Annotated in this window: 44 protein-coding genes and 1 pseudogene (1 of these 45 running past the window's edge); 21 read left to right on the forward strand and 24 right to left on the reverse strand. The window is 69.4% G+C overall.

All coding sequences use genetic code 11. The features are described from left to right. Nucleotides 1–244: 244 nt before the first annotated feature. A complete protein-coding gene (locus KGQ19_RS15365; protein WP_212009816.1) occupies nt 245–847 on the reverse strand; it encodes a dTDP-4-dehydrorhamnose 3,5-epimerase family protein in 603 nt (200 codons plus the stop codon). A gap of 110 nt (nt 848–957) precedes the next feature. After that, nucleotides 958–1,827 (reverse strand): glucose-1-phosphate thymidylyltransferase RfbA, encoded by an 870-nt coding sequence (rfbA, locus tag KGQ19_RS15370; protein WP_212009817.1) that lies wholly within the window; start codon nt 1,825–1,827, stop codon nt 958–960. 88 nt (nt 1,828–1,915) lie between these two features. Here rfbA and rfbB point away from each other — a divergent pair, with 88 nt between their 5' ends. From rfbB to KGQ19_RS15385, 3 genes are all read left to right on the forward strand, one after another. Continuing rightward, complete coding sequence (gene rfbB / locus KGQ19_RS15375) at nt 1,916–2,980, forward strand: dTDP-glucose 4,6-dehydratase (protein ID WP_307856426.1); 1,065 nt, start codon at nt 1,916–1,918, stop codon at nt 2,978–2,980. Continuing rightward, entirely contained in the window at nt 2,977–3,882 is a 906-nt protein-coding gene (gene rfbD, locus KGQ19_RS15380) for a dTDP-4-dehydrorhamnose reductase (RefSeq protein ID WP_212009818.1), read from the forward strand. The genes rfbB and rfbD overlap by 4 nt, the downstream gene beginning before the upstream one ends. Before the next feature lie 139 nt (nt 3,883–4,021). After that, nucleotides 4,022–4,798, forward strand: coding sequence for an HdeD family acid-resistance protein (locus tag KGQ19_RS15385; RefSeq protein ID WP_230418707.1), 777 nt, complete (start codon nt 4,022–4,024; stop codon nt 4,796–4,798). 15 nt (nt 4,799–4,813) lie between these two features. Here the strand turns inward: KGQ19_RS15385 and KGQ19_RS15390 are convergent, their stop codons facing one another. Further along, nucleotides 4,814–5,710: a glycosyltransferase gene (locus KGQ19_RS15390; RefSeq protein ID WP_212009819.1), complete on the reverse strand. Its 897-nt coding sequence runs from the start codon at nt 5,708–5,710 to the stop codon at nt 4,814–4,816. A 77-nt stretch (nt 5,711–5,787) separates the two neighbouring features. Between KGQ19_RS15390 and KGQ19_RS15395 the strand changes: the two genes are divergently transcribed. The 5 genes from KGQ19_RS15395 (at nt 5,788) to KGQ19_RS15415 (ending at nt 10,692) form a co-directional block, all read left to right on the forward strand. Next, entirely contained in the window at nt 5,788–7,437 is a 1,650-nt protein-coding gene (locus tag KGQ19_RS15395) for a polysaccharide biosynthesis protein (RefSeq protein ID WP_212009820.1), read from the forward strand. Nucleotides 7,438–7,600: 163 nt separating this feature from the next. After that, on the forward strand, nt 7,601–8,065 hold the full coding sequence (locus tag KGQ19_RS15400) for a DUF2304 domain-containing protein (RefSeq protein ID WP_212009821.1): 465 nt from the start codon (nt 7,601–7,603) through the stop codon (nt 8,063–8,065). Further along, nucleotides 8,055–8,756 carry a glycosyltransferase family 2 protein gene (locus tag KGQ19_RS15405; protein ID WP_212009822.1) on the forward strand — a complete coding sequence of 234 codons (702 nt, stop codon included), beginning with the start codon at nt 8,055–8,057 and terminating at the stop codon, nt 8,754–8,756. Before KGQ19_RS15400 ends, KGQ19_RS15405 begins: the two co-directional genes overlap by 11 nt. Before the next feature lie 53 nt (nt 8,757–8,809). After that, complete coding sequence (locus tag KGQ19_RS15410; protein WP_212009823.1) at nt 8,810–9,748, forward strand: glycosyltransferase family 2 protein; 939 nt, start codon at nt 8,810–8,812, stop codon at nt 9,746–9,748. A gap of 41 nt (nt 9,749–9,789) precedes the next feature. Next, a complete protein-coding gene (locus tag KGQ19_RS15415) occupies nt 9,790–10,692 on the forward strand; it encodes a glycosyltransferase (protein ID WP_307856427.1) in 903 nt (300 codons plus the stop codon). 4 nt (nt 10,693–10,696) lie between these two features. Here the strand turns inward: KGQ19_RS15415 and KGQ19_RS15420 are convergent, their stop codons facing one another. Then, entirely contained in the window at nt 10,697–12,466 is a 1,770-nt protein-coding gene (locus KGQ19_RS15420) for a S8/S53 family peptidase (RefSeq protein ID WP_212009825.1), read from the reverse strand. Nucleotides 12,467–12,569: 103 nt separating this feature from the next. Between KGQ19_RS15420 and KGQ19_RS15425 the strand changes: the two genes are divergently transcribed. Then, nucleotides 12,570–13,487 (forward strand): glycosyltransferase, encoded by a 918-nt coding sequence (locus tag KGQ19_RS15425; protein WP_212009826.1) that lies wholly within the window; start codon nt 12,570–12,572, stop codon nt 13,485–13,487. Between the two features lie 84 nt (nt 13,488–13,571). Here KGQ19_RS15425 and KGQ19_RS15430 read toward each other — a convergent pair whose 3' ends face one another. From KGQ19_RS15430 to KGQ19_RS15440, 3 genes are all read right to left on the reverse strand, one after another. Next, nucleotides 13,572–15,344 carry a DUF2142 domain-containing protein gene (locus tag KGQ19_RS15430; RefSeq protein ID WP_212009827.1) on the reverse strand — a complete coding sequence of 591 codons (1,773 nt, stop codon included), beginning with the start codon at nt 15,342–15,344 and terminating at the stop codon, nt 13,572–13,574. Nucleotides 15,345–15,455: 111 nt separating this feature from the next. After that, a complete protein-coding gene (locus KGQ19_RS15435) occupies nt 15,456–17,057 on the reverse strand; it encodes a DUF2142 domain-containing protein (protein ID WP_212009828.1) in 1,602 nt (533 codons plus the stop codon). A gap of 90 nt (nt 17,058–17,147) precedes the next feature. Further along, on the reverse strand, nt 17,148–18,575 hold the full coding sequence (locus KGQ19_RS15440) for a hypothetical protein (RefSeq protein ID WP_212009829.1): 1,428 nt from the start codon (nt 18,573–18,575) through the stop codon (nt 17,148–17,150). Between the two features lie 195 nt (nt 18,576–18,770). Here KGQ19_RS15440 and KGQ19_RS15445 point away from each other — a divergent pair, with 195 nt between their 5' ends. Beyond that, nucleotides 18,771–19,670, forward strand: coding sequence for a glycosyltransferase (locus tag KGQ19_RS15445; RefSeq protein WP_212009830.1), 900 nt, complete (start codon nt 18,771–18,773; stop codon nt 19,668–19,670). Nucleotides 19,671–19,949: 279 nt separating this feature from the next. Here the strand turns inward: KGQ19_RS15445 and KGQ19_RS15450 are convergent, their stop codons facing one another. From KGQ19_RS15450 to KGQ19_RS15460, 3 genes are all read right to left on the reverse strand, one after another. Further along, complete coding sequence (locus tag KGQ19_RS15450; protein WP_212009831.1) at nt 19,950–23,447, reverse strand: hypothetical protein; 3,498 nt, start codon at nt 23,445–23,447, stop codon at nt 19,950–19,952. 433 nt (nt 23,448–23,880) lie between these two features. Beyond that, nucleotides 23,881–24,171 (reverse strand): hypothetical protein, encoded by a 291-nt coding sequence (locus KGQ19_RS15455; protein ID WP_212009832.1) that lies wholly within the window; start codon nt 24,169–24,171, stop codon nt 23,881–23,883. A gap of 6 nt (nt 24,172–24,177) precedes the next feature. Next, nucleotides 24,178–24,348 carry a hypothetical protein gene (locus KGQ19_RS15460; RefSeq protein WP_212009833.1) on the reverse strand — a complete coding sequence of 57 codons (171 nt, stop codon included), beginning with the start codon at nt 24,346–24,348 and terminating at the stop codon, nt 24,178–24,180. A gap of 284 nt (nt 24,349–24,632) precedes the next feature. Between KGQ19_RS15460 and KGQ19_RS15465 the strand changes: the two genes are divergently transcribed. Next, a complete protein-coding gene (locus KGQ19_RS15465) occupies nt 24,633–25,607 on the forward strand; it encodes a helix-turn-helix transcriptional regulator (RefSeq protein ID WP_212009834.1) in 975 nt (324 codons plus the stop codon). A gap of 197 nt (nt 25,608–25,804) precedes the next feature. On the opposite strand, the gene KGQ19_RS15470 is transcribed toward KGQ19_RS15465, so the two are convergent. The 14 genes and pseudogenes from KGQ19_RS15470 to KGQ19_RS15530 form a co-directional block, all read right to left on the reverse strand. Beyond that, nucleotides 25,805–27,544: a hypothetical protein gene (locus KGQ19_RS15470; RefSeq protein ID WP_212009835.1), complete on the reverse strand. Its 1,740-nt coding sequence runs from the start codon at nt 27,542–27,544 to the stop codon at nt 25,805–25,807. A gap of 101 nt (nt 27,545–27,645) precedes the next feature. After that, a complete protein-coding gene (locus tag KGQ19_RS52775; RefSeq protein ID WP_368862103.1) occupies nt 27,646–28,398 on the reverse strand; it encodes a polyprenol monophosphomannose synthase in 753 nt (250 codons plus the stop codon). Between the two features lie 93 nt (nt 28,399–28,491). Further along, nucleotides 28,492–30,129, reverse strand: a pseudogene (wsfD, locus tag KGQ19_RS53420) (glycan biosynthesis hexose transferase WsfD); the annotation flags it as partial. A gap of 225 nt (nt 30,130–30,354) precedes the next feature. After that, complete coding sequence (locus KGQ19_RS15480) at nt 30,355–31,659, reverse strand: acyltransferase family protein (protein ID WP_212009836.1); 1,305 nt, start codon at nt 31,657–31,659, stop codon at nt 30,355–30,357. Continuing rightward, on the reverse strand, nt 31,656–32,615 hold the full coding sequence (galE, locus tag KGQ19_RS15485) for a UDP-glucose 4-epimerase GalE (RefSeq protein ID WP_212009837.1): 960 nt from the start codon (nt 32,613–32,615) through the stop codon (nt 31,656–31,658). The genes KGQ19_RS15480 and galE overlap by 4 nt, the downstream gene beginning before the upstream one ends. Beyond that, a complete protein-coding gene (locus KGQ19_RS15490) occupies nt 32,612–33,064 on the reverse strand; it encodes a DUF2304 domain-containing protein (protein WP_212009838.1) in 453 nt (150 codons plus the stop codon). The genes galE and KGQ19_RS15490 overlap by 4 nt, the downstream gene beginning before the upstream one ends. A 6-nt stretch (nt 33,065–33,070) precedes the next feature. Then, complete coding sequence (locus tag KGQ19_RS15495; protein WP_212009839.1) at nt 33,071–33,757, reverse strand: glycosyltransferase family 2 protein; 687 nt, start codon at nt 33,755–33,757, stop codon at nt 33,071–33,073. Between the two features lie 314 nt (nt 33,758–34,071). Beyond that, nucleotides 34,072–35,385: an acyltransferase family protein gene (locus KGQ19_RS15500; protein WP_212009840.1), complete on the reverse strand. Its 1,314-nt coding sequence runs from the start codon at nt 35,383–35,385 to the stop codon at nt 34,072–34,074. A 48-nt stretch (nt 35,386–35,433) separates the two neighbouring features. Then, entirely contained in the window at nt 35,434–35,766 is a 333-nt protein-coding gene (locus KGQ19_RS15505) for a hypothetical protein (RefSeq protein ID WP_212009841.1), read from the reverse strand. A 250-nt stretch (nt 35,767–36,016) separates the two neighbouring features. Continuing rightward, on the reverse strand, nt 36,017–37,051 hold the full coding sequence (locus KGQ19_RS15510) for an NAD-dependent epimerase/dehydratase family protein (protein ID WP_212009842.1): 1,035 nt from the start codon (nt 37,049–37,051) through the stop codon (nt 36,017–36,019). Further along, nucleotides 37,044–37,955 (reverse strand): glycosyltransferase family 2 protein, encoded by a 912-nt coding sequence (locus tag KGQ19_RS15515; RefSeq protein ID WP_230418708.1) that lies wholly within the window; start codon nt 37,953–37,955, stop codon nt 37,044–37,046. The genes KGQ19_RS15510 and KGQ19_RS15515 overlap by 8 nt, the downstream gene beginning before the upstream one ends. After that, entirely contained in the window at nt 37,952–39,163 is a 1,212-nt protein-coding gene (locus tag KGQ19_RS15520; RefSeq protein WP_212009857.1) for a nucleotide sugar dehydrogenase, read from the reverse strand. The genes KGQ19_RS15515 and KGQ19_RS15520 overlap by 4 nt, the downstream gene beginning before the upstream one ends. A gap of 361 nt (nt 39,164–39,524) precedes the next feature. Then, nucleotides 39,525–41,303 carry an arabinofuranosyltransferase AftB family protein gene (locus KGQ19_RS15525; RefSeq protein ID WP_212009843.1) on the reverse strand — a complete coding sequence of 593 codons (1,779 nt, stop codon included), beginning with the start codon at nt 41,301–41,303 and terminating at the stop codon, nt 39,525–39,527. A gap of 166 nt (nt 41,304–41,469) precedes the next feature. Continuing rightward, nucleotides 41,470–42,504: a decaprenyl-phosphate phosphoribosyltransferase gene (locus tag KGQ19_RS15530; RefSeq protein WP_212009844.1), complete on the reverse strand. Its 1,035-nt coding sequence runs from the start codon at nt 42,502–42,504 to the stop codon at nt 41,470–41,472. A gap of 338 nt (nt 42,505–42,842) precedes the next feature. Here KGQ19_RS15530 and KGQ19_RS15535 point away from each other — a divergent pair, with 338 nt between their 5' ends. The 10 genes from KGQ19_RS15535 to KGQ19_RS15580 all read left to right on the forward strand — a co-directional run. Beyond that, a complete protein-coding gene (locus KGQ19_RS15535; RefSeq protein ID WP_212009845.1) occupies nt 42,843–44,078 on the forward strand; it encodes a mannosyltransferase family protein in 1,236 nt (411 codons plus the stop codon). A gap of 192 nt (nt 44,079–44,270) precedes the next feature. Further along, nucleotides 44,271–45,614: a DUF2079 domain-containing protein gene (locus KGQ19_RS15540; RefSeq protein WP_212009846.1), complete on the forward strand. Its 1,344-nt coding sequence runs from the start codon at nt 44,271–44,273 to the stop codon at nt 45,612–45,614. 113 nt (nt 45,615–45,727) lie between these two features. Beyond that, nucleotides 45,728–47,815 (forward strand): hypothetical protein, encoded by a 2,088-nt coding sequence (locus tag KGQ19_RS15545; protein WP_212009847.1) that lies wholly within the window; start codon nt 45,728–45,730, stop codon nt 47,813–47,815. A 159-nt stretch (nt 47,816–47,974) separates the two neighbouring features. Further along, nucleotides 47,975–49,069, forward strand: coding sequence for an ABC transporter ATP-binding protein (locus KGQ19_RS15550; protein WP_212009848.1), 1,095 nt, complete (start codon nt 47,975–47,977; stop codon nt 49,067–49,069). Nucleotides 49,070–49,230: 161 nt separating this feature from the next. Continuing rightward, the gene (locus KGQ19_RS15555) at nt 49,231–51,234 is read left to right on the forward strand and encodes a hypothetical protein (protein ID WP_212009849.1); all 2,004 of its coding nucleotides are present in this window, start codon (nt 49,231–49,233) and stop codon (nt 51,232–51,234) included. Between the two features lie 182 nt (nt 51,235–51,416). Then, nucleotides 51,417–53,675, forward strand: coding sequence for an alpha-N-acetylglucosaminidase (locus tag KGQ19_RS15560; RefSeq protein ID WP_212009850.1), 2,259 nt, complete (start codon nt 51,417–51,419; stop codon nt 53,673–53,675). Nucleotides 53,676–53,820: 145 nt separating this feature from the next. Continuing rightward, complete coding sequence (locus tag KGQ19_RS15565; RefSeq protein ID WP_212009851.1) at nt 53,821–54,963, forward strand: LLM class flavin-dependent oxidoreductase; 1,143 nt, start codon at nt 53,821–53,823, stop codon at nt 54,961–54,963. Nucleotides 54,964–54,988: 25 nt separating this feature from the next. Further along, nucleotides 54,989–55,792: an SDR family NAD(P)-dependent oxidoreductase gene (locus KGQ19_RS15570; RefSeq protein ID WP_212009852.1), complete on the forward strand. Its 804-nt coding sequence runs from the start codon at nt 54,989–54,991 to the stop codon at nt 55,790–55,792. 9 nt (nt 55,793–55,801) lie between these two features. Continuing rightward, complete coding sequence (locus KGQ19_RS15575; RefSeq protein ID WP_212009853.1) at nt 55,802–56,878, forward strand: GDSL-type esterase/lipase family protein; 1,077 nt, start codon at nt 55,802–55,804, stop codon at nt 56,876–56,878. A 14-nt stretch (nt 56,879–56,892) separates the two neighbouring features. Beyond that, the coding region annotated (locus KGQ19_RS15580; RefSeq protein WP_212009854.1) for an IclR family transcriptional regulator crosses the window boundary (this coding region is incomplete at its 3' end): on the forward strand, nt 56,893–57,671 show 779 of its 907 nt. Its footprint extends 128 nt past the window's final position.

Below are 57,671 nucleotides of genomic sequence, written 5' to 3' on the forward strand. Positions count from 1 at the left end.
GCCCAACCGCACCCGGCCCACAAACCCCAGCCCCCAGCAAACTCCACCCGCCAACAGATCCCGCCCGCCGACCGACACGTCGCGAACCACGTCGCGAACCACGTCGCGAACCACGTCGCGAACCACGTCGCGAACCACGTCGCGAACCACGTCGCGAACCACGTCGCGAACCACATCGCGGACTCCCGCCCGAGCAAAGCGCGAACTCCCAGGCAAACGTTGCCCGACACGGCACTAACTGCGGCTAACGCTGCTGCCGCAGGCTCTCCGTGTACGCCACGCAGGTCGCGTAGTCCGGCAGCAGGCCGCTGTCCCGGGCCTCGGACAGCGAGGGTGACTTCGTGTCCCGCTCCGACAGCTGCGGTACCTCGACCTGCCAGTCGATGCCGAGCTCCGCGTCCAGCGGGTACACCCCGTGTTCGTGGCCGGGGCTGTACGTCGCCGAGCACAGGTACGTCAGGGTCGCGTCGTCGGTGAGGGCCGCGAAGCCGTGGCCCAGGCCCTCGGCGATGTAGACGGCCTTGCGGGTGTCCTCGTCGAGGCGGACGCCCTGCCACTGGCCGAAGGTCGGGGAGCCGACGCGGATGTCGGCGATCACGTCCAGGACCGCGCCGCGGGTGCAGGTGACGTACTTCGCCTGGCTCGGGGGGACGTCGGCGAAGTGGATGCCGCGGACCACGCCGGCCGCCGACACCGACAGGTTGCCCTGCCTCAGGTCCAGGGGGTGGCCGACGGCTTCGGCGAGCTGGTCGAAGCGGTACCACTCGGTGAACAGGCCGCGGGGGTCGCCGTGGAGCTGCGGGGTGATCTCCCAGGCGCCGGCGATCGACAGGGGGGCGATGTCCATGCGGGGTGGGCCCTCGTTTCCGGTAGGAGGTCGGTCAGGCGAGGTCGGCGCGGGTGCCGGTGAAGGTCCGCGCCGAGGAAATGATGCGTGCTGGTCAGGATGCGTGCGGGTCAGATCGCGGGGTCGAGCAGGTGTTGCAGATACTCGCCGTAGCCGCTCTTGCACAGCGGCTCGGCCAGCGCCGCCAGCTGCCGGTCGTCGATGAAGCCGGAGCGCCACGCCACTTCCTCGACGCAGCCGACCTTGTACCCCTGTCGTTGTTCTATGACGCGCACGTATTCGGCGGCCTGGACGAGGGAGTCGAAGGTGCCGGTGTCGAGCCAGGCGGTGCCCCGCTCCAGGACCTGCACCTGCAACTGCCCGCGGTTCAGGTACTCGACGTTGACGCCGGTGATCTCCAGCTCGCCGCGGGCGCTGGGCTTGAGGTGTTTCGCTATCTCCACGACCTGGTTGTCGTAGAAGTACAGACCCGGGATGGCGAAGCGGGACTTGGGCTTGTCCGGCTTCTCCTCGATCGAGACGGCGTGGCCGGTCTCGTCGAACTCCACCACGCCGTACTCGCGCGGGTTGGCCACCTGGTAGGCGAAGACCACGCCGCCGGCCGGCTCGGTGAGGGTGCGCAGCTGCCGGCCCAGGCCCACGCCGTGGAAGATGTTGTCGCCGAGCACCAGGGCGACTGAGTCGCCGTCGATGAACTCCTCGCCGAGGATGAAGGCCTGGGCCAGGCCGTCGGGGCGTTCCTGGGCGACGTAGCTCAGGTCCAGGCCCCACTGCGAGCCGTCGCCGAGCAGCCGCTGGAACTGCGCCTGGTCCTCGGGGGTGGTGATCACCAGGATCTCGTAGATGCCGGCCATCACCAGCGTGGAGAGCGGGTAGTAGATCATCGGCTTGTCGAAGACCGGCATGAGCTGTTTGGACACGCCTTTGGTGATCGGCCACAGCCGTGAGCCGGTCCCGCCGGCCAGGATGATCCCACGCATGCTGGCTACTCTAACGGCGCTTCCTCTGGTCGCCGGTTCGGTCAGCCGCGGGAAGTGGGATCGAGGAACGGCCGGTAGCATCGCGCAGGTGAGGATTCTTGTCACCGGCGGTGCCGGGTTCATCGGCTCTGAGTATGTCCGCCAGCTCCTGGCCCGGCCCGGCTCCGCCGATTCGGTGACCGTGCTGGACGCGCTGACCTATTCGGGGGTCGAGGCCAACCTCGAGCCCGTACGCGACGATCCACGCTTCGCTTTCCGGCGCGGCGACATCCGGGACGCCGAGGTCGTCGACGCCGTGATGGCCGGGCACGACGCCGTCGTGCACTTCGCCGCCGAGTCGCACGTGGACCGCTCGATCCTCGGCGCCGGCCCGTTCGTGACCACCAACGTGGTCGGCACCCAGGTGTTGCTGGACGCCGCGCGCAAGCACAACGTCGGCCGGTTCGTGCACGTCTCCACCGACGAGGTCTACGGCTCCATCGAGGAGGGCTCCTGGACCGAGGAGTGGCCGCTGGCGCCGAACTCCGCGTACTCGGCCTCCAAGGCCGGTTCGGACCTGCTGGTGCTCTCCTACCACCGCACGCACAAGATGGACGTGGTCGTCACCCGCTGCTCCAACAACTACGGGCACTACCAGTTCCCGGAGAAGATGATCCCGCTGTCGGTGACCAACCTGATCGACGGCGGCACCGTCGCGCTCTACGGCGACGGCGCCAACATCCGCGACTGGCTGCACGTCTCCGACCACTGCCGCGGCATCGACCTGGCGCTGCGCCAGGGCCGGGCCGGCGAGGTCTACAACATCGGCGGCGGCACCGAGCTGAGCAACAAGGACCTGGTGCAGCTGATGCTGGACGCCACCGGCAAGGACTGGTCCTCGGTGCGCACGGTCGAGGACCGCAAGGGCCACGACCGGCGCTACTCGCTGTCCATCGACAAGATCCGGGCCGAGCTCGGCTACGAGCCGCGGGTGGGCTTCGACGAGGGCATCGCGCAGACCATCGACTGGTACAAGAACAACCGTGCGTGGTGGGAGCCGCTGAAGGCGAAGGCGGCTTTGGAGAGCGCCGGGCAGGACGCGGCTGCGAACCCGGCGGCGAACGCCGCGTCGGGGTCGGCGTCGGCCTCCGCGTCGGGGAGCGCGGCCCGGTGAGCCGCCCGATCGTCATCGTGCCCGGGCGTGAGGCGCCGCGGCGCTGGCTGGTGACCGGCGCCGGCGGCCAGCTCGGCGCGGACCTGGTGGCCCTGCTGAAGGCCGACCCGGCCGCGCGGGTGACCGCGCTGACCCGGGCCGAGCTGGACGTCACCGACGCCGCCGCGGTGACCGCCGCGGTCGCCGGCCACGACATCGTGGTGAACGCCGCGGCCTGGACCGACGTCGACGGCGCCGAGACCCACGAGGCCCAGGCCACCGCGATCAACGGCGGCGGCGTCAGCAGCCTGGCCTCGGCCTGCGCGGCCGGCGGGGCCCGGTTCCTCACCGTCTCGACCGACTACGTCTTCGACGGCAAGGGCACCGCCCCCTACGCCGAATACGCGCCGACCGACCCGATCAACGCCTACGGCCGCTCCAAGCTGGTCGGCGAGCAGGCCGTGCTCGCGGTGCTGCCGGAGACCGGCTACGTGGTCCGGACCGCCTGGCTCTACGGCGCGCACGGCGCGAACTTCGTGCGCACCATGCTGCGGCTGGCCGGCGAGCGGGAGACCCTGGACGTGGTCGACGACCAGGTCGGGCAGCCGACCTGGACCGGCGCGCTGGCCGGGCAGCTGATCGCGCTGGGGCTGGCGTCGGGGGCCCCGGCCGGGATCTACCACGGCACCGCCTCCGGCCAGACGACCTGGTTCGGGCTGGCCCGCGCGGTGTTCGAGGAGGCCGGGCTGGACCCCGAACGGGTGCGGCCGACCACCTCGGAGAAGTACGTGCGGCCCGCCGAGCGCCCGAAGTACAGCGTGCTCGGGCACGACCGCTGGGCCGAGGCCGGGATCCCGGAGATGGGGGACTGGCGCGCGATGCTGACCGCCAGCGGGGTGGCCGCCGCAGGTCAGCTCGGCTGAGGCCGCGTCCGCCGGCCCGGCCCCGGCCCGATCCTGGCCCGATCCTGGCCCGATCCCCGTTCGTCCATTTGGACGACTTCGGGCCGGGCCGGGGCCGACAAAAGGCATCACCGGTCGGATTGTCGGACATAACGACCCCATGACCGACATGTATGACGGTGACGACCGCGGAACCGGCAGGGCCGAGGAAATGCGCGACGGCGGGACCGCCTACCGCGAGGGTTTCCGCGACCGCGAGGGCATGCGTGACGGCGAGGGCATGCGTGAGCGCGCGTCCGATCGCGGATTCGGCGGGGCTGACCGCGGCGACCGCGTCGAGGCCGAGAACCCGCTCCGGATCCTCGGGCAGGCCGCGTGGCAGGCGCTGATGGTGCTGGGGCTGGCGGCGATCGCCATCGGCGTGTGCGCGGTGGTCTGGCCCGGCCGCACACTGCTGGTCCTCGGCGTGCTGTTCGGGATCTACCTGCTGATCAGCGGGGTCATGGAGATCATCGCGGCGTTCGGCGACCACATCAGTCCCGGGATGCGGGTCCTGAACGTGATCGTCGGCGCGGTGTCCATCCTGCTGGGCCTGTTCTGCTTCCGGAACTCGCTGCACAACTCGGTGCTGCTGCTCAGCCTGTGGATCGGCATCGGGTTCCTGATGTGGGGCATCGCGACCATCGCGACCAGCGCCTCGGCGCCGCCCGGAGTGCTCGGCCGGGGCTGGGGCATGTTCGCCGGCTTCATGACGATGCTCGGCGGGATCATCATCATCTCCTGGCCCATCGGCTCCATCTTCACCCTGGCCATCTTCACCGGGATCTGGCTGATCGCGATCGGGCTGGTCGAGGTGATCCACGCGTTCACGCTGCGCGGGAAGGTGCGGCAGACGACCGAGCCCAGGTCCGGGTCGGGCAGACACGCGACCGTCTGAGCGGGCGGGCGCGCGTCAGCGCCGCACCGCCGGATGCTCGGCCCCCGCTGGGAGATAGCGGGGGTCGACGCGTTCCCGGAAGCCGTCGCGGAACCCGCGCAGCAGGGCCGGCACGTGGGTCCGGCGGCGCGGCTCGAACAGCAGCGTGTTGGTGAGGCGCTCGCCGAGGAAGACGAGGCTGGAGGCCAGGGCCCTGGGTCGGCTGGCGAAGTGGCCGCGGTGCAGGATCGAGACGTTGCGGCCGATCCAGTACAGGCGCCAGGCGGGGTAGTGGCTGTAGTGGACGGTGCGGCCGAACTTGGTGTGCACCTCGCAGGCGCCGATCTCGTGCGGCAGCCGCAGCCGCCAGTCGATGACGATGCGCCAGCCCGCCCGCCGCACGTCCAGGCAGAAGGCGACGTCCACCCAGTCCAGGAACATGTCCTCGTTGAACGTCACCTTCGCCAGCACCTCGCGCCGCACCAGCATCCCGGAGGTGATGACCGCCTCCTCGTCGGAAACGCCGTCGGTGCGCCGTGCGTCGGAACAGTAATAACGCTGGTGCTTCGGGTCCCAGGGGCTCGGCGCCGCGATCCCGACCGCCGCGTCGTCGAGGTCGGCGACCAGGCCCGGGACGATCTCCGGCGGCAGCTCGGAGTCCTGGTCGAGGAACAGGACGGCCTCGATGTCCGCCGGCAGCTCGCGCACCGCGATGTTCAGCGCGGCGCCCAGGCCCACGTTGCGGCCGTGCGCGATCACCGTGACCTGCGGCCCGGCCAGCGCGGGAGCCGAGGAAACCGGGTCGGAGCCGTCGGCGCCGGCCGGGGTGTTGTCCACCACGATGACCGAAGCACAGCTGCGCAGCGCCGCCTCGACGGCCGCGGCGAGGCGTTCGTCGGGGTGGTAGGCGGTGAAGACGGCGGCGACGCGCATGGCGGGAAACCCACCTTTCAGTGACGGAATCTACAAGCGTATATTGTGTCGATTGGCATCGACTACCATCGAATCTTGTGTCCCCTCACAGTGCCGAGCGTCCGCGCGTAGTGCGCTCCGTTCTGAGCCGCTTGACCACGCCCGGCCCGCTGCTGGCGATCGGGCTGGGGGCGACGACGGTCGCCGGGTCGCTGTGGATCGCGACATTCAACCACTCGCTGAGCAACCAGTCCGCGACGGTCCTGCTCTCCTTCTACTTCCTGGTCGGGACGATCGGCACCGGGGTGCTGGCGGGCCTGGAACAGGAGATGACGCGTACCGTGGCGCGGGCGCACGCGGTGGGCCACCCGGTCGGCGCGGCGGTGCGACGCCAGCTGCGGCAGGCCGCCGGGCTCGCGGCCGTCACGGTCGTGGTGCTGGCCGCCGCCTCGCCCCTGCTGCTCTCGCACTGGCTGGGCCACAGTTGGCTGATGGGGCTGGCGCTGCTGGCGGGGCTGGCCTCGACGTGGGCGGCGTTCCTGGTGCGCGGGGTGCTGGCCGGCTGCCAGGACTTCCGGTTCTACAGTCTGACGCTGGTCGTGCAGGGTGTGGCGACGATCGTGCCGAGCTCGCTGCTGGCGCTGGCGTGGTCCGGCCACATGGTCGGCTACGCCTTCGTCTTCGCTCTCGCGCCGCTGGTCTCGGCGATCAGCGGGCTGGCTTCGCCGACGGCGCGGCGGTCTTGGCGGGCTACCGGCGGTGCGGCCGGCGCGGCCGGTGCGGCCGGCGCGGGTGCCGTCCCGCAGCCGGAACCGCGCGAGGCGGCCGAAGCGGCCGAAGCGGCCGAAGCGGCCGGGCTTGCTGAACCGGCCGAGCAAGGCGGGCCGATTGCGCCGGCCGAGTCGACCGCGGGGACGCTCTTCGCCGAAGAAGTCGTCGCCGCCGGCGATGGCGCCGAGGCCATGCCGACCCCGGCGGCGCCGGAAGCCGCCGACGAACCCGGCGGCAGCCCCCGCGAGAAGCTGGTCCTCCTCACCCTCGCCACCCTCGTCAGCCAGCTGCTGATCAACGCGGTCCCGCTGATCATCGACCACCGGCTGAAGGCCGACGTGGCCAAGTCCCTCGGCTCGTCGATGGGTATGTCCCGGCTGGCCCTGCTGTGCCTGTTCCCACTCCAGGCTCCCCTGCTGCCGCTGCTCGCCGCCGCCGCGGCCCGTCACGATTTCCGTGAGGTGCGCCGCAAGGTCGGGTTCCTGGTGGCGGCCTGCCTCGGCGCCGGGGCCCTCGGGGTGGTCGCCGTGGCCGTGGCCGGGCCGTGGCTGCTGCGGACCTATTTCGGTTCCAGCTACCGGCTGTCGGAGATCTTCCTCTCAGCCCTCGCGCTGAGCACCGCGTTCCTCATGACCGCCTTCGTCCTGCAGTCCGCGCAGGTCGCGCTGAACCGGCACCGGGTGGTCTTCGCCTCGTGGCTGGCCGGGCTGGCCGTGATGGCCTTGGTCTTCGTGCTGCCGCTGGCTCCGCTCACGGCCGCGGCGTGGGCCGGGATCCTCGGGCCGCTCGTCGTGACGGTGATCGCGGCCGCCGATGTGATGTTGGTGACGCGGCCGGTGCCGAGCGTGACCACCCCCGCCGCCGACTCCTCCGGCGGGGTTCCGGCCCCGGTCCAGGCGCCGGTCGGGGACGGGCCGGCGGTCGTCACGGAGACCGGCGCCACCGTCGCGCCGGTCGCGGAAGGAGTGCGCCGATGAGCGCTATGCCCTGGCGGGATGGCCCGGAGCGCCGCGATCCCGGAATGGAACCAGATAGACTGCCCGGGTTCACCCATCGGGATCAGCCGACTACCGACGCGCCGGGGCGCGGCTTTGCGCGCCAGCACTCCGGGACGCGCCATCACTCCGGGAGTGGATCCGCATGAAACTGGCCATAATGACCGGTGTCGTGGCGCTCCTGCTGCTGGCACTGATCTTCGAGCTCCTGCGCCGCCGTCAGCTGCGGGAGAAGTACGCCGTGCTGTGGCTGGTCGTCGGGCTCGTCACGCTGCCGCTGGGCTTCATCCCCTGGAGCCTGGACAACGTCTCCAGCTGGCTGGGCGTGGCCAGCGGCGCCAGCCTGGTGCTGTTCCTCGCCGTCGTCTTCCTGCTGATCGTGTGCATCCACCTGAGCTGGGAGGCTTCCCGGCTGGAGGACGAGACCCGGTCGCTGGCCGAGGAGGTCGCGCTGATCCGGGCCGAGCTGCGCGAGGTGAACGACCGGCACGGTGAGCTGGAGGCCGAGGTCGAGCAGGTCCGCGCGGCGCAGGCGAACGGCACCGCCAACGGCCACGCCGTCGGGATCGTGACCCAGCGGGACGGGAAGGCGGTCGTCGGTGACCGCTGACAAGCGCGTTCTCATCATCATCCCGGCCTGGAACGAGGCCGACTCGATAGCGGACGTCATCTCCGAGGTCCGCGGCGAGCTCCCGGCCTACGACGTCCTGGTGGTCAACGACGGCTCCACCGACGCCACCGAGCGCGTGGCCCTGGCCTGCGGCGCCCGCGTCGTCTCGCTGCCCTACAACCTCGGCGTCGGCGGCGCCATGCGCCTGGGCTACCGCTACGCCGACGAGAACGACTACGACGTGGCGATCCAGCTCGACGCCGACGGCCAGCACGACCCCCGCTACGTCCCCAAGCTCATCGACGGCCTGAACGACGCCCACCTGGTCCTCGGCGCCCGCTTCGCCGGCGAGGGCGACTACCGGGTGCGCGGCCCGCGCTGGTGGGCCATGACCCTGCTGTCCCGGGTGATGTCCCGGATGGCCAAGACCAAGCTGGACGACACCACCTCGGGCTTCCGGGCCTGCGACCGCGAGATCATCCGGCTGTTCGCGCAGTGGTATCCGGTCGAGTACCTGGGCGACACCGTGGAGACCCTGGTCCGGGTGATCCGGCTCGGGCACCCGGTCGGCCAGGTCCCGGTGGCGATGCGCCCGCGGGCCGGCGGCGTGCCCAGCAACTCGCCGGTCAAGGCCGCGGTCTACCTCGGCCGGGCGCTGATCACGCTGCTGCTGGCCGTCAACCGCCGATGACCGACCCGCTGCCACCCACCGAACCCCGGACGACGAGGCCGACAGAGTCACCCATGACCACCACCATCGACATCATGCTGCCGTACTACGGCGACGTGGCCCTGATGCAGACCGCGGTGCGCAGCGTCCTGGCGCAGTCCGATCCGGACTGGCGCCTGACCGTCGTCGACGACGGACAGGAACCCGGCGTCCCGGAGTGGTTCGCGGCCCTGGCCGACCCGCGCGTCCGCTACCAGCGCAACGAGCGCAACCTCGGCGTCACCGGCAACTTCAACAAGTGCCTGGACCTGGTCGAGGCCGACTACATGGTGATGATGGGCACCGACGACGTCATGCTGCCCAACTACGTCGCCGAGATCCGCCGCATCGCCGCCGAACACCCCGGCGTCGGCATCATCCAGCCCGGCGTCCAGGTCATCGACGGCGCCGGCCAGGTCGTGAACACCATCGCCGACCAGGCCAAGGCCCGCATCTACCTGCCGCGCTTCAGCGGCACGGTGCTGATGGGCGGCGAGGAACTGGCCGCCAGCCTGCTGCGCGGCTGCTGGTTCTACTTCCCGTCGCTGTGCTGGCGCTCCGCGGCCATCAAGAAGGCGGCGTTCCGCCCCGACCTGGACATCATCCAGGACCTGGCGATCGTCATCGACCTGATCGAGGCCGGCGAGACCATGGCGCTGTCCGGCGAGCTGGCCTTCCACTACCGGCGCCACGAGGCCAGCGTCAGCTCGGTCGAGGCCATGGCCGGCAAGCGCTTCGCCGAGGCCCGCCGCTACTTCGTCGGCGCCGCCGCGCAGATGGACGCGCTGGGCTGGCCCAAGGCGGCCAAGGCGGCGCGGCGTTACACGGCGTCCCGCCTGCACGCGGTGACGCTGTTCCCGTCCGCGCTCAAGGCCCGCTCGGTACCCGGCATGAAGAACCTGGCGCGCCACGCCTTCCTGCCCGCGCCGCGGGCGGGGCGGGCAGGGCGGACGCCGAGCGAGTCGAAGCGGTGACCGGTGCCGACGGCAGGCACCGGCAGTCTGAGGGGACACCAGTGAGGATCGCCGCGGTCGTGACCGCCTACCATCCCGACGAACGGCTGCTGGCCGTGGTCGACTCCGTCCACGAATCCTGCGCTGAGATCGTGGTCGTGGACAACACGCCTGAGGGCGCGGCGTCCGTGGCGGACAAGATCGAGGACACTGACGTGATCACCGTCCTGCGCTCCGGTGTGAACCGGGGGCTGGCGCACGCGCTGAACCTCGGCGTCTCGCGGCTGTCGGCGGGAGTCGAAGCGGTCATCTTCCTCGATCAGGACTCTGTCTTGGCACCCGATGTGGTGCCGCGCCTGGCCGAGCACTTCCAGGACCGCGGCATCGGCGTCGCGACACCGGCGCCCTGGGACCCGGTCCACGAACGCTTCTACGAGACCTTCTCCGGCCGCCACGAGGACGTCGCCGATCGGGCCATCTCCATCACGTCCGGGATGCTGATCCGTCGCGATCTGCTGGCGCGCGTCGGCGAGTTCCGCGAGGGGTTCTTCGTCGACTACGCGGATCTGGAGTACTCGCTGCGTGTCCGCCGGACCGGCGCGCGCATCATCCAGGACAAGCGGCTGAGGCTCCCGCACTCGATCGGGGAGCGCCGCACCCACAGCTTCTTCGGGATGCGCATTCCGGTCACGCACAAGGCTGCCTGGCGGGACTACTGGCAGCTCCGGAACGGGCTGATCACGGTGCGGGAGCAGGGACGGTTCTCGCCGGCGTGGGCGGTGACCGCGGTGCTGTATCTGGGACGTGCCGCGGTGCACGCGGTGCTGTTCGAGGACGACCGGCGCGCGCATGCCGGAGCGGTGCTGCGCGGAGTGCGCGACGGGGTGACGCAGAAGTACAGCTTGCGTTATCTGCCTGAGGGCGCGGAGCTGACGGTCGACACGGAGCAGGGCCGGCGGGCTTAGCAGGCTACGACGAACACGTCTGAGTCTCGGTCACCCGCCACACATAGAGCCGGGAATCCCCTACCACTCCATACGTCTTGTACTGCTCCTCCGAAACCAGCTCCCAGCCCAGCCCGGGGTGCGACGAAGGCGTGACCACGTAGCAGATGAAGTGGTCCGGCAGATACCGCAGCCCCCCGAACACATCGAGCCCCACCGAGCGGTCCGGGTGGTCGGTCATCGCGGCAGGGGAGTGGTAGCCGTCCCAGACCAGCCCGGCATCGACGTGCTGGGCATCCGCCGCGCCGCTGGCGACGATGCGCGTCGCGGTGTTCCACACGGCCTTGTCGTAGGTGAAGGCGTTGGCCGTCAGCGTCGCGCCGGTGACCGTCACCATCCCGGCGGCCAGCGCGACCGGCACGATCCGTTTCGGCGCCCAGACAGACCCGAGCGCCGACGTCGAGTCCGGGCCCGCGACCGACGCGGGTCCGGAGACCACCCCGGTGCCGCGCCCCGACATCAGGAGCGCCAGCGCGGGGATCGCCATCGGGATCAGGTACCGGTCGTAGATGTCGCGTCCCTGGCCGACCTCCATCAGCGTGCCGAGGACGGTGGCCGTGGCGAACAGCGTCATCTCGGGTCGGATGCCGAGCGTCCAGCCGTCCGTCCGCACGCGCTCCACGACCGAGCCGACCAGCAGCGCCGCCGCGATGCAGGCCACCCAGGCCAGGACCATCCACCAGCCGCTGCCGAGCAGCATCGGCCGTCCGGGGGAGCTGGCCGACGCGTAGGCGCCGACGTGGGTCACGTAGTTCCCGAGGAACGCGCCTTTGTCCCAGCCCACCAGCGCTGTGGCGACGAGCGTCACGCCGGCCGCGCCCCGGCCGCGCCATGACCACCCGCGCGGCCGTACCACGGCGAACACCACGGGACTCACGGTGAGGGCGACGATCAGCAGGCCCTGGATCATCTCGGTCGACACCAGCTCGGCCGTCACGTGGCGGACGGTGAAGTCCGGCGCGCTGCCACCGGGCACCTTGCGGCGCCACAGCTCGAACACGCCCAGCAGGGCCAGCACCAGCGTTCCCACGCCGAGGACCACCGGGATCCGGAACACCGGCCCGCGCTCGGCCCGGTACCGGGCCCGGAACAGCGCGACGATCAGCACCGCTCCCGGCGCCGCGATGACCTGCTCGCGCACCGTCGCGCCCCACAGGCCGACCGCGCAGGCCCCGGCCAGCCAGGGCAGCGACACGCGGTCCAGCGCCCGCCGGCCCAGAGCCAGCGTCCCGGCGATCGCCGCGAAGGCCGGGATGTCGGTCATGAACGACGTCGACAGCAGCGCGAAGCCCGGCCACAGCGCCACGACCAGCGTGCCCAGCGCGGCCCGCCGCCGGCCGTCCGGGCCCAGGACCCCGAGCAGCGCGTCGTAGCACGCCAGCAGGCCGACCACCGCGATCCCGGCGATGAACACCGACTGCGCGGCCAGCGAGGCCCCGACCGGCCAGGCCAACACCACCAGGCCGGCCAGGCCCATCATGTTCCAGTTGTACATACGCACATGGCCGGTATGGACGAAGTCCTGCGCTGAGCGGCCGAAAGCCCAGGTGTCATTGTGCGGGATACCCAGATTGCCGCTCAGGGCCGCGTAGGCGAGCGGGATGAAGACGCCCAGCAGCAGCGCCGCACCCAGGTACGGCAGCCACCCTCCGGGGCCGTGCGCGGTCCGGACGTCGCCGTCGCCGCCCTCGAAAGGGACAGCTGCGCGGGTATCCTGCGCGACGCCTGTCGCCAAGGCTGCCGCCCCCGTTTCCTCACCTTGGGTACACCTGGATCTCGACCGTCTGAGGCTACCCCAGGCACCCAGGCCGCTGCCGCCGGTCCACTACGATGAAACGATGCCGACGATCGCCGCGGTCGCCACCGCCTTCCACCCCGACGAACGCCTGACGGCGGTCGTGGAGGCGGCGCTGAAGAGCTGCGAACGGGTGGTGGTCGTTGACAACACCCCCGGCGACGGCCCGTTCCTCACCGACACCCTGCGCGACCGCGACGGGGTGACGGTGCTGCGGGACGGCGGCAACCGGGGCCTGGCGGGAGCGCTCAACAGCGGCGTGGAGGAACTGCTCGCCGGGAGCGATACCGACGCTGCGCAGCCGGATCTGCTCCTGTTCCTGGACCAGGACTCGGTCCTCGGCGAGGACATGGTGCTCGCCCTGGCCCGGCACCTGACCACCGACGCCACGATCGGCATCGCGGCCCCAGCCGCATGGGACGAACAACAGGGGCGCTACTACGAACCGGGCACCGAGAACGGCCCAGACCTCGCCGACCGCGACACAGTCATCACCTCAGGCATGCTGGTCCGCCGCGAAGTCCTCACCAAGGTGGGCCCGTTCCGCACCGAGTTCTTCGTCGACCACGTCGACAACGACTTCTGCCTCCGCACCCGCGCCGCGGGCTACCGCATCCTGCGCGACAAGCGCCAGAAACTGGCCCACAGCCTCGGCCAGCGCAACCAGCACAAGCTGCCCGGCGTCGCGTCGGTGTCGTCATCGCGACACCCGACGTGGCGGCTGTATTGGATCGCCCGGAACGGCACGGTCCTGATGCGCGAGCACCGCAAGGACGCCCCGGCCTGGACCCGGAACACGGCGGCGTATCTGGTCTGGTGGTTCGCGCTGCGGACGGCGATCGAGGCACCGCGCGGTGCGCGGGCGCTGGCGATGATGCGGGGATTTCGGGATGGGGCGCGGGGGAGGGTGGACCGGCGGTATTTGCCGCCGGGGGCTGTGCTTTCGAACCAGCGCGACTAGTTTCGAACCAGCGCAATCTAGTACTGAAGGCCGTAAAAGGCCCTAAAGCTCACAACCCAACTGCGGCTCGGAAACAGCCTGCTCCTACAACGGCGTCCCGGAGGCAACCGCCGCCGCCCCACGGTCCTCGTCGGTCGTCTCCTCGCCGACGACTGAGGCCGATCGAGTCGATCCATGGGTGCCTTCAGCCACAACAGCCGCGCCATCGCGCAACGCCTGGGCCGCCAGCATCGCCACCGTCGCTCCCGCAGCCGCATCGGCTGCGATCGGCGCGACCTCAGCGACCCCATCGCCTGTACCGGCGCCCGTACCGGCGTCCGCTCCCGGATAAGGCGCCCAACTCTTCAACACCACCAAAGCCGCCAACCCGGCCCCCACCAGGTACAGCACCACCACCCCGACGATCGTCCCCGGCGGTGTCCAAGCCGTCCCCCACGACACCAGGGACCCACTCGACCCGGCCGCGTACCGCCGCAGCGTCGTGTAGAACATCAGCAACCCGAGCACCAGCGTCACGCCCGTCACCGCCACCGGCAGTCGCGGTACCGCGCGCTTGAGCCAATCGCCCCGCGGCTCGCGCTTCGCCAGTATCGCCGCCGCCAACAGCGGCAGTCCCGCGGCGACCGCGAGCAAGTACCGCCCCTGCCAGATGTACCCGAGGCTGGCGGCCTGCCTGCCCTGGGCCAGCACCGGGATGGCGATCACCGAGAACGTGAGCAGCGCCAGCGCCGCCACGTCGCGCCGCTTGCCGACCAGCGCCGCCGCCGCCATCAGCACCAGCACCGGCACGAACCACAGCTCGGCCAGGTGGAACGGGGGCTGCACGTCCAGCCAGCCGAAGTAGCCCACCATCTGCCGGAGGTAGACGACGCTCTGGCCGAAGGTGTGCTTGGCCGCGACCGCGAACGTCAGGCTCGGGTGGGTGGTGGCGCCGCCGGTGCCCAGGACGTTGAACTTGGCGGTCCAGGCGATGGAGCCGAGCGCCACCACGCCGACCGCGCCGGTCCAGAGCCAGACCGCGGGGCGGCGGATCACGTCGCGCAGGGCGCCGCTCTGGGCGGCCAGGGCCGCGCAGACGACGATGACCACGGCCCAGGCCGGGCCGAGCTGCCGGACGCACAGCAGCGCCATCGTGGCGATGCCGGCCCGGGCGAGCAGGCGCGGGACCAGCTCCGGCTGCGGGTCCGTCAGCAGGCTCAGGACCGCGGTCCACAGCAGGATGGCGGAGGTCGCCTCCAGGGAGTTCGGGTTCACCGAGCCGTTGAGGAACAGCACCATCGGGGTGGCGGCGGCCAGGACGGCGGCCATCGGGTAGCGGCGCTTGCGGCTCCACTGGAAGGCCGTGACCATGGCGCTGGCCAGCATCGCGGAGCTCAGGGCGGCGGAGACCATGCGCATGCCGTACATGCCCAGCGGGCCGTTCGACAGCAGGCTCGGCCAGCCGACGGCCAGGTAGTAGACCGGGTTGTTGGAGCCGGCGGTGCTGCCGGCCAGGGCGGTGCCGGGCTGCGCGGACAGGCTGCGGGCGCAGGAGGCGGGCACGTGGGCGTTGTTGAAGTAGCACTCGTGCAGGTTGGTCAGGAACGAGTACGCGGTCGGCAGCCGGTAGCCGGTCATCGGCACGTGGTTGGTGACCGTGCCGTTGTGGGTGATGACCGTGATCGGGGTGCCGTGCAGTTGGCCGCGGACCGTGGCCGCGGCCTTGACCATGTGCCAGGGCTCGTCCGGCACCGAGGTCAGGGGGGAGGCCAGGGCCCACGCCGCGGAGAGGATGAAGAACGCCAGGAACGCGGTGAGCCAGACGCGACGCGGGGTCCAGGTGCTGGGCGCCAGGCCCGCAACCAACCAATGCCGCATCCGTCGTACTCCTTCGTCCGTGTTCCGCCCCGCAACGAAACCGGCCGCTCCCCCGCTGGCCTTGGGCGTCCATCCATGCTAGCCATCCGTCCAGGGAACGGACGTCGGCGCTTAGGAAATCCTTATGTACCGTTCACGGATTGTGACCGTTTCGATGTCCGATATCGGCCTGGAGCGCGCCGCCCGCAGTACGAGGGTGAGCAACACCACGATTCCGGCGATCCCGAGCAGCACCGCCGGGACCCCGGATCCGGGCGGCGTCCACTTGCCGGAGAACGGGTTCACCGACGAGGTCTGGCCGAACAGGAAGACCAGGTTCGGGTGCAGGCTGTCGAAGGCGTGCTGGAACCGGATCATCGTGATCCACAGCGCCACGCCCTGGGTCGGGATCAGGATCCACGCCGCCCAGCGCATCACCCGCGCCTGCCGGCCGACCGACACCAGGCCCCGCTCGCCGATCACGAACCCGGCCAGGATCGGCGCGCCGACCAGCAGCGGGAGCGCGTAGCGGCCCTGGGAGAACCACCAGCCGCCGGCCGCGGCCTGCAGGTCGGCGGCGACCAGGAACAGGTACCCGCCGGCCACGATCGCGGCCAGCTGCAGCAGTGCCCGCCCGCCGCCCCGGCGCGCGGCCGTGATCAGCAGCGCCCCGACCGCGGCGAACCAGGCCAGGGTCAGCGGCAGCGGGATGGCGACGTCGCCGAACGACGTCAGCCCGACCATGCCGTTGGTGTACATCGGGACCCGGTGTGTCAGCTCCTTTATGACCAGCTTCACACCCTGCGGGATCCCGTTGGCCTTCTGCCCGGCGGCCGGGATGCCACCCTGCGTGGACAGCATTATCCAGGCCGCGCCGAACACCACCGCGATCGCCACCACGGCCGCCCAGACCAGGACCGAGCGCCTTCGGGCCAGCTCGCGCAGCCGGTCCTTGCCGGCCCCGAACGCGACCACCGCCAACGCGGCCAGCAGCCAGCCGATGCCCAGCTCCCGCAGCACCGCCAGGGTGCCGGCGGAGACGCCGAACAGCGCGAGCGTCCACTTCGAGTCGTCGCGGGCCAGCAGGATCGCGATCAGCGAGGTCCACACCGCGACCGCGGCCGCGATCTCCGGCCCGGCGGGGTTCACCGCACCGGTCAGGTTCACCGCGACCGGTGTCATGGCCAGCAGCACCCCGCCGAGCACCAGCGGCCCGCGGCCGCGCGCCAGCCGGACCGCGACCGCCACCGCGCCGCCGAGCAGCGCGCTGGTCAGCAGACACGTCAGCAGCCGGGCGGCGATCACCCCGGAGTAGTTCGGGAAGAGCTTGATCGGCCAGCCGGTGACCGCGTAGTAGATCGGGTTGTAGTTGTCCGCGCCGCTGGTGGTGACCACCATGCGGTGTTCGTCGCCGGGCGCGGGGGAGGACACGCAGGCCGCGGTCATGTTGAGCTTCCAGCGCATGCAGGACTGCGCGTCCGGATCCGCGATCCCGTTCGGCACCAGGCTCTTGGGCACCGTGACGGTGGCGTCGGCCCGGGCCGCGATCTGCCCGTCCAGCACTCCGTAGGCCCGTACGACGTGACGGAACTCATCCGCCGAACCGTCGTACGGCATCGCGAGCGACCAGGCCGAGCCCAGCAGGAAGAAGCCGACGAACGCCAACAGGAACGCCTTCGTCCCGGTCGAGCGCGGCTTCAGGCGCAGGACGGCACGGGACGGGGCGGCTGGCATCCCGTCAGTTTAGGGCCGTTCATCGTACGGATCGACCCACTCGGCGCGATACCGCCCCGTCGGCCGCGTCACACCATCGGGTGAGAGGAGTCACACACTGCTCGCGGCCTGCGGCTCGGCGGCCGGCATCCCGGGCCCGGCCGGACCGCCGTCGGCCGGCGTGAACCGCACATCCCCGGCCCGCAGTCCCCGCAGGCTGAACGCCATCGCCAGCACCACACCGGCCGGACCGACCAAGGACGCCATGACGGCCGCCGAGACCGGGTCGCCCGGCCACACCACGGCCACGACCATCGCGACCGCGCCGACCGCCCAGGCGATCGGCACGTGCCGCTGCCGGCCCAGCCCGATCAGCGTCGGCTGCAGGACGCCGACCGCCATCAGGCCCGCGGTCCCGATCGCCATCAGCACCAGCGAGAGCGCGGAGATCCCGGTCGCGTTGAAGAAGTTCTTGAGCACCCACGGGCCCATCACCCCGAGCCCGGCCCCGGCCAGCGCGCCCAGGCCCAGCATGCCGATCGAGCCGGTGCGCACCGTGGTCCGCACCGCGCGCATGTCGCCGATCGCGCCGGCCGCCGTCAGCCGCGGCAGCAGCAGCGCCGTCACCGGCCCGACCAGCAGCAGCGGGATCCGGGACAGGGTGGCGGCCTGGACGAAGGCCGTCGCGGTGGCCGGGTGGGCGCCGAGCCGCGAGCTCGCGCCGAGCGCCGGCAGGTTCGCGACCAGCTGGGTCAGCAGCGCCGCGCTGACCAGGAACAGCAATCCGGTGGACAGCCACGACCGGAGCCCCGACCCGTGGGTGTCGACGGCCGGCTCGCGTGCGTCGACGGCCGGCTCGGAGGTGCCCGGCGTGCTCGGCGCGGCGGGCGCTGGCGTCCGGGCTCCGGCGCGCTGCACGGCCAACCGCGGCCGCAGCCAGAAGTACCAGCCGATCCCGGCGGAGAAGAACAGCCCGCATGAGTACACCGCGCAGTAGACGACGGCCGACCCGATGCCGAGCACTGCGATCGCCAGGAACGGCACGATGCGTGACATCCCCTCGGCCACCAGTGTCGCCGAGTAGCCGACGAACAACTGCTGCCCGCCTAGCAGACCGCGTACAAGGTATGACAGGGAGTAGCTGAACGTCCCGATCACCACCGTGGGGATCAGCACCCACTCCTTGCGCAGCGGCCCGGCCACCAGGATCGGCGAGGCCACCAGCACGAACAGGCAGCACACGGCGAACAGCGCGGCGGTGTGCCGGACCGCGCGCCGCATCACCGGGACGATGTCGTCGCCGACCGCGACCGCGCGGCTCAGCGAGCGGCTGGTCTCCAGCTCCAGCCCGGCGAAGACGCCCTGGCCGATCAGGTTGACCAGCACGTACATCGAGGCCATGGCGGCCGCCGCGGGCTTGTCCTTGATGCCGCCGGCCAGGATCAGGAACAGGTAGCCGCCGATCGCGACCAGGAGCACCGAGGCCGTCATCATCGCCGAGGGGGTCTTGGCGAAGCGGCGTATCGCGGACAGTGTCATCGGGGAATCACCGGGGGCGTCAGGTGGTGCGGATCGCGAGGGGGACCCGTCGATACTGCCAGATCCGCGGGAATCGTGAGGGCGGCACGGCGTTCCCGGGGTTGGGTAGCATGTTGGCTCGCCTGTGTCGACCGTCATCGCCGGTGTGCGGCGGGCGGGTTCGTCGGGTACGGGATGTCGAGAAGGTTGGGGGCCATGGCCGGTCGTGACGCTGCGGTGATCGAGTTCCTGGTCCCCTACTACGGAAGCCCGGAATACCTGCACCAGACGATCGCCAGCATCAGGGCCTTGGAAGACACCGACTGGCGGCTGACGATCGTCGAGGACGCCTTCCCCGACGGCCCGGCCGTCGAGAGCACCGTCCTGGCCCTGGGCGACGACCGCATCCGATACCTGCGCAACGAGCAGAACCTCGGCAACAACGCGAACACCTACCGTTGCATCGAGCTCGCGCGGGGTGACTGGTTCGCGATGCCCGGCGCCGACGACCTGGTGAACCCGAACTACGGCCGGGCCGTGGCCGACCTGATCCGCCGGCACCCGGACGCGGCGATGGTCCAGCCCGCGGTCGAGGTGATCGACGAAGACGGCCAGCCGCACTTCCCGCTCCCGGACAAGATCAAGCGGCTGACCCGCCCCGGCCACGACGAGGTGGTCCTCCAGGGCGACACCGGCGCGGCGAGCCTGCTGCGCAGCAACTGGCTCTACACCCCGGCCTCCTGCTACCGGCGCGATCACCTCCAGCAGGTGCACTACCGCGCGGACATCGACGCCGCCCACGACCTGGCGTTCATAGTGGACGTCCTGATGGCCGGCGGCGAGATCGCGGTCGGCACCGAAGTAGCCTTCCGCTACCGCCGGCACGGCACCAGCCACTCCAGCTCCTTCGCCCGCAGCGGCCGCCGCTTCGAGCAGGAGCGCAAGTACTTCGAGGACATCCAGATCGAACTGGCCGCCCTGGGCTGGAAGGCCTCCGAGCGCGCCGCCCGCCGCCGACTGCTCTCGCGCCTGAACGCACTGAGCCAGCTGCCCGGCGCGGCACTGGCGCGGGACGGCGGGGCGGCCAAGGCGATGCTGCGGCACGGGGTGCGGTAGCGCGTCGCGGCTTGTTGTGTGACCAGTCGCGCGGTGCCGGGCGGCGCGGGCCAGCCCTGAGAGTGGCTCGGTCGCGTGACGAAAGAGTCGTCGTAGATCGGGCCGCATGCCCGGTGGGTGCCCAGCTTTTCAAGGTCGTTGCCGATAGCGGTGCCAAACGTCTTCGTGCTCTGCCGCGCTTCGCGCGAACACGGCGGACAACGTTTCGCCCCGCGAACCTCGGCGAGGTTCGCGGGGCGAAACGGGGTTGTGCGTATCAGTGCGTTACCGCTCTATCGGTCACAGGTGGACCGAGCTGCTGATGCCGGCGCTCAGGGCCGATATCCCGGTGTTGGTGTCGAGCAAGATCCAGCCGACGCCGGGCGTGCCCGGGTACTGCCAGACCGAGCCGTCGTTGTGCATCTCGTAGAGAGCGCCGTCCGCGCCGGCCTGGATGCCCGTGGTGTTCGGGTTGTTGTCCAGCTGGGTCCAGCTGTTCGGGGCGCCGTTGTAGGACCAGACGGTGCCGTCCTTGTGGGTCTGGAAGAGCTGTCCGTTGCCGCCCACCTTGATGTCGGTGATGTTGGCGTCGGCGTCGATCTGGGTCCAGCTGTTGGACGTGCTGTTGTACGACCACAGCGAGCCGTCGTTGTGCAGTTGGTACAGGTTGTTGCCGCCGGCGGCGATCTCGACGGTGTTCGGGTTGTTGTCCAGCCTGGTCCAGCTGTTCGGGGCGCCGTTGTAGACCCAGATGGTGCCGTCCTTGTGCAGCTGGTAGACGTTGTTGGCGACGACCGCGCCGACGGTACCGGGGTCGGTGTCGATCTTGGTCCAGTTGTTCGGGGTGCCGTTGTAGGCCCAGAGCGTGCCTTCGTCTGCGTGCAGCTCGAACATCCCGGCGCTGCCGGCGAGGATCTGCGAGGTGTTGGTGTTCTTGTCGGTCTGAGTCCAGCCGGCCAGCGGAATGCCGCCATAGGCGTCCGTGGATCCGTCATTGTGCAGCTGGTAGAGCCCGGTCGCCGACGACGCGATCTGAGTCGTCGTGGGGTTGTCGTCCACCTTGATCCAGCCGACGCCGGGCGTGCCCGGGTACTGCCAGAGGGTGCCGTCGGTGTGCAGCTCGTACAGCGGCTTGGTCCTCCAGCTCGCCGAGCTGGATTCGCCGCCGTTCACCATGCTGGTGCCGGAGTCGTTGTCGATCATGGTCCAGCTGGTGCCGGTGCCCGTGTACTGCCAGAGCGAGCCGTCGTTGTGGGTCTGGTAGAGCATGCCGTCCGCGCCGGTCTGGATGCCGGCGGTGTTCAGGTTGCTGTCCAGCGGCGTCCATACGGTGCCGGAGCCGGTGTACGACCAGACCGACCCGTCGTAGTGGGTCTGGTACACCTGTCCGTTCCCGGCCACCTTGATGTCGGCGATGTCGGTGTTGCTATCGATCAGCGTCCAGCTGTTAGGCGTGCCGTTATACGACCACAGCGTGCCGTCGCGGTGCAGCTGGTACAGGTTGTTGCCGCCGGCGGCGATCTCGACGGTCATGCTGTTGTCGTCCAGCGGTGCCCAGGTGGTGCCGGAGCCGGTGTACGACCAGATCGAGCCGTCGTTGTGCAGCTGATAGGCGGTGTTGCCGATTGCGAGCGCCACTGTGCTGGCGTTGGTGTCCAGCGGGGTCCAGCTGGTGCCGGAACCGGTGTACGACCAGACTGAGCCGTCGTTGTGCATCTGGAACAGTCCGGCGCCGCCGGCGGCGATCTGCGTCGTGCTGGTGTTGTTGTCGATAGGCGTCCAGGTGCCGGGAGTGCCGGTGTACTGCCAGACCGTGCTGTTGTTCGCGTGGAACTGGTAGATCTTGGAAGCCGACGCGACCACCTGGGTGGTGTCCGTGTTGGTGTCGATCTTCGCCCAGCCGGTCATCGGTGTGCCCGTGTACTGCCACAGCGTGCCGTCCGGGTGGCGCTGTACCAGCATGCCGTTCCAGACCGAGATGCTGAGCGGGCTGGAGGTGCCCGACCTGGCTCCGGAGGCGTTGAAGGCCACAGCCGTCAGCGAGTGGGTGCCGTCGGGGATCGTGGTGGTGTCGATGTTTTGGGGGAACGCTCCGCCTGCCGTCGAGGTGCCGACTGCGTGCCCGTCCACGTCGTACTCCACCTTGGTGGTGTTGGCGCTCAGTCCGCTCGCGGTGAGGGTCACCGAACCGGTGAGGGCCCCGGCCGGGGCGATGACGGTCGGTGTCGCGGGGACGTTGCTGATGGTGATGCTGACGGCGGGGCCGTCGACCTCGTTGCCGTTGTAGTTCGCGCCGATGAACGCCTGATAGCTGCCGTCAGGGATGGTGAGGGCGGGGCTGTCGGAGGCGCCGGTGGTGTCGAACTGGTACCTGAAGGTGGGCCCGCCCTGGATTGCCGGATGGGGGACGATGTCCGCCCCGCCCCCGGCGGGCCGCAGGTGTAGGTAGTACTCCGTAGGGGCAGGGGACGCGCTTCCGGTGACGGTCACGGTTCCGGAGATGGGACTGGTGGTGGACAAGCCGGATGGAGCAGACACCGTTGGTCGGATGTCGGAAGTGGTGTCGTGCATCCAGTGCACGTCGCCGCTGCCGCCGAGGACGTTTTCGACCATGCCGTTGCTTACGGGGATGCCGTCCCACTCGCCGGGCGTGGAGGCGACTTCGTTCCAGTTCTCGTGGACCATGTCGATGGTGCCATTGCCGTTGGCGTCGACGTGACTGGCTATGACGATGCCGGTGTGGCCGGCACCGCTGTTGTAGTAAGCGATCACATCGCCGGGCTGGGGGGCGGTGTGATCGGACAACGAGTTGCCGCGCAGTACGAAGCGCCCGGGGTGGATCTGGTTGAGGGCGGCGGTGAGGTTGTCGGCCTGGTCCTTGCCGTCGCCGCCGTCGTTGCCGGTCAGGCCCCAGCGCTGGATCGCGTAGCGCATCGGGAGTTCGGCGCACTCCCATTCATTGCTACCCCAGCCGGTCGTGCGGTCGTTGCCGTTGCTGTAACCGCACACCTGCAGGCCGTCGATCTTCTCGTTGAGCAGGCTGTAGTAGCCGCCGTCGCAGGTACCGCCGCCGTGGTTCCAATAGCTGGACGGAGGTGGGGGCAGCGTCCCCCCGAAGGAGATGACCGGGTCTCCTGAAGCTGCGGCGGTGACGGCCTTGGTGGCGGCGTGCGGATTGGAGCCGGCATTGGCGGCGGCGACATCGACAGTGGTCGGCGCGGCCAGATTCGAGGCGGTCAGCGTGATGTCCGTGCCGAACCCGGCCGGGACGTCGGGCTCGGCGTGTTCAGCGCGTACGATCCAGATCCGCTGGCCGGCCTCGACGATCCACTGCACCGTCTGGATCTTCGAGGTGCCGTCGGTCTCGTGCCGGACTTGTCCGGTCACCGTCTGCCCGAACAACGTCGCGACCGGGCCGGGGGTCGAAGGGCCCTCGACCGAACGCCAGGCGGCGGCACCGCCGGCCGCCGCGACCGGGAAGTCGGACTTCGGCAACTGCTCGCCGAAGGGTACCGCCGTGACCGAGAAGAACCGGAATGGCCCGGCGGCCTCAGCCGAGGCGCTTTGCACCGGGTCCCCGGGCTTGGGGGCGAACGACGCACCGGTCGGCATATCAGGGTTGGTTACCGTGAGTGCGACGCCATCGACGCTCATGGCGTGCTGTGAGGGCACAGTACTGACGCTGGCCACAGGGGCGACGGCATCCGCGGCGTGCACAGCGGGCATCGCGCACATCGGGGCGGCGACCAGGGCTCCGGCGACGACCATGGCGGACAGGCTTCGGCGAATAAGGGGCATGAAGGATCTCCTAAGAAGGCGGCTGACGAGACAGGGGATGCGATAGCGGACGGCGAGCAGCTGGCATTGCCCAGCCGGCTCATGACGTGTGCGATGCGGGTTCGGCTGTTGCGACGACGTCGAAGCTTCGTGACGTCGAGCCCAGGGGTATGGCACAGGGCAGCTCAGAGTGGGCGCGCATCCAACCGTTCGCGGGCCCGTACAAAGCGGTGTCGTGTGTTCCCGGTAGTGCGGCCTACAGTCCGGCCGGCCGATGCGGGCGCGAACTCGATCGCGCGGCGCGGCATCGTCACCGGTGTCGGCAAGCCTGGAGTTACCGCGAAGTAGCTAAAATTCATTGAGGTGGCCGTCCTGTTCGGACATTGACATGTTGTAGGCTGTCGGCCCGATCGGCGTACGGCGGAATTGATTTCACAGATGTTTTCGGTAGCGGCTATGGGGTGGTTTCCTCGCGATCGGCAGCGGCGTAGGAGACGGTCCATTCGGGAATGAGCGCGAGAATGTTCTGGACTGGTGTGCTTCCGGTGTCCGGGGGGTCGGTCGGGCCGACTCCGGCGAGGTAGACGGCCAGGTCGATGCGGCGTGCCCGGGCTTTGGCGTGGAGGTGCTGAATGCCGAGGCCGGGGTTGGCCCGAGCCCAGATCCGGTCTTCCAGCTGTTCGGCGTCGGTTTGTCCGGGACTGGGTCGACTCGGGCTGGTCAACGCCAGGTAGAGCAGGTACATGGCTGGTCAGTCCCAGCCGAAGCCGTTGGCGGACGTCGGGGTGATGGCGGTGGCCGAGGCGATGGCCGGCGGGGTGGTGTCCCAGCCGAATCCGGCTTTTGACGCCGTCGACGCCGAGGCGGTCACGCCAGAGATCGCGACGAGGCCGGCGACGATGAGGAAACCGAATTTCGACATGGTGGTACCCGCATTCGTGTGTCATGGATTTCGGGATTCCTCACCGGATTCTTTATGTCTTTCGCTCCGGTGCTTCCCGCTGCACTTTGAATTCTGCCGGGCTGCCTGCCGCAGCGGAATACTGTGCGGGTGGCTCGAACACGCCCGGCGTACTCACGCCACCCCGGCGCCGCGACCGCTTTAGGACATTGCGGAGGTCAACAGCGCCCTGCCATCCTGTGCTCCGAACGTGTGAGCGATCAGGGGTGGGGCGGCTCTCAAGGGTGGGGATGATGGTTCTTGGTGTGCTTGGCCTGTCGTCGCAGGCCGAGGCTGTTTACGCGGCGATGCTCGCCGATCCGGGCGCAGAGCTCGAAAAGGTGATCAGCGCCGCCGGTTTGGACGAACGCAGTGTCCGGGCCGGTCTGGACGAGCTGGCGGAGTTTGCGTTCGTGCGCCCCTCGCGGGACATGCCCGGCACCTTCCGCGTGGTCAGCCCTGAAGTCGCCCTGGACGCGATGGTGCGCCGCCAGGAAGCCGAACTGGCACGCCAGGCGCAGGAATTGGCCGCGAACAAGGTGGCCGCGGCGGCAGCGGTCGCCGAATACGGCCGCTCGGCATCCGCGGCCACCCAGGCGGGCGGTGAACGCCTCATCGGGCTGGACGCGGTCGCGGCCAAGTTGGAGTTGCTGGCGAAGGAAGCCCGCGAGGAATGCCTGTCGGTGATGCCCGGGGGCGCCCAGTCCGCCGCCAGCCTGAACGCGTCACGCCCGCTGGACGCCGCGGCGCTGGAGCGTGGCGTGGATGTTCAGACGCTGTACCAGGAAAGCGTCCGCAACGATGCCGCGACCTTCGCCTACGCCCAGTGGCTGACCAGCCAGGGCGGCCAGGTGTGTACCGCGCCGCTGCTGCCCCCGCGCATGGCCATCGTGGACCGCCACACCGTGCTGGTCCCGATCGACCCGGCCGATACCAAAGCCGGCGCCCTCTGCACCAGCGAGCCGGCTATCGTCGCCTCCCTGATCGCCGTCTACAGGCAGGCCTGGGCCACAGCTGTCCCGCTCGGCGCCGACCGTACCCCCGGCACCGACGGTCTGTCCCGGGTCGAACACGACCTGCTGCTGCTCCTTGCCCAAGGCCTGACTGACGATGCCGCGGCCAAACGCCTGGGCCTCGGGCTGCGCACCGTCAGCCGACAGATGACCGGCCTGATGGAACGCCTCGGTGCCACCAGCCGGTTCGAAGCAGGACTGAAAGCCGCCCAGCGCGGCTGGCTGTAGCGAAAGGGCTGTCGGCCAGCAGTGAAGCAGCGCTTGACAGGCTCCTTACAGCGCGGTTCATCGTTGTTCCGTCAGTAGCTCAGTGCGCCGAGTCCTGTCGTTCAGCTGCGGACCGAGCCAGCCGCACAACGGGAAAGCCCGGCTACCAACGGCTTCTGTCGCTGGTAACCGGGCCTCGGCGCTGAGCCCGTCGGCGGCTACTTACCGTTGACCTTCGTGATCCCCTGCACCAGGTTCGCGGGGGAGTCGTGGTGCGCGTGCCAGGCCAGCTGGCCCTCGGAACCGTCGTTCTTCGGCATGATCTTGTCGGTCGCGGCCGAGGCGGACATGCCGGTGAACAGTGTGAGGGCGAAGGCCAGGCCGACCATGCCGGTCTGGAACGGCACGGGCCGGCGGACGGTGCGGCGCCCTGCTGCCGGGCGCTCGGCGTCGTTCTCCGGGCTCGGCGTGGTCTCGTCGGCCTCCGACTCCTGCAGCCCCTCCGCGTCGGTCGGTGTCGCTGCCAGCGCGGTCTGCGCCAGCGCCGTCTGCGCCCGCACGGTCGCCGTCAGTTTCTGGTGCTGCGTCACGAATTCCTGCACCCGCTCGCCGATCAGCTTCACGGCGAACACCGCGAGGATCAGGAAGCAGTACAGCGAGAAGGTCGTGGTCCGCGGCCAGTACCGGACCAGCTGGTCGCGGTACTCGTGCGAGGCCAGGTAGAAGCGCATCACCCAGCCGCCGGTCAGCAGGCCGGCGGTGAGCAGCACCGGGGTGCGGCGCATGCCCAGCCAGATCGCGACCCCGGTCAGGATCAGGATCAGCACACCGAAGACGCCGACGCCGCCGAGCTCGCCGGTCGGCGGCCAGGTGCCGTTCCGGATGGTGTTGCCGGGCATGTCGGTGAGGTAGACGAAGGTGTAGGCGGGGTCCTGGCTGGTCCCGAAGAAGAAGTACGGGTCCGGCGCCTCGTGCAGCAGGCCGTCGATCAGGTGGTAGGAGGGGATCAGGAATCCGACCACTGTGGTGCCCAGCAGGGTGGCGCCGTGACGCCATCCGGTGCGCCAGGGGAACAGCACCGCGGCGCCCAGGGCGACGCCGAAGGCGGCCCAGTAGAAGGGCCCGGAGAACAGGATGAAGATCTCGCCGACCAGCAGGCCCCACGCCAGTCCGGCGATCGCCAGGTGTACCAGGCCCTTGCTCGGGCTGGTCTGTAGATAGCGCATGAAGGCGATGACGATCGGGATGATGATGGCCAGCACCAGCGGCTCGTAGGCCTTGTACGGCTCGGCCAGCGTCGGCACGTAGACCAGGGCCAGCACGCACGCCCACGGCCGGGAGACGACGAAGCGCCACGCCAGGTACGCCGCCGGGCCGAGGATCGCGGTGGTGAGGATCTCGGTGTACTTCAGGCCGACGAAGACGTTGTCGTGGTTGAGCTTCGCGACGAACCAGACGATGCGCGGGTACAGCGGCGGGTAGCCGGGGTGCGTCATCTCGCCGTGCTGGAGCATGATCGCCCAGCGCTCCATGTCGCCGGCGTCGCCCGCGGTGCCGTTCAGCGGCAGGTTCGCGCCGCGCAGCGCGAGCGTCACGCCGGCCGCCAGGAAGCCGGAGGTGAACCCGGGCAGGGCGGCGAAGGCGGTGCGCGAGGCCAGCACCCGGTACTTCTCCGAGCGCCGGGCCAGCAACAGGAACACGACGCAGGCCAGGGCCGGGAGCAGGAACCGGAACTGGAGCGCGGCCAGTCCGCTGACCTGGCTGACCCGGTCCAGCGGGGCGAAGACCTTGATGGTCTTGGTGGAGATCAGCATCCACGCGGCCGCCGCGAGGGCGACCGCCGCCTCGTACAGCGGCCAGCGTGCGGTGCGCAGGGCCCGGGACCAGAGGTCGTTCGGCACTCGGATCCGGTTCACGCTGCGCGGACCCGCCTCGGGTTCCGCGGCGGTAGTGGTCACGGCGTGTTCCTTCGATAGCTGTCTGGTTCGGACCCGGCGGCCCGGGCGCGGGGAGGCGGCAACCGCCCCCCGCACCGTCGAACAGGCTTCGCGGGGCGGGACTACTTCTTGCCGACCAGGCGCTTGAGCCGATACTTCGTGCCCCACACCGTGGTCCGCCAAAGCGCCTCGGCCACTATGTTGCCGCTCATCTTCGACGCCCCGAGTTCGCGCTCGACGAAGGTGATCGGCACCTCGACCACCTTCAGGCCGGACCGCACCGTGCGCCAGGCCAGGTCGACCTGGAAGGTGTAGCCGGCGCTGGCGACGGAGGCGAGGTCTATCTTCTCCAGCGTCTCGCGGCGGAACAGGCGGTAGCCGCCGGTGGCGTCGGCCAGCCGCATGCCGGTGACCAGCCGGACCCAGGTGTTGCCGCCCTTGGACAGGATCTCGCGGCGCTTGGGCCAGCCGACGGTCTTGCCGCCGGGGACGTAGCGCGAGCCCAGCACCAGGTCAGCGTCCTGCTCCACCAGCGCCTTCAGCAGCGCCGGGAAGTCCTCGGGCCGGTGCGAGCCGTCGGCGTCCATCTCGCAGATGACGTCGTAGTCGTGCTCGATGCCCCAGGCGAAGCCGGCGAGGTAGGCCTTGCCCAGGCCCTCCTTGCCGGCCCGGTGCATGACCTTGACCCGCTCGTCTTTGTCGGCGAGCTTGTCGGCCAGCTTGCCGGTGCCGTCCGGGGAGTTGTCGTCGGCGACGAGCACGTGCACGTCCGGGTTCGCCGCGTGGACGCGGGAGACGATCTTCTCCAGGTTCTCCGACTCGTTGTACGTCGGGATGATCACCAGGACGCTCAGGGCCTTGGCGGCGGATTCCACGTCGGTTTCGCTCCTTCTGGTCTGGTCGGGGACGGTCCCGACGGTGCCCACGCCGGCCGCTTCGGGGCGCAGGCGGGCGGTGGCCACAGCAGTCACCACGGCCAGCACCGAGGCGAAGATCGAGAGGTTGAGGTGCTTGGAGGTGTCGATGCCGTCGAAGTAGGCCGCCGCGCCGAACTGCATCAGGGCGATGGCCGACAGCATCAGGGTCATCCACGCGAAGGCCTTGCGCTCACCGGCGGCCCGGTCCCGCCGCCGGGCCAGGCGCCGGATCGCGACCCAGATCGGGATGATCCACAGCAGCAGCAACGGGATCAGGCCCAGGCCGCGGAACAGTCCCAGGATGCTGGTCACCGGGGTGAACCGCTTGTCGACGGTGTTGGGGTGCATGTTGTCGGCGTTGGGGTGGCTGGGGAAGTTGGCGTAGTTGGACAGCGGGTTGGCCTGGGCCGAGTGCTTGCCGCCGCACAGACCGGTGTAGGTGGGGCGCACGTAGAAGAACGAGTTCGCGACGTCGTTGGCGACGCGGACCATGCGGTCCGGGTGGGTCAGCATGAACTTCCAGGTGTTGCCCGTCCCCAGAGCCTCCTGCAGCGCCGGGTCGTTCGCGTGGTCGCGGGCGACGAACTTGTCGCCCTTGGTGGCCGGGTCGTAGGTGCCGGTGTCCATCACGCTGGGCGAGTAGGGGGCGCACCAGGCGGGCTTGCCGACCTGGCTGCTGTAGTAGAACGGCACGCCCATCGCGGCCATGTCGGCCTTCGGGTTCGGGCTGATGTACAGCAGCTCGTTGAACAGGAAGTCGGCCTTGGTCTGCAGGGTGAAGTGCGGGTCCTGCTTGGGGGTCAGCGCACTGCCGGACAGGGCCAGGACGACCGCGAGGGCAGCCGGGATCACCCGGCTGCCGATCCGGCCCTTCAGCGGGCCCACGGTGACCGGGAAGGCGAGTAGCGCCACCGCCAGCACGATCATCGGCGCGTCCTGGGCCTTGGAGGTGACCAGGAACATCAAGCCGAAGGCGGTCAGGACCAGCCCGGCCCATCGGGAGCGGCCCGGGCGGAACAACAGCAGGGCGGCCGGCAGCAGGTAGAGCACGCCGATGACGGCCGAGATCTCGCTGAGCGGGGACGCGGCGAAGTCGATGAAGCTGGCGTCGGCGACGATCACCAACAGAGCCCCGCACACCAGGTAGCGGGCCAGGCGCGAGGTGCGCATCACGGCGAACAGCAGGCCGATCGCGATCCCGATGAACACGCAGCCCACGGCGCCGAGCACGCGCAGGTCCAGCGCCGAGGGCCCGAGGTTGTTCCGCAGCCCCAACGCCTTGGTGAGGTAGTGCGCGATGTTCATCAGGATCAGCTGGCTGGAGTTGTACGCCGGCTGCGGCAGGTCGATGTTCGTGGCGTTCTTGGTGCCGACGCCGTACGGGGTCTGCGAGCAGCTCCAGCCCTGCTTGATCACGTACTGGAAGTTGACCCAGGCGCGCATCTGGCCGGAGTTGCCCGTGGTGTACAAGCCCAGATGGCACAGCAGGCGGCTGCCGTCATAGTTGTCCGCCACGCCGACCGGCGTCGGGAACATCAGCCGGGCGAACAGCAGGACGGCCGCACCGAACGCGACCGACACTGGTTCCAACAGGCGCCGGAAAGGGTACGCCGCTATTCGGCGGGGACTGGCGGCGGACGAGGTGACGACCTCGGCCGAATCGCCCTTCTCCTGGCTCGCTGTTGACACGGGAACCTCTTTGTGGCGTGCGCTGAAACGAAGCTGACTGGTGCCTTGACGTGTCGCGCGATGGGCCGTGACGAGCCGGGCGCGACAGTAGAGATTACCCGGTGGATCCCCGGGCGAGTGTGTCGGTCTGGGCAAGCTGTGACAGAATCAAGGCCTTGCCGCCCTCGGTGACGTGCGGATCACGCGCGGTGACCGGATGATGCGGCCGACGGCTCATCGGACTGCTCATCGGGTCGATTCCGGGGCCGGGGCGGAGGCCGGCGTCTGGTGCGGGATCAGCAGCCGGCGACGGCCGCCGGTCCCGGGACCCGGCGGGGCACCGGCGTCCGCGCGCCGCATCGCCTCCAGGGACTTCTTGACGCCCTTGCTCAGCCAGCGCTGGGCGGGCTTCTCGACGAACCGCTGGACCAGGTAGCACAGCGCCAGGATGAACACGAGGGCCAGGATGAGCGTCGGCCAGAACGACAGGTGCTCGTGCAGGTAGGCGATCAGCGTGAAGCCGATGTCCTGGTGCAGCAGGTACAGCGGGTAGGTCAGGGCCCCGAGGGTGACCAGCGGCTTCCACCGGACCCAGTCCAGCTTGTGCAGCGAGACCAGGGTCATCAGCGCGAAGAAGCCCACGAGCGCGACGAACATCGGCCAACGCGGGTAGTCCCAGCCGATCTCCGGGAACGAGGCCGGGTCCGGCGTCAGGCTCGACTGCGCGATCAGGAACGACACTCCGACGATCGCCCACAGCAGCATCGTCGGCCCGAACCGCCACATCAGGAAGAACGCGACGCCGGCGATGAAGTACGGCGCGTACTGCGGCTGGACGATCTGGTTCAGCGTGCCGTTCCCGGTGATCTGGGTGAACATCGCGACGAAGACCCACAGCCAGCAGAAGTACACGACCCGGCGGTAGGTGACGCCGAAGAAGACGACGATCGCGAACAGCAGGTAGAACCGCAGCTCCGCGGCCAGCGTCCAGTACACCGGGTCGATGTCGTGGACGTTGTAGAAGCTCTGCGTCATGGTCAGGTTCATCAGCACGTCGTGGAACGACCCGGGCCAGCTGTGCACCCCCAGCCGGGGAAAGGCCAGCAGCACCGCGATCGAGCCGAGGACGGAGAACCAGTAGGCCGGGTAGAGCCGCGAGATCCGGGAGGCGCCGAACTCGCCGACGGTGCGGCCCCAGCTGCTCATGCAGATCACGAAGCCGCTGATCAGGAAGAACAGCTGGACCCCGAGATCGCCGTAGACCGAGATCTTGACCAGTAGGAACGGCGCTATGTGCTTCGGCTGCGCCATGCCCCACGCGTACACCCAGTGATTGCCCACGTACACCGCGCCGATGGCGACCCAGTGCCGCAGCACCACCAGCAGCGCCGCGATGAAGCGTATGAGGTCCAGCGCGTACAGCCGCTGTGGGCGGTTCGCGACCGGGCTCGGCGCGGCGGCCGGCTCGGGCGCCTCGCCCGGCTCCGTCCCTCCGGTCGCCGTCGCCTCGGCTGCCGCCCCCACCTCGGACTCCTTCATCACATCGCTCACCGGCGCCACCCGGCCCAGGCGGACTCCACCATCTCCCGCACGCCCAAGTGCGCGGTCCACCCGAGCTCGGTGCGGATCCGGTCGGCGGCGGCCACGGAGCGGGCCACGTCGCCGGGTCGGCGGGCCTCGACGGCCCCGGTCAGGTCCGGTCGGCCGACGACGTCGCCGACCATCTGGATGATCTCGCGCACTGATACGCCCACACCGCGGCCGGCGTTGACGGTGAGCGCGGTCCGCGGATCGGCGGTCAGCCGGCGGACCGCGGCGGAGTGGGCCTCGGCGAGGTCCGCGACGTGGATGTAGTCGCGGACGCCGGTGCCGTCCGGGGTCGGGTAGTCGTCGCCGAAGATGCGCGGGGGCAGGCCGGCGTCGATCCGCTCGAAGATGAGCGGGATCAGGTTGGCCGCGCCCCGGTCGGCCAGCTCCGGGCTCGCCGTGCCCGCCACGTTGAAGTAGCGGATGTTGACGTAGGCCAGGGGCTGCGCGACGGCCGCCGCGGCGATCAGCTGCTCGCCGACCAGCTTCGTCAGGCCGTAGGGGCTCACCGGTTCACACGGCGTGTCCTCGGTGACGAACTCGACGTCCGGCATGCCGTAGGCGGAGGCGCTGGAGGAGAACACCAGGGACCGCACGCCGTGCTCGCCCATCGCGGCCAGCAGTATCCGCAGGCCCTCGACGTTCTCGTGGAAGTAGTGCAGCGGTTTGGCGACGGACTCGCCGACCTGCTTCTTGCCGGCCAGGTGCACCACACCGGTGACGCCGTGGTCGAGCAGCGCCCGGTCCAGTGCGGCCCGGTCCAGGACCGTGCCCAGCACTATCGGCACGCCGTCCGGCACGCGTTCCTTGAAACCGGTCGACAGGTCGTCGAGCACCACCACGTCGTGGCCGTCGGCGAGCAGGGCCCGCACCACGTGCGCGCCGATGTACCCGGCGCCGCCGGTCACGAGCCAGCTCATCGGCTGGATCCGCCCGACAGCGAGGTCTCCGGTTCCGGCGTGTCCTCACGGGCCGCCTGGGCCGGGAACGCCGGAGGCTGGGCCGTGGCGTGCGCCTGGCCGCTCGGGGCCCGGTTCGCGGTCGGTGCCTGGGCGTCGCGCAGCGCGATCGCCCGAGCCAGGTCGGTGAACCGGCGCTCCAGGTTGCGGAAGCGCAGGAAGGTGTTCACCGCGAAGAACGCGAACGCCGCGACCAGCATGTACAGCAGCAGGTCCGCGCCGCGGCCGACCCCGACCTTGTGCGCCAGCCAGGTGGTGTCGTTGGGCCGCAGCACCGCGTCCAGGCTCAGGAACAGGAAGATGACGAACCCGATGCGCTTGAACGCCTGCGTCCGTACCGAGTGCGAGCTGCGGATGAAGAACACGAACAGCACGACCGCGGTCGCGATGAGGATGATCTGGATCACCATGACGGCTCACGCCCCCCGCTGCCGGACCGACAGGTCGAACAGTATGTTGACGCCGTTGATCAGGGACTGACCCTTGGACCGGGAGTATTCGGTGTACAGGATCGTCACCGGGACCTCGCGGACCTTGAGCCCGGAGCCGGCCAGGAAACCGACGATCTCCGAGGCGTGCGCCATGCCGTTCATGGTGATCTTCAGCCGGGACGCGGCCTCGCGGTTGAGCACCCGCAGCCCGTTGTGCGCGTCGCTGAGTTTGAGCTTGCGCGCGGTCGGGCTCAGCAGCACCACGGTCCGCAGCACGATCCGCTTGAGCAGCGGGATCTGTTCGTTCTGCTCCAGGAACCGCGAGCCCAGGACCACGTCGGCCTCGCCGGAGCGGGCCACCGCGAGCATCGTCTCGGCGTCCTCCACCCGGTGCTGGCCGTCGGCGTCGAAGGTGACCAGGTGGCGCATACCGGGCTGGGCCAGCGCGTAGGCGATGCCGGTCTGCAGCGCCGCGCCCTGCCCGAGGTTCACCGGGTGCCGGACCAGGTGCGCGCCGGTCTCGGCGATCCGGGCCGCGGAGTCGTCGCGGCTGCCGTCGTCGACGCACACGATGTTCGGGAACGTCTCGCGCGTGTGCTCGACGACGTCGCTGATGACTGCGCCTTCGTTGTAGACCGGGATCACGATCCACACATCGTCGTAGTCGGTCATCGTCGTGCACCTCCTCCTTGGCCTGTACCGTCTCTAAGCCCGGACGCCGGTCAGGGCGAATCCGGTTGCCCGCCGGGGCGGAGGCGGGGGGTGGGGGTCCGCCGTCACCCGGGCCGGGACGAGGCGACAACGGCTCATGGTACTTAACAAATGCCGTCGCTTGGCGCCGCTTCGCGGATTGACGGGCGGCGTCGAGTTTTCCTGAGAGGCCGGAAAGTCCGCCTTGCGGATCATCGTGCCGTTCTCCGTGGCGTCCGGGAGGTGGGTATTGATCAGCCCACCGCCCGGGAGCGTCCGACTGCCTCGACTGTCGCCTACCGTGCCAGCTCTGTGGCGTTCTCCTGAGCCACAGCTTCCTCTCCGTCCCGGGGACCGGCGATCTCCGTCGGCAATGCGGGCGCCGGCTGCGCTTCGTCGACTGGACCACCTGGTGCCGGCTGCGGACGAGGAATACGGCGCGGGCCGAGTATCCGCATCATCGGCGTTTCCACGAACCGGTACAGCAGCCAAGCCAGGAAAATAGAAACGCCGAGGAAGAATACGACGACGAGTAGTCCCTTGCCGGCGCCCCACCCGTGGCCGTTGTCGCGGTGCAGCCACCGCAGCGTGTTCTCGATGAAGGCGACATGGACCATGTAGAAGGCGAAAGATATCTCGCCGAGCCACACCAGGGGGCGCCAGCGCCATGGTGACCACGCCCCGGTGATGTCCGCCTGCGCGGCGCCCGCGATGAACAGGGCGAAGGCCAGTGGAAGGTCCGCGGACCACCAGTCCGGCGGGATCGACAGAGGGAACCACGGGATGCCGCGAGTGCCGCCGTAGATGGCGATGATGACTGCCGTCCCGACCCACAGACCCGGGCCGCGCCACTGGCGGCGCACGACGAGCTCGCCGATGACCACGCCGAGCCAGAACTCCAGGCTCCGCACAGGCGGGAACTGGTAGTTGAGCCACCCGGACCACGGGTCGTTGTAGTGCCCGGACCACAGATAGGCGATGTGGATGCCTGCGTACAGGGCACCCGCGGCTAGGTACAAAGACCACACCGGCATCCGGCGGACCAGCGGGAGCACCAACGGGAAGCAGAGGTAGAAGAAGGCTTCACAGCCCAGAGACCAGCTCACGCTGTTGATGCTGTAGGGAATGCCGTTGTAGTTGATCCAGGGGTGGATCAGGAAGAGGTTGCTGAAGGCCGCTTCCCCCGTCACCTGATCGCCCCATGCGAACATCAGTGCTATGACGATCGCCCATGTGACCACATGGTTCGGGTAGATCTTGGCGATGCGGCGCCGCCAGAACCGGACCGCGGTGTCGCCGCTCCTGGCCGACCAGACCAGGACGAACCCACTGAGTACGAAGAAAAAGGACACGCCTGTTTGGCCGTAGCCGAATATGTAGTCCCAGTCGTGGTGCACCCGGACGTTCTTGATCACGTTGAGGGTGCCTATGTGGTACCCGAAGACCAGGAACGCCGCCAGCCAGCGCATGCCGGTCAGCGAGGGCAGCTTGGTGGCCGTCTTGTTCTTCGGCGGCGCGGCGGACGCCGGGGTTGGGGCTGCGGAGGATGCGAGACCCGGAACGGCTGAATCGGTCGCGACCGTGTAGGACGGCGGCGGCGAGGCGGGCATGGTCCCCCTGAACGATACGGTCGGTTGCTGATGGTGATTCGGGGCCGGTCAGGGCTGGATGCGGCGGTTCGCCATCTCTAAAGCGGCGGTTGCCACCGGTGTGGAGTAGTCCGAGTCATTAGACGGTGACTGCGTCGGGTCCCAGAGGCCGGCGCCCCTCTGCTCAAGGGGAGCGAATGTCCAGCCCTCGTTGAGCACCGTCCGCTCCGAGAGGGCCGAGTGCCGGAACCGGTCGTTCGCACCGCGCTCCGCACACGACGCGCGGTGCTCATCGGCGGCGAGGATCGTGTTCAAGCAGCCGGTTACTGCCACCGAAAGCGTTGGCGTTTCGACGCCCATGCCCCGGTTCGCTGCGTTCGCCATGGGTGCGAACCCCCTCATTCGCCGAGCGTGCCAGCTTGCTCATGGTCTCGTGGACTGCGGATTCCGGATCCGAGCGAGCAGCGAGACCCCTGGTAGCGACTTCACCGGAAGGCATCGCTCGGCGGCGATCGTCGCCGACGATATCACGCTGGCCACAGGCGCTACGGCGTCTGAGCCACCTCTGACAGAGCTCGTACGGTGCCGGCCGCCGCCGGTCATGGCAGGATGTTCCATCTGGTCGATTACTGCCGTCAGGTGTGTCGAAGGCTTAGATCGTCCCGTTCTCCACCGCTGTGACGATCCACGGGATGACCTCGTCGAGCATGTCCTCCAGCGAGGTGCCGGCCTCGAATCCCAGGACTCGCTCGGCCTTCTCGGTCGAGGGCACCCGGCGCTGCACGTCGTACTCGAACGGGTCGTCGGAGACCAGGGTCAGCGGGACGCCCGGGCCCTTGATCTTGTGCCAGATCGCCTCGGCGAGCTGGCGCACCGAGTGCCCGGCCGGGGTGGACAGGTTGAAGTCGTCGTTCAGCGCGTCCGGGTGCGCCATCGCGGTCACGATGCCGCGCGCCAGGTCGCCGCCGTAGGTGTAGTGCCGCACCTGCTCGCCGGTGCCCAGGATGTGCAGCGGGTCCTGGCCCTTGACGATCTTCTGCACCAGGTCCGGCACCACGTGGCTCATCGCCAGCTTGACGTTGCCGGACAGGATCTCCTCATCGCCCAGCGCCCGGGACTCGCCGATGCCCACGCAGTTGAACGGCCGGACGATCGTGTACGGCAGCTTGTACTGATCCCACGCCGCGCGCGCGAAGTACTCCACGGCCAGCTTCTGGAAACCGTAGGAGGACAGCGGCGGCGGCACCTGGCGCTCCGAGCCCTCCACCGACGGCCACACCTCGGTGGACTCGAAGACCATCGAGGAGGACATGTACGTGACCTTCTTCAGCCGGCCCGCACCGCCGTCGTGCGCCTTGATCGCGGCATCGCAGGACGAGGCGATGATCCGCTCGTTGCTGGCCAGCAGGTCGTAGGCGTAGGTGTGGAAGTAGGAGATGCCGCCGATCAGGGCCGCGCCGGCGATGAAGTGGTCGCAGTCGCCGAGCAGGTCGACCATCAGGTCGGTGTCCCGGACGTCGCCCTCGTGGAACTGGTAGTCCGGGTGGTCGTCGTAGGACTTCACGATCTTGCCGTACTTGGAGTAGTTGTCGATGCCGACGACCGTGTAGCCGCGCGAGAGCAGTTCCTCCACGACATAGCCGCCGATGAAGCCGGCCGAGCCGGAGACGAGGACTTTCTCAGACATGGGTATCGCTTCCTGTGTTTCTGCGCAGCGCGGTCGGCGCGGTTCGGTCATCTTTTCGAGGCTCGGCTCGGGAGTCGGCGCGGGCTCCGGCGGGAGTCTCCGTGCGGGCGTCCGCGTGGACGTCGGTGTCGACGTCGGGGGCGGCCGGTTGCGGCTCGCTCTTGGCCCGCAGCTGCTCCAAGGTCAGCGGCGGCCCGAAGGCGAAGCGGTACCAGCGCAGGTACTTCGGCAGCCACTTGCGCAGCTGGAAGTTGGAGTCGCCCTGGGTGCGGTCCAGCCAGATGGTCGGGATCTCGGCGACCGGGCGGCGCAGCCGGCGGGCCTTGGCGGCCAGCTCGATCCCGATCTCGAAGCCGTCGCGGGAGTCGATGCCGACCTCCCGGACGAACTCGGTGGAGTAGGCCTTGAAGGAGTTGGTCGCGTCCCGGGTGCCGACCCGGGCGAACCAGGCCAGCGTGCGCCCGGCGGTCTGCGACATCAGGCCCTTGAACAGCGGTCCGCCGACCTGCTGGCCGCCGGCCATGTAGCGGGAGGCCGCGGCCACCGCCACACCCCGCTCGACCAGCCGGGCCAGCTCGTCGATCTGCCGCGGGTCGTCGCAGCCGTCGGCCATGGTGACCACCGCGGCCGGGCTGGCCGCGTGGTCGATGCCGAACCGGATGGCGTTGGCCGGGCCCCGGCCGTAGGTGTTGACCAGGGCTTTGAGTCGGGGCTCGGTGACCGCGTACTTCTCTATCACCGGCACCGTGCTGTCCTCGGGGGTGTCCACCACGACCAGCACCTCGCACGGCAGCGAGACCGACTCGAAGATCCGGTCCAGGACCGGGAGCACGTGCTCGCCCTCGTTGTACGCCGGGATGATGACCGAGACCTTGGGCCTGGTCGCGTCGACGGGTGCCGTCATACCCGGACCCCGTCGCCGAAGACGTTCCAGATATCGGCCACCGGCACCGGCGCCTTCAGCCCCCGGTACTGCTCGTGGGGCGCGCCGACGATCAGCAGGTCCGCCTTCTCCAGCACCTCCTCCAGGCTCACCAGCGAGGGGTCGGTGGTGACCAGGGGGTCGGTGCACAGCACCTCGGCGGCCTTGAACTTCAGGATCCGCTTGAGCTTGTAGGACAGCGAGGAGCGGGTGTCGTCCGAGCCGCCCTTGAACGCCATCCCGAGGATCCCGACCGTCATGTTCTTCAGGTCGTACTGGGAGTCCAGCCGGTCCACCACGTACAGCGGCAGGCCCTCGTTGGTGGTCATCGCCGCGTAGCCGAGGGTGAAGTTGTTGTTGTGGAACGCGGCCAGCTGCATGGCGTCCTTGAACAGGCACGGCCCGGCGGCGAACCCGGCCCCGGGCATGTCGTCGGCGCGCGGGTAGTCCTGCGTCAGCCCGGCCCGGATCCGCTCGAAGTCCAGGCCGCGGTCGTTGGCCATCATGTAGAACTGGTTCACCGCGGCGAACTTGATGTAGCGCCAGGTGTTGGTGAACAGCTTGGCCAGCTCGGCCTCTTCCGGGCTCAGGTGCACGATCTTCTCGGTGAGCCGGCGGAACAGCGCCTCCGCACGCTGCTGCGCCTGCTCCGTGCGGCCGGAGACGATCTGCGGCAGCTCGAACAGCTCGGTCATGGCCTTGCCCTCGGCGATCCGCTCGGGGCAGAAGGCCACGTCGACGTCCACACCCAGCCGCGCGATCATCCGCTCGACCAGCTCGGTGACCCCCGGGTACACCGTCGAGCGCAGTATCAACAGCTGGCCGTCCCGGAAGTGCGGCGCGCAGGTCTCCAGCGCCCGCGGGATCGCGGTCTGGTCCGGGTTCAGGTGCTCGTCCACCGGGGTGCCGATGACCACGATGACGTGCTCGCACCGGGCCACCACCGCCGGGTCGGTCGAGGCGGTCAGCCGGCCGGCGGCCACCACGCGCTCGATGACCGGGGCCGCCCCTGGTTCGTCGAACGGCAGCCGTGCGGAGTTCACCGCCTCGACCGCCTCAGCGCTGACGTCGTAGACGGTGACCGTGGCCCCGCGATCGGCGAGCGCGATGGCCAGTGGCAGGCCGACATGGCCGCCTCCGCCGATCACCACGACATCGTGATCGAACGGGCTGTTCGCCTCAAACGGCATGAACACCCCACCATTCCTGTTTTCTATTCCGGCTTCCGCACTTTATAACGAGGGACGCGGTCGACGGGCTCCGATGCGACACCGTTACGCAGGTCTTGGGCACACGCCGCCGGAGCGGACCCGCGGATGGCCGCCCCCGGCGGCCGTCCCACCGGGGGCGGACCGGCCTCTAGATGATTGATTCCTGGGGGTTCCGGCTAGCAGGACCGCCAGCTGACAAGCGAACTTGCGAAACGGCTCAGCAGCAAGCATGGGCGACCCGGACGGCCTCCCTCAGCCTGGTTGGCTTCGGGTGGCCGGCCGGGGCGGCCAGGCGCCGCTGATCAGTCGTTTCGCGCCGGTACCCCCAGGAATCGATCATCTAGTGCGCCGCCGGGCAGAACTGTTTGACGGCGGCGGCCGGGTCGTCGGGCAGGCGCATGCTGTTACGGGACAGGGAGCCGGTCAGGTTGTCGAAGAAGCGCCCCGCGGTCATCGGTTGCCGGACCGAGTCCAGCAGGTCCTTGATTCCCCCGCACTTCAGAGCCTGCCGGGCCGCGGCGATCATTTGCGGGGTCGCGTCCGGGTCGTAGGGCAGCGCGTCGACCGCCGCCGGGTCGCCGTAGTCGGCGAGCACCCAGGCCAGCGGCAGCATCTTCTCGTGGCCGGCCCGGACCCGGTCGGCCATCTCCAGGTGGCCGCTGAGCGGGCTGGTGAGCCCGTAGACGTCGATCACGTCGCCGTCGTCGAGCGGCAGCACCGTGGCCACCATCCCCATGTTCTCGGCGAACATCGCGATCCGGCCCGGCTTGTCGGCGGCCAGCGCGACCGTCATCAGACCCTTCGGGGTGCTGAAGACCAGCTCGCGGCGGCCGGAGGCCAGGGCCTTGGAGACCGCCTTCTGCCAGTCGGTGCCCTTCACCCGCTTGGCGCCGCTGAGCGGATGCGGGTCGTGGAAGGCCGCGACCTCGTAGCTGCGCTCGTTGACCACGCCGTAGGCGCCGGCGTTGGTGTTCTCGTACGGCGTGCGGCCCTTCACGGCGCTGCCGGCCGCCCACACCGCCACCGCGGCCGCCAGCACCCCGCCGACCCTGGTCAGCGGCAGCAGCATGACCGGGCACAGCGCGACGAAGGTGGCCGGCAGCATCATCCGGGCGTGCATGTAGTCGCCGCCGACGTGCACGACGTAGACCACCATGATCGCCGCGGCGGCCAGCGGGGCGGCCACCAGGACCACGGTCCGGCGGTCGTACCCCTGCTTGCCGAACATGTAGCCCACGGCCAGGGTCAGCAACAGCATCGGCAGCCACAGCGCGTAGGTGGAGAGGTAGTCGTTCAGGTAGGTCGCGCCGCGGCCCCAGTCCGAGTTGGCGGCCTCCTTGGCCAGCCCCGGCATGGGGACCAGGATCCCGTAGTAGCCGGCGCGGAACACCTCGTACACCGCCGGCACCGCGGCGGTCGCGGCCACGGCCAGCAGCGCGTCCTTGCGGCGCGGCCGGGCCAGCAGCCAGGTGGCCACCAGGAAGACCGCCGTCACGATCGCGAAGTCCGGCCGGACGAGCTCGCCGAGGCCGAACAGCGCGGTGGTGGCGAACAGCCGCCGGCGCCGGACGTCCGGGCCGAGTCCGACCAGCGCGGTCCACGACGCCCCGAGCCAGAAGAACCCGAGCCCGGTCTCCAGCCCGGAAGTGCCGAAGTCCCAGAAGGCGTCGACCCCGACGATCACCAGGACGCCGGCCGGGACCAGGATCGGGCCGGTGGCGCGGCCCTGGTGGAAACGGGCCGCGCCGGCCGCGGCCAGTCCGACGCCGAGCACCGCGAACACGCCGCCGGCCAGGGTCGCCGCGTGCTCCAGACCGATCGGCAGCAGGCCCAGGACCACCAGGCACCAGCCCCACAGGACGCTGGTGTTCACCTCGTCCCGCTCGAACGGCGTGAAGTTCGGGCCGTGCCCGGCCAGCGTCTCGTGGGCCTGCCGGACGGCTATCAGGCCGTCGTCGCTCATCCAGCGCCGTTGGTAGACCAGCGCGGCGAAGACCAGGGTCGGGACGACGACCGAGGCGATCGCTATCGCTCCGCGTGTACCGGTGTTCCCGAGCCGGGAACGCAGGGCGCCGAGAGTGGACGACGACTCCGGCGTCTCGAGAACCGCGCTAGTCATGCCAGCCGTGCCCTTCTGGTGTTGTCGAACGCCGGTGCACGCGGCGGCCGCCGAAGGGCAGTGTGCCTTCGACGGCCAGTCCGGCTCTGGGCGGACGATGAGGTTGTCGTCGTGCACTGTTGCTATGTGGGGCGGCAGTAAGAATGTGACGCTGTCGACGCCGCGTTCAGTGGCTGCCGATCAGGAGCACGCCGGTGGCGAAGACGACGAGCCACACGACGCTGATCGCCATGATGACACGGTCCTTCAGGACGACGTCCTCCGGCTCCCCGGCCTTGCCGCTGTCGACGAACATCGAGTAGCGCAGGAAGATGAAGACCCAGGGGATGACCGAGATCTCCAGCCACGGCTTGGCCGACTTGTGGTGCGGGGCGCTGGAGGCGAGCTGGAAGGCCCACATCGAGTAGGTGATCATGGCGACCGTGGCGGCGGCCTGCCAGACGAACCGCAGGTACGTCTGCGAGTACTCCTTCAGCGACTTGCGGGAGGCGGCGGCCTCCTCGCCCATCAGCACCATCTCGGAGTAGCGCTTACCGGCCACCATGAACAGCGAACCGAACCCGGTCGTCAGCAGGAACCACTGCGACAGCTCCAGGTTCGCCGCCACCCCGCCGACGATGGCCCGCAGCAGGAAGCCCGAGGCCACCATCGCCAGGTCCAACACCGGCACGTGCTTGAACCACAGTGAGTACACGATGTGCAACGCCATGTACACGGCGACCACGAACACCGTGGTCCAGTTGGCCAGCGCGGCCACGCCCAGACCGAGCAGACCGGACACCACGCCGGCGACCAGGGCCACCGGAATCGGTATCCAGCCGGCGGCGATCGGGCGGAAACGCTTCTTGGGGTGACGACGGTCGGACTCCACGTCCATCACGTCGTTCACGTAGTAGATACAGGAGGCGGCGAAGCAGAACGCGACGAAGGCGATCGCGGAGGTGCGCAGCACGTCGGCGTGGCCGAGCTTGGCCGCCGACAGCGGCGCGGCCAGCACCAGCACGTTCTTGACCCACTGCCGCGGCCGCGCGCCCAGTACCAGCGCGATCGGCAGGGCGGGGCGCTTGCGCAGGTCGGGCGGGAAGCCGGCGGGGTTCTCCGGCTCGGTCTCAGCTCGCGGGCCGGGCACCTTGGCGGTCTCGTCAGGTATTTCTACGGCGGGCTCGCTGTTTGCGGGCCGGAAGGTAGACGGAAGACTCACCTGGGTCAAGGTACCGGAATCGCCACCTCGGTGTTTGGGCGTATGAGGTTTCGCGAAGGCGTATGCGGCGAGGGCGCTTTGCGGGATCTGCTGTACGGCTTCGGTGTCGCCGCCAGTCGAATGCGTTGAACGCTGCGCCACCTCGTGCTGACGATAAGCGACTGATGTCGGTGGACTCGTGGAGTTCTGTGCGGACGGCGTGCGCGGGCCGACCGGAAAATTCTCACGAATGGTTCCCGGCTTGCTACCATGCGGCGACTTTGATGTTTCTGGCCCCCGGACGTGTCACCGGTTCCGTACCGGACCGTGCGGGCGCGGGTGGGTGAGGGGCTTTCAGAATGGTGACCGGCGTTGAGATCGGCTCTGACGAGGCCCATCAGGGATCAGCCGACCCTGATACCACCGCCGGCGGCGGGTACGCCCGATGGCGGGGTCGCCTGAAAGCGGAGACGAAGGCGGCGCTGTACGGGCCGATCGCCGTGTACGTGGCGGCGCACGCCGTAGTCGTCGGGCTCTTCGCCTGGAGCATCGCCCACCAGGGCGGGCGGTTCTGGTTCGCATTGAGTTCGTGGGACGCGGACTGGTATGCGAGGGTCGCCGCCCACGGCTACGAGCATCAACTTCAATACAGCCCCGACGGCCGCATCGAGCAGATGCGCATCGCGTTCTTTCCGTTGCTGCCCGCGCTGGAACGGCTGATTGCCCGGCCGACCGGCATGGACCCGCATCACGCGGGCATCCTGGTGATCTGGCTGTCCTCGGTGGCCGCCGCCGTCGGGATCCACGCGGTGCTCAAGGGTTATCTGGGGCACCGGGCCGCGCTGGTCGCGGTGGCGCTCTGGGCCGCGGCCCCGCCGTCGATCTACGAGTCGATGGGTTACTCGGAGTCACTGTTCACCGCTGCGTCGGCGTGGGCCGTGTGGGCACTGCTGCGCCGCCGGTGGATCACTGCTGCCGCCTTCACCGTCGCTGCGGGGCTCTGCCGGTCCACCGCGGTGACCCTGATCGGCCTGGTGTGCCTGCTGGCACTGATCGAAGCGGTCCGAGGCCGGAACTGGCGGGCCATGGTCGCGGTCGTCCTGGCCCCCATGGGGTTCATCGGGTACATGGTGTACCTCGGCATTCGGACCGGCCATTTCGACGCCTGGTTCCGGGCCGAGAAGGCTCCCTACTGGGAGAGCAGCTTCGACTTCGGCAAGTCGACGTGGGATTCGCTGCGTGGGCTCGCGGGCTTCGACGGCGCCGACCGCGGGGAGTTCCTCGCCACGGCTCTGGTCGGGGCTGTGGTCGTCTTCGGTATCGTGGCGTTGTATTTCGTGGTGCGCGATCGCCGGTTGCCCTGGGAACTCGTCGCGTGGACTGTCATCAGTGTTCTGTTCAGCCTGCTGACCGGGGGCGGTTTCTCCTCCAAGGCGCGTTTCCTGTTGCCCTACTTCGTCCTGTGGGCGCCGTTCGCCACCTGGTTTGCCAGGTCTCGCACGTCATCGGTGGTCCTGGGGGTGGCGGTGATCGCACTGGTGGGAGGCTGGTATGGCGCGTACTTCCTCGGGCCCGCGAACCACATGTCGCCATGAGTGCTGCCGCGGGTAACGAGGAGGGGACACTATGACGTCGGCCGTCACGGTCATCGACGACGCCGAGGACAGGGGTGACGAGCCGGGGGCGGCATCCGTGAACGGCTCGAACCTCGCCGTCTCTACGGTGCCGGTGTCGATCTGGTCTCCAGGCGCCGTCACTGGTTCGGCGTCGGCGCGATCGTTGCCGTCGTGGGGTTCCTTCTCGCCTGGTGCTCGCTGCTGACTTTCTGGCACTACTCCGAGTACGGCTGGGACTCCGAGATCTTCGACCAGGCGATCCGGAACTACGCCCACTTCCACCTGCCGCGGGTCCCCGTCCTGGGGACCAAATCGCCGACCGACCCGGGCTATCTGCAGCTCAGGGACCACTTCAGCCCGATCCTGGCGTTGTTGGCGCCCCTGTACTGGTTCCGCGACTCCCCGACGAACCTCTACATAGCCCAGGCGTTCCTTTTCATGGCGGCCGTGCCGGCGGTCTGGCTTTTCACTCGCCGCAAGCTCGGTGTGCTCCCGGCGTACTGTGTGTCCCTCGCGTTCGCCCTCGCCTGGCCGTTCCAGGTCGCGGCCGACTTCGAGTTTCACGAGGTCGCCTTCGCAGTGCCGCTCACGGCCTGGATGATCGAGCGCTTCGACGCCGGACGCGTTCGATGGGGCTTCGCCGCCGCGGGGGCTCTCCTGCTGGTCAAGGAAGACCAGGGTTTCGTCGTCGCTATGTACGGCTTGGTCATGGTGCTGCGTGGGAGTCGCCGGCTGGGCGCGAAACTGATCGCCATGGGCGTGGGCGCGCTGGCTGTGTTGAACGTCTTTATTCTCGCGCCGCTGAACAGCACGCCGGGGCGACAGTGGATGTGGACGCCGCTGGGCAAGACCGCGGGACCGGCGGCGAAGTTCGTCGTCAGCCATCCCATCACTACGCTCGGCGACTTCCTGGACCCGGCGCATGCGAAGACGCAGACGCTGGTACTCCTTTTTCTGCCGGTACTCTTCCTGGCCTTCAGGTCGACGCTGGTCTTGCTGGCACTGCCCTTGATCGGTGAGCGCTTCCTTTCTGACCAGCCGAACTACTGGGGCCTGTCGTACCACTACAACGCCTTCCTGGTGCCGATCCTGTTTCTGGCCGCGGTGGAAGGCGCGCAGCGGCTGCCCCGGCCGAGGTTCAGCGTCCCGGTCTGGGCGGTCTGCTGCTTGGCGGTGACGTTGGCGCTGCTGCCGCGTTTCGATTTGTGGCAGCTGAAGGACTCCAGCTTCCGGGTGGCGGACCTCCCGCAGAACAGCGCCATCTCACAGGCGCTGAAGGTGATACCAGACGGTGCGGTGGTCGACGCGTATCCGCCTTACGGCATCCGCCTCACGCACCGTGCCAAGGTCGTCACCGCGGGGAGCGCCGGTCGCTACTTGCCAGCCTGGATCATAGAGCGGGACTCTCCCGGCTTCGTGGCGCAGAACGAGAAGCTCGGGTACAAGATCCGTTACCGCAATGCCGGGATAGTCGTGCTCCAACAGGTTGCCGGCACGCCGACAACACGCCCGTGACAGTCCTCAAACCTGTCCCACCTTTGAATATTCCGTGCGATTCAATGTCATGCCGTAATGGCGGCTAGGATCCCGAGAGTTCCTTCCCATCGTCCGTAGCCCGAGAGGACGCGATGAGCGACATAGCCGTGAAGCGGCCGGATCCAGGATCCGCCGAGCTTCCAGAAGGCGCCGCCGTCGACAACGAGGTGCCCACGCTCGTCTACCGGGCCATCACCCTGCTCGGCGCCGCCGGTGTCTTCTGGGCGGTATTCCAGATCTTTCCGTTCCAGTCCTCGGCCCCGTACACCGGCATCTATGTCGCGCTCGGCTGCATCGCGGCGCTCGGCGTCGCGATCACCGCGATGGCGGCCAAGGACGTGCGGACCCTGAACCGGGCCAACCACATCCTGGTGGCCACGGCGGCGTTGGGCATCATCTGCTACGCGGTCGGCATCATCTTGTCGGGTATCTCCTACGGCACGGACGAGGAGATCTTCGTCCAACACTCGGCGCACTTGCTGGGCCAGGGCGTGAACCCGTACGGCGCCGACCTGACACCGGCGTTCCACCGGTACGCGATGTCGAGCCAGTTCTACACGAAGCTGCTGGACGGCACCTACACCCACGGCCTGGACTACCCGGCCGTCCCGGTCCTGCTGACCTGGGCCGCCAACGGCATCTTCCACGACTACCACACGGTCGCCTTCGTCTGCTCCGGCGCGCTCGTCGCCTCGCTGCTGGTCGCCTACAAGCTGCTCCCGCGCGACTACCGCGCGGTGGCCACCATCGTGTGCGTCGGCTACCCGATCCTGATGGACCACGCCCGCGGCGGCGTCGTCGGCATCATCATGTTGCCGTTCCTGATGATCGCGGTCGCCGGCTGGGAGCGCATCGGCCGCGGCGGCCGGCTGGACCGGCGCGCGGTCATCGCCGCCCTGTGCTTCGGCGTGGCCCTGTCGGTGCAACAGCTGTCCTGGATGATGGCGCCGTTCTTCGTCACCGCGATCTTCCTGACCCGCTGGCCCGAGGTCGGCGCCAAGGTGGCGTTCCGGGTGACGGCGCTGTGGGCGGTGATCGCGGCCGGCACGATGCTGGTCATCAACAGCCCGTTCATCATCTGGAACCCGGGCTCGTGGATCTCCGGGGTGACCGAACCGCTGCGGCAGAAGGCGATCGCCGAGGGCGAGGGCATGGTCGACATCCCGATCAGCCTGCACTTCGGTACGGGCAACTTGAACCTGTACTCGGAGGGCGGCGCCGCTGTCTTCGCCGGGCTCTTCGTGCTGTTCGTGCTCTACTTCGACCGGCTGCGCCCGGCGTGGATCGTGGTCCCGGCCATGGCGCTGGTGTTCCAGGCCCGGCCGCTCATCGAGTACTTCGCCATCCCGGCGCTGGCCTGGGCGGTCATGCTGCTCACCGCCGACCGCGACCAGGAGCTGTCGCCGCGTCCGTGGCCGCTGCTGGCGGCCCGGCGGCGTATCGGGATCGGCGTGGTGGCGATGTTGCCGGCGGTCGGCCTGTGGACGCTGGGCCTGGCCACCCCGCAGCCGCTGGACATGAAGATCACCGGCGTGGTCACCGACGGCGCGCTGAACCAGATCGACCAGATGACGGTGCACGTCACCAACAAGACCGGCAGCGCGATGGCTCCACACTTCATGATCACCAACGGCTATTCCACCTCGTTCTGGAACGTGGTCTCCGGGGCGGCGAAGGTGCCGGGCCACCAGTCGTCCGACTACGTGATCTCCACGCCCGGCCCGGCGTCGAGCCCGGGCACGAACGGCGACTTCACGCTGGCCGCGGTCTCGGACGTCCCGGCCTCGGTGAGCTACGCGCCGAAGATGGTCGCGGCCCAGTACAACACCGGCTTCCTCGACGACCTGGGCCGCCAGTACGCCGCCGGGGACACCGCGGAGGTGGACGTCCAGCTGCGCGACCGGCACGGCCGGGTGGCCAAGGCGGCCCACGTGCAGGTGGTGCTGAACCAGGTGGTGTTCACCGACTCCGGCATCAGGGGCAGCAACCTGAGCGTCAACGGCGGTACCGCCGGCCAGCCGGCGACGGCTCTGACCGACTCCCTGGGCGTCGCGCACTTCACGATCAAGAAGGGCAACAGCGACCCGACCGGTTTGGTCCACCTCCAGGCCTGGATCAAGCAGTCCGGCTCGATCCCGACCTACGGTTACAGCCCGTTCCTGACCCAACAGTGGCCGTGATCTGCTGAAACCGGGGTGGGATGGTCACGGAGCGCGCTCTGGTGACAATCCCGCCCCGGCCGGGGTACCGTCACATCCACGGCCCGGGCGAAACCGCCCCGGGCACCTTTCCAACTCGGATCGTCCGGCACGTTCCTGCCGGTTGAAAGGGAGTGCACCATGGCTGGTGTCGTTTACCAGGACTCGTCCTGCGTCTACCCGGGCGCCGAGCGCCCCGCGGTCGACAAGCTGAACCTGGAGATCGCCGACGGCGAGTTCCTGGTCCTCGTCGGCCCGTCCGGTTGCGGCAAGTCCACGTCGCTGCGCATGCTCGCCGGTCTGGAGGAAGTGTCCTCCGGCGGCATCTTCATCGGCGACCGGGACGTCACGCACCTTCCGCCGAAGGACCGGGACATCGCGATGGTGTTCCAGAACTACGCGCTCTACCCGCACATGACCGTGGCCGAGAACATGGGCTTCGCGCTGAAGATCGCGAAGATCGACAAGGCCACCATCACCAAGCGGGTCGAGGAGGCGGCGAAGCTGCTGGAGCTCACCGAGTACCTGGGCCGCAAGCCCAAGGCGCTGTCCGGTGGCCAGCGTCAGCGCGTCGCGATGGGCCGGGCGATCGTCCGGGAGCCCAAGGTCTTCCTCATGGACGAGCCGCTGTCGAACCTGGACGCCAAGCTGCGTGTGCAGACCCGTACCCAGATCGCCTCGCTCCAGCGCCGTCTGGGCATCACCACCGTCTACGTCACCCACGACCAGGTCGAGGCCATGACCATGGGTGACCGGGTGGCGGTGCTGAAGGACGGTCTGCTCCAGCAGTGCGACACCCCGCGCGCGATGTACGAGAAGCCGGCGAACGTGTTCGTCGCGGGCTTCATCGGCTCCCCGGCGATGAACCTCATCGAGGTGCCGATCGTCGAGGAGGGCGTGAAGTTCGACGGCCTGACCATCCCGGTCTCCCGCGACGCGCTCGGCGTGGCCAGCTCCGGCGGTGCCAAGACGCTGACCGTGGGCGTGCGGCCGGAGTCGTTCGACCTGGTCGGCGACCCGGACGGGGCGATCGCGGCGAGCGTGCACCTGGTGGAGGAGCTCGGCGCGGACGCGTTCGCGTACTGCGCGGCGCACGTCGGCGACCACGACGTGGACCTGATCGTCCGCGTCGACGCCCGCGCGGTGCCGATGAAGGGTGACACGCTCTACGTGAAGCCGCGCGCCAGCGAGACCCACCTGTTCTCGGCGAGCTCGGGCGAGCGTATCGAAGCCTAAATATTACGAATTCCGGGCCTGGCCCCGGGGAGCGCGCTGCGCGGATACCATGCCTTGGAACCAAGGCGAGGTATCCGCGCATCAGTTTTAACGGGGGCGTTTCAACGGGGGGCAGGAGGCGGGCCTGTACCCCGTCACGCCGACAGAGCGGAGTGGACTGGATGAGTGCGGACACCGTTGTCAACGCGGCCGAGACCACGGCGCCGCGCGAGCAACGAAGCCCGCGCAAGCCGTTCGAGCAACTGGTCGCCGAGCTGATGCAGCGCGACTTCCTCGGCGTACGGGTCGGCGTCCTGCTGCTGATCCTGCCGGTCTTCATCTGCTCGATCGCCATGCAGATCACCAGCCGGCAGCTGTGGAACCACCCGCCGGACAGCCGCTACTACCTGCCGATGATGGCCAGGGACATGGGCCACTCCTGGCCCGACTCGATCCAGATGAACCAGAACATCTCCCCGGGCTGGCATCTGTCCGGCTGGTACTTCGCGGACAACGACCCGACCTGGCAGATGGTCCGGACCCGGCTGCTGTACCCGGTGCTGTCCATCCCGTTCGTCTGGATGTGGGGCCTGTCCGGCGGCTCGCTGATGGTCCCGGTGCTCGGCGACATCCTGTTCTTCTGGGTCACCGCGCGCGTCCTGCAGCGGCTGTACGGCCCCGGCGTCGCGGCGATCGTGGTGATCCTGTTCACCCTCACCCAGCCGATCTTCGGGTTCAGCTGGGCCGGTACCGACACGCTGGCGATGGGGCTGGCCGCGGTGATCGTGGCCAACCTGCCGATCGAGCGCCGGATCGGCAAGGCGAACCTGGTCTGGCTGGGCGCGGCCTCGATCTTCATCGCGCTGACCCGCCAGGTCGGGGTGCTGGCCCCGGCGATGGCCGGGGCGGGCTGGCTGTGGCTGCTGATCCGGGAACGGAACTGGCGCAACCGCTGGCTGGGATCGCTGATCGTCACCGCGGCCACCACGGTGGTGATCGAGGCGGTGTCGATGATGGTGACCACGGCCAGCGCGGCCAGCGTCATCAGCCACGGCGAGACCACCTATCCGGGCATCGCCCACGAGTTCGTGCACTACCTGAAGCTCGTGACCCAGGAAGCCATGACCTACATGTGGCACAACGACCGGGTGCTGCTGGGCATCCTGGTCACCGCCGGGGTGGGCATGGTGGTCCGGTTCAAGTCCGACGCCGCGGCGGTCTTCTTCGGGGCCGCGGCCGCGACCTACGTCATCACCGCGGGCATCGGCTTCTCGCAGTACATGCGCTACGAGATGGTGATGTTCCCGGCCGCCGCGGTGGCGGCGGGGGCGATGGTGCAGCTGCTTATGGGCGAACACCTGCCTTTCAAGGCGCGGGCATTGGCGGGGGCGGCGGAGTCGAGCCAGGCCACCACTGTCGCCGCCGAGGCTGCGGATTCTGACTCCGGGTCCGATTCCGGGTCCGATTCCGGGTCCGACGCCGCATCCGCTTCCGTTCCCGTCTCCGTTTCCGTGCCCTCGGTGCCGAGGCAACGGTTCTCGCCCGCGGCTGCTCTGGGCCGCACGATGCCCGGCCGCTACCTGGGCTTCGACCAGCCCCGTCCGGACCGCTGGAAGCCGCAGCTGGTCTTCAACGCCGCGGTGCTCGCGGTGGTCCTGGGCGTCTCGCTGCCGGGCTCCTGGGGCTCGACGCCCACCGCCCCGCCCTCGCCGGCGGTGGCCGCCGCCCAGGGCGGGACGCCCTACGCGTCCACGCCGCTGGCGAAGCCGGGCGCGGAGGTGACCCTGAAGGCCGCGTTCGACCAGGCCTCCGGTCTGACCAAGGACAGCGACCTGCTGCAGTACGCCTTCGACTGGGTCCACACCCTGCGTTACCGCCCGACGGCCGCGGACCAGCCGGGGTGGAGCACGCGGGACAAGGACGGCACGACGGTCATCCACATCAACTCCCTGGAGCTGGACCGTCCCGGCCAGGAGGCGTTCGGCCGGGCCATCTCGCTGGACCGGACGGTGCGCTCGGACTCCGTCAAGATCGTGCAGCGACAGGTCACTGAGTGGGGCGAGGACGTCACGTTCACGGTCCTGGACGACACCGGCGCGGTGCACCAGGGCACCGCGACCACGCTCTACCCGATCTGGGACAAGAAGGATCCGGGCGTCGTGACCTCGCTGGTCTTCGACAACTGATCGGCTGACACCGGCCTCATCGGCCCCACCGGGTCCGGCACGCTTCGGCGCGCCGGACCCGGTTTTTGGTATCGAAAGCGTCTCGCTGGCAACGCGGCAAGGCCTCCAAATCCTTCTCTGTATGACAGCGCGTTACAGGGACGCCCCGGCGAAGGGGCGCACGGGAAACATGGGGCCGGCACATGATCGGACGCCGTCGGGTGATGGGCTACGGGATCGCGGGGACGCTTGGCGCGATCGGGGTCGGGGTCGGGGTCGGCAGCGGGTTGGTGGCGCGGTCGGTGGCGAGGTCGGTCCGTCCGGATACTGGTCGGGTGGACGCCTCACCGAGCCGGGTTTCCGAGCCCGCCCCCGCGCCGCCCTTCGACACCGCGCCGGCGCGCGGCGTTCTGGAACGGCTGTTGGCCGGGCACGCTGATCAGATCGAGCTGCTGGCCGTCCGCGCGGCTGACGACGTCGAGCGCTACCGCATCCGCACCTCGGTGCTCGCCGCTGTCACGGTGGAAGGGACGAGCATCGCCGCGCTCCTGGCCGGTGTCGGCTGGTACCTCAAATACGTAGCGGACGTCACGGTCTCCTTGCCGGGTGACTCGCTGGGGCGACTGCCGGCGGTGCTGCCGACGCCGCGGGCGCCGATCGCCGGAGCCGCGGCGGTGAAGCACCGATTCGCTCTGAACGACACCGAGAACGGCTACGCCGGGGCCTATCGGAGTTGGGCCGAGTGGGAACGCACCTTGGACGTGCTGGCCCTGCACGGCTTCACCGAAGTGCTGATCCCGGCCGGGCAGGACGAGGTCTATCGGCGGGTGTTCGCAGAGTTCGGATACCGGCCCGACGAGCTCGACGCGTGGATCCCGGCGGCGTCCTATCAGCCGTGGTGGCTGCTGGGGAACCTGCAAGGCTTCGACGCGCCGGAGGATCCCGCGGTGCGGCAGGCGGGCGTCACAGTGGTGCAGCAGGCCGCCGACCGCCTGCGCGAGCTCGGGCTGACGCCGGTGCTGCCCGGCTACCTCGGCGAGGTCCCTCCTGGTTTCGCGCGACGAAACGCCGGAGCCCGGGTCCTCGGGCAGGGCATCTGGAACGGCTATCAGCGTCCTGACTGGCTCGATCCCCGCGATCCGCACTTCGCCCGGATCGCCGAGTCCTTCTATCGGCACCAGGCCGATCTGTACGGCCGCGGCACCGCCTACAAGATGGATCTCCTGCACGAGGGCGGCAACAGCGGCGGCGTGCCGATGGGGGACGCCGCGGTGGCGGTGATGACCGCCCTGCAGACCGCCCGGCCCGGCGCCACGTGGGTGATGCTGGGCTGGGACGGCAACCCGCGCCGGGACGTCCTGGACGCGCTGCGGAACTGCGCTCCGGCGGTCTGCGCGCGCAGCGAGGTCCTGATCATCGACGGCTGCTCGGACCGGTTCGCCGCCTTCGACCGCGAGGCCGACTGGGACGGCACCGCCTATGCCTTCGGCACCATCCCCAACTTCGGCGGCCGCTCGCTGCTCGGCGCCAACGCGGCGACGTGGAGCGACCGCTACTCCAAAGCCCTGGCCGCCAACGGAACCGCCCTGTCCGGCATCGCCTGGCTCCCCGAAGCCTCCAGCCACGACCCGGCCGCCTTCGAACTCTTCGCCGAACTCGCCTGGCGCCCCGACCCCTTCGACCTGTCGGACTGGTTCGCCCACTACGCCGCCCGCCGCTACGGCACCGTGGACGCGGCCGCCACCCAGGCCTGGCAGACCTTCGCACAGACCGCGTACTCCCTCCCACCGGGCACCTACAGCCAAGCCCAGGACAGCCTGTTCACCGCCTGGCCGGACCTGTCGGCGACCTCGGCCGTGGCCGGCGGCCCGGAAATGCGCTACGACGCCACGAGCTTCCAGTCGGCCGTCGGCATGCTCCTGCAAGCCGACCCGGCACTACGCACCATCGACGCCTACCGCTACGACATCGTCGACTTCACACGCCAGGCCCTGGCCAACCACGCCCGCGTCCTGCTGCCGAAGATCAAGGCGGCCTACACCGGCCACGACCTCCCCGGCTTCCACACCCTCACCGGCCGCTGGCTGAACGCGATGACGCTGCTGGACACCCTGCTCGCCACCGACGAGCGCTTCCTACTCGGCACCTGGCTCCGCTCCGGCGGCCACGACGCCCGCGCCCTGATCACCACGTGGGGCGGCCGCACCCCCGCCGCGTCCCTGCACGACTACGGCGGCCGAGAGCTGTCAGGGCTGATCGCGGACGTCTACGTGCCACGCTGGCACCGGCACTTCGCGGCGCTGGAGCCGGTGGTCGCCGGGACGGCGAAGACGTGGGCGCAGACGGATTGGTTCGCCATGGATGACGCTTGGGCGCGGAGCGGGAAGGCTTATCCGGTGACGGCGGTGGGCGATCCGTTTGCGGTCGCGAACGATGTCATGGCGTTCCTCGCCGCCTTCTGACCTGCGCTAAACCCCGCTGAACAGCAGCGCAGATGGCTATTGACGACCCATCAGATTCGGCATACGGTCCGTTCGGACCAGCGGACCGCGCGTTTGTACCGGCAAACGCGGGCCGGCGGACGCAGCCGAACGTGGAGGCGTGAGGATGAAGCTCGACCTGCTGTACGAGATCGACGTGCCCAAGCCCTGGGCCAAGCCGCACCCCTACGGCCAGCGGGAGGCCGAGCAGCGGGCGTACCGCGAGGCCTTGGAGCAGATCAAGCTCGGCGACAAGCTCGGCTTCTCCACCACCTGGCACGTGGAGCACCACTTCCGGGAGGGGCGGTCGCACTCGCCGGCGCCGGAGGTCATCATCGGGGCGCTTTCGCAGTGCACGGAACAGATCCGGCTCGGGTTCGGTGTCACGTTGATGCCGCACGCGTTCACGCCGCCGATGCGGGTGGCCGAGAAGGTCGCCACCGCGGACATCCTGTCCGGGGGGCGGGTCGAGTGGGGGACCGGGCGGTCCACGCCGATGGAGCAGACCGCGTTCGGGGTGGACCGTGAGGCCTCGCGGGCGCAGTGGGAGGAGGCGATCCAGGCCGTCGTCGGGATGTGGGAGGAGGAGTACTTCGAGTTCCACGGCAAGTACCTCGACTTCCCGCGGCGGATGGTGACGCCCAAGCCGGTGCAGGATCCGCACCCGCCGTGCTGGATGGCCGCCACGTCCGAGGGGTCGTCGGCGGTGGCCGGGGAGAAGGGCCTGGGGCTGCTGTCGTTCTCGATCCTGCAGCCGATCCACAAGATGGCCGAGCACATCCGGCTGTACCGGGCCGCGGCCGCGGCGCCGAAGCCGATCACCCGGGTCACCACCAACCGGGTGGCCGCCTACACCCTCGTGCACTGCGAGGAGTCGATGGCCAAGTGCGAGGAGTCGGGGATCTGGGACTCGGTCTGGTGGTGGTACAAGAACATCGCCGAGTTCACCGCCGAGTGGGAGCTGCCGCACCTGTCACAGCAGGAGCGGGACAAGGTGTTCCCGTACCTGATGCAGCAGGCGGACGGGAACTTCGACCCGAAGTCGTTCAGCGACCACGACATGATCGTCGTCGGCGACCCGGAGCAGTGCTACGCCAAGATGCTCAAGTACGCGGAGCTCGGCGTGGACCAGCTGATCTGCTACGTCCAGTTCGGCTACCTGCCGCACGAGTCGGTCATGAAGACCATCGAGCTGCTGGGCAAGGAAGTGCTGCCGGCGCTGGCCAAGGAAGGCGTCGACGCCACCATCAAGCCGGCTCCGGCCTCCTGACCCGCGGGCGAGAGGGCTGATTCCCATGACCCGTACCGATGACAGCGAAGTCCCCGACTACCGCTCCCGGCTCAGCCTGGACGGCAAGAACTTCATCGTGCTCGGCGCCGGGCAGGGCATCGGACGGCAGGCCGCGCACGCGCTGGCCGCGGTCGGTGCCAAGGTGTTCTGTGTCGATCTGGACGCCGGGCTGGCCGACGACATCGCCAAGGAGGTCGGCGGTGTCCCGTGGGCCGGCGACGCGATCGAGCAGGCCTCGGCCGAGCGCCTGTATCAGGACGCGGACAGCGCGCTGGGCCGCATCGACGGCATTGTGGACATCATCGGCATGGCGAAGTACGCCGGGCTGCTGGAGAGCGACCAGGACAGCTGGGAGTGGCACCACGGCATCGTGCTCCAGCACGCGGTCAATGCGATCCGCTTCGGCGCCCCGCGCATGATCGCCACCGGCGGCGGGGTGCTGACGGTCGTCGCCTCTGTTTCCGGGATGCAGTCCGCGCCCTCACACGGCGCGTACGGCGCGTACAAGGCGGCCCTGATGTCGCTGGTGCGAACGGCAGCCGTCGAGCTGGGACCCAAGGGGTTGCGGGTGAACGCCGTGGCCCCGGGCCTGGTCATGACACCGCGGGTGGCCGGATACCTTAGCGCGGCGGAGAAGGAACGCGGCGCTCGTAACGCTCCGCTGCGCCGATCTGCGTTTCCGTCGGACATCGCGGAAGTCATCTTGTTCTTGTGCACAGGCTTGTCGTCGTATATCACTGGGCAAACGATCGTCGTTGACGGCGGAGTCTCGGCCAAGTTCGGATACTCCTTGCCCGGAGAGGATTGATACTCATCGATGACGGCTCACAACGGCGTGGGTGACAGCGCGCATACCGAAATGTCCAACGCCGACCGGAGCCAGCGCGGGGGCACCTCCCGGCACGCGTCCGTGGAGCCCTATCTGACCGGTTGCGCCTGGCCGCCGGGCCAGGGCGCGGTCTATCCACGCGCCGACCCGCGCGACTTCTCCCGGCTGCCGATCGACACCTGGGGGACCGCCACGGTCCCGGTCGGCGTGCGGCTGGAGTTCTCCGGGGCGGCGCGGGCGGTGCAGATCGCCTACCGGACCAAGACCGCGGACCTCGGGTACCGCGGCGACGGGGCGGGCACGTTCTTCGCCGCCTACCAGGGCGAGAAGTTCATCTCCTACGCCGACGCGATGCTCGGCGACGGGATGGCCGTGCTCGACCTGGCCGAGGCCGACGAGTCGCTGCCGGTCACGGTCTACCTGCCCGAGGGCATGAAGCCGGAGATCGTCTCGCTGCGCGCCACGCAAGGGGAACTGCTCCCGGCGCCCAAGCAGCCGCGCTGGATCTGTTACGGCGACTCGATCGCCGAGGGCTGGTCCGCCTCCGAACCCGCGCTGTCCTGGCCGGCCATCGCCGGCCGGGTGCACGGGCTGGACGTGGTCAACCTCGGCTACGCCGGTGCGGCCCGCGGTGAGATCGTCTCGGCCGAGCAGATCGCGGCACTGGATCCGCCGGCGGTCATCTCCGTCAACCACGGCACGAACTGCTGGACCCGGATCCCGCACAGCGCCACCATGATGATGGCCGGGATGGACGCGTTCCTGCGGGTGGTGCGCGAGGGGCACCCGGGTGTGCCGATCGTGGTCTGCTCGCCGGTGCTGCGGCCGGATGCCGAGGAGACCCGGAACAAGCTGGGCGCGACGCTGGAGGATCTGCGCGAGGCGATCGAGGACGTGGTCGTCAGCCGCCGCGAGCGCGGTGACCGCGACCTGTACCTGGTCCGCGGCGGCGGCGTGCTGCGCGCCGAACACCTCGCCGACGGCATCCACCCCGGCGACGAAGGACACCGGATCATGGCGCGGGCGTTCGGGGACCCCATCGCCGAGCGCGTGACGAGAGAGTAAGAGGACGGGAGACCATGGCACGTCCGGCCCCGGCCGTGGACCGCACGGTGGCGGTGCTGAACCTACTCGCCGCCCACCCCGACACGGCCTTCTCCCTGTCGGAGATGTGCCGCCGGCTGGACATCAACAAGGCCACCGCCCACGCGATGCTGACGGCCCTGGCCGACTCCGGCTTCCTGCTGCGCAACCCGCGCGACAAGTCGTACACCCTGGGCCCGGCCCTGATCGCCCTGGGCTCGGCCGCCGCCGCCCGCCGCCTGGAACTCGTGGAGTTCGCCCGCGCACCCATGCAGGCCCTGGCCGCCGCCACCGGCCTGCAGTGCGTGGTGTCCTCGGCGATGGGCGAGGAGATCGTCTTCCTGGCGGTGGCCGGCGAGGTGGTCCCCTTCGGCCCGCACGTCCGCGTCGGCCAACGGATACCGCTCGCACCGCCGATCGGCACGGTGTTCATGGCCTGGTCCCTACCCGACGAGGTGGACACCTGGCTGCACCGCGCCGCCGGCAGCCCACTGACGGAGCCGGAGCTGGAGCGCTTCCGCAACGGAGTACGCGCGGTGCGGCGGCGAGGCTACTCGGTAGGGCTGGAGCCGGACGTGCTCGGGGTACGCCTCGGGCAGTCGCTGGACGACCACGAGGCAGTACCGCCACTGCTCGCGGAGCTGTCGCACACCTCGTACCTGATGGACGACTTCGGCGGCAGCACCCACCGCATCGGGCACCTGGCAGCACCGGTCTTCGGGCCGGACGAACGGGTGGCGATGGTACTGACGCTGTACGGCTTCCAGAAGCAGCT

This window comes from Catenulispora pinistramenti (assembly GCF_018274385.1).
Lineage (GTDB): Bacteria > Actinomycetota > Actinomycetes > Streptomycetales > Catenulisporaceae > Catenulispora > Catenulispora pinistramenti.

Bases quoted from the DNA above. Each gene is read 5' to 3' on its own strand.
- KGQ19_RS15445 (WP_212009830.1), top strand. From the start codon at position 18,771: ATGGCCGGTCGTGACGCTGCGGTGATCGAGTTCCTGGTCCCCTACTAC.
- KGQ19_RS15565 (WP_212009851.1), top strand. From the start codon at position 53,821: ATGAAGCTCGACCTGCTGTACGAGATCGACGTGCCCAAGCCCTGGGCC.
- KGQ19_RS15390 (WP_212009819.1), bottom strand. From the start codon at position 5,710: ATGCGCGTCGCCGCCGTCTTCACCGCCTACCACCCCGACGAACGCCTC.
- KGQ19_RS15520 (WP_212009857.1), bottom strand. From the start codon at position 39,163: ATGCCGTTTGAGGCGAACAGCCCGTTCGATCACGATGTCGTGGTGATC.
- galE (WP_212009837.1), bottom strand. From the start codon at position 32,615: ATGAGCTGGCTCGTGACCGGCGGCGCCGGGTACATCGGCGCGCACGTG.
- KGQ19_RS15535 (WP_212009845.1), top strand. From the start codon at position 42,843: ATGGTGACCGGCGTTGAGATCGGCTCTGACGAGGCCCATCAGGGATCA.
- KGQ19_RS15450 (WP_212009831.1), bottom strand. From the start codon at position 23,447: ATGCCCCTTATTCGCCGAAGCCTGTCCGCCATGGTCGTCGCCGGAGCC.
- KGQ19_RS15575 (WP_212009853.1), top strand. From the start codon at position 55,802: ATGACGGCTCACAACGGCGTGGGTGACAGCGCGCATACCGAAATGTCC.
- KGQ19_RS15560 (WP_212009850.1), top strand. From the start codon at position 51,417: ATGATCGGACGCCGTCGGGTGATGGGCTACGGGATCGCGGGGACGCTT.
- KGQ19_RS15440 (WP_212009829.1), bottom strand. From the start codon at position 18,575: ATGACACTGTCCGCGATACGCCGCTTCGCCAAGACCCCCTCGGCGATG.
- KGQ19_RS15495 (WP_212009839.1), bottom strand. From the start codon at position 33,757: ATGACCGACTACGACGATGTGTGGATCGTGATCCCGGTCTACAACGAA.
- KGQ19_RS15505 (WP_212009841.1), bottom strand. From the start codon at position 35,766: ATGAGGGGGTTCGCACCCATGGCGAACGCAGCGAACCGGGGCATGGGC.
- KGQ19_RS15510 (WP_212009842.1), bottom strand. From the start codon at position 37,051: ATGTCTGAGAAAGTCCTCGTCTCCGGCTCGGCCGGCTTCATCGGCGGC.
- KGQ19_RS15435 (WP_212009828.1), bottom strand. From the start codon at position 17,057: ATGCCAGCCGCCCCGTCCCGTGCCGTCCTGCGCCTGAAGCCGCGCTCG.
- KGQ19_RS15385 (WP_230418707.1), top strand. From the start codon at position 4,022: ATGACCGACATGTATGACGGTGACGACCGCGGAACCGGCAGGGCCGAG.
- KGQ19_RS15365 (WP_212009816.1), bottom strand. From the start codon at position 847: ATGGACATCGCCCCCCTGTCGATCGCCGGCGCCTGGGAGATCACCCCG.
- KGQ19_RS15525 (WP_212009843.1), bottom strand. From the start codon at position 41,303: ATGACTAGCGCGGTTCTCGAGACGCCGGAGTCGTCGTCCACTCTCGGC.
- KGQ19_RS15410 (WP_212009823.1), top strand. From the start codon at position 8,810: ATGACCACCACCATCGACATCATGCTGCCGTACTACGGCGACGTGGCC.
- KGQ19_RS15555 (WP_212009849.1), top strand. From the start codon at position 49,231: ATGAGTGCGGACACCGTTGTCAACGCGGCCGAGACCACGGCGCCGCGC.
- KGQ19_RS15490 (WP_212009838.1), bottom strand. From the start codon at position 33,064: ATGGTGATCCAGATCATCCTCATCGCGACCGCGGTCGTGCTGTTCGTG.
- KGQ19_RS15455 (WP_212009832.1), bottom strand. From the start codon at position 24,171: ATGTACCTGCTCTACCTGGCGTTGACCAGCCCGAGTCGACCCAGTCCC.
- KGQ19_RS15400 (WP_212009821.1), top strand. From the start codon at position 7,601: ATGAAACTGGCCATAATGACCGGTGTCGTGGCGCTCCTGCTGCTGGCA.
- KGQ19_RS15500 (WP_212009840.1), bottom strand. From the start codon at position 35,385: ATGCCCGCCTCGCCGCCGCCGTCCTACACGGTCGCGACCGATTCAGCC.
- KGQ19_RS15570 (WP_212009852.1), top strand. From the start codon at position 54,989: ATGACCCGTACCGATGACAGCGAAGTCCCCGACTACCGCTCCCGGCTC.
- KGQ19_RS15425 (WP_212009826.1), top strand. From the start codon at position 12,570: ATGCCGACGATCGCCGCGGTCGCCACCGCCTTCCACCCCGACGAACGC.
- KGQ19_RS15545 (WP_212009847.1), top strand. From the start codon at position 45,728: ATGAGCGACATAGCCGTGAAGCGGCCGGATCCAGGATCCGCCGAGCTT.
- KGQ19_RS15430 (WP_212009827.1), bottom strand. From the start codon at position 15,344: ATGCGGCATTGGTTGGTTGCGGGCCTGGCGCCCAGCACCTGGACCCCG.
- KGQ19_RS15550 (WP_212009848.1), top strand. From the start codon at position 47,975: ATGGCTGGTGTCGTTTACCAGGACTCGTCCTGCGTCTACCCGGGCGCC.
- KGQ19_RS15515 (WP_230418708.1), bottom strand. From the start codon at position 37,955: ATGACGGCACCCGTCGACGCGACCAGGCCCAAGGTCTCGGTCATCATC.
- KGQ19_RS15460 (WP_212009833.1), bottom strand. From the start codon at position 24,348: ATGTCGAAATTCGGTTTCCTCATCGTCGCCGGCCTCGTCGCGATCTCT.
- rfbA (WP_212009817.1), bottom strand. From the start codon at position 1,827: ATGCGTGGGATCATCCTGGCCGGCGGGACCGGCTCACGGCTGTGGCCG.